Source organism: Vibrio sp. 10N.222.49.C9, from assembly GCF_041474985.1.
Lineage (GTDB): Bacteria > Pseudomonadota > Gammaproteobacteria > Enterobacterales > Vibrionaceae > Vibrio > Vibrio crassostreae_C.
On the sequence record NZ_JBFRVD010000038.1, the window covers coordinates 10,319 to 67,989 of the forward strand.

General features: G+C 43.6%; 37 protein-coding genes and 3 pseudogenes (1 of these 40 cut by a window edge). 22 read left to right on the forward strand and 18 right to left on the reverse strand.

Features of this window, described 5'->3' with window-relative positions:
- Positions 1–18: 18 nt before the first annotated feature.
- The 4 genes from AB4585_RS16995 to AB4585_RS17010 all read right to left on the reverse strand — a co-directional run bounded on the left by AB4585_RS16995 (position 19) and on the right by AB4585_RS17010 (position 4,639).
- Complete coding sequence (locus AB4585_RS16995; protein ID WP_017061487.1) at positions 19–1,785, reverse strand: sodium:solute symporter family protein; 1,767 nt, start codon at positions 1,783–1,785, stop codon at positions 19–21.
- Between the two features lie 851 nt (positions 1,786–2,636).
- Positions 2,637–3,263 carry a bifunctional 4-hydroxy-2-oxoglutarate aldolase/2-dehydro-3-deoxy-phosphogluconate aldolase gene (locus AB4585_RS17000; protein ID WP_017069898.1) on the reverse strand — a complete coding sequence of 209 codons (627 nt, stop codon included), beginning with the start codon at positions 3,261–3,263 and terminating at the stop codon, positions 2,637–2,639.
- Positions 3,264–3,336: 73 nt separating this feature from the next.
- On the reverse strand, positions 3,337–4,269 hold the full coding sequence (locus tag AB4585_RS17005; protein WP_372155720.1) for a sugar kinase: 933 nt from the start codon (positions 4,267–4,269) through the stop codon (positions 3,337–3,339).
- A gap of 34 nt (positions 4,270–4,303) precedes the next feature.
- Positions 4,304–4,639, reverse strand: a complete 336-nt coding sequence (locus AB4585_RS17010) for a cupin domain-containing protein (RefSeq protein ID WP_009846518.1) — start codon at positions 4,637–4,639, stop codon at positions 4,304–4,306.
- 333 nt (positions 4,640–4,972) lie between these two features.
- Between AB4585_RS17010 and AB4585_RS17015 the strand changes: the two genes are divergently transcribed.
- Both AB4585_RS17015 and AB4585_RS17020 read left to right on the forward strand, forming a co-directional pair.
- The gene (locus AB4585_RS17015; protein ID WP_372170377.1) at positions 4,973–7,180 is read left to right on the forward strand and encodes a heparinase II/III family protein; all 2,208 of its coding nucleotides are present in this window, start codon (positions 4,973–4,975) and stop codon (positions 7,178–7,180) included.
- Between the two features lie 2 nt (positions 7,181–7,182).
- Positions 7,183–9,336: a heparinase II/III family protein gene (locus AB4585_RS17020; RefSeq protein WP_108195803.1), complete on the forward strand. Its 2,154-nt coding sequence runs from the start codon at positions 7,183–7,185 to the stop codon at positions 9,334–9,336.
- 442 nt (positions 9,337–9,778) lie between these two features.
- Here AB4585_RS17020 and phnE (AB4585_RS17025) read toward each other — a convergent pair whose 3' ends face one another.
- From phnE (AB4585_RS17025) to phnD, 4 genes are all read right to left on the reverse strand, one after another.
- Positions 9,779–10,609: a phosphonate ABC transporter, permease protein PhnE gene (gene phnE / locus AB4585_RS17025; RefSeq protein ID WP_372170381.1), complete on the reverse strand. Its 831-nt coding sequence runs from the start codon at positions 10,607–10,609 to the stop codon at positions 9,779–9,781.
- A gap of 10 nt (positions 10,610–10,619) precedes the next feature.
- Complete coding sequence (phnE, locus tag AB4585_RS17030; RefSeq protein ID WP_372170382.1) at positions 10,620–11,504, reverse strand: phosphonate ABC transporter, permease protein PhnE; 885 nt, start codon at positions 11,502–11,504, stop codon at positions 10,620–10,622.
- Positions 11,501–12,319, reverse strand: coding sequence for a phosphonate ABC transporter ATP-binding protein (gene phnC, locus AB4585_RS17035; protein WP_372123529.1), 819 nt, complete (start codon positions 12,317–12,319; stop codon positions 11,501–11,503). The genes phnE (AB4585_RS17030) and phnC overlap by 4 nt, the downstream gene beginning before the upstream one ends.
- A 143-nt stretch (positions 12,320–12,462) precedes the next feature.
- A complete protein-coding gene (gene phnD, locus AB4585_RS17040) occupies positions 12,463–13,419 on the reverse strand; it encodes a phosphate/phosphite/phosphonate ABC transporter substrate-binding protein (RefSeq protein ID WP_372155714.1) in 957 nt (318 codons plus the stop codon).
- A 266-nt stretch (positions 13,420–13,685) separates the two neighbouring features.
- Here phnD and AB4585_RS17045 point away from each other — a divergent pair, with 266 nt between their 5' ends.
- From AB4585_RS17045 to AB4585_RS17075, 7 genes and pseudogenes are all read left to right on the forward strand, one after another.
- Positions 13,686–14,405 carry a FadR/GntR family transcriptional regulator gene (locus tag AB4585_RS17045; RefSeq protein ID WP_017066445.1) on the forward strand — a complete coding sequence of 240 codons (720 nt, stop codon included), beginning with the start codon at positions 13,686–13,688 and terminating at the stop codon, positions 14,403–14,405.
- Positions 14,406–15,133: 728 nt separating this feature from the next.
- The gene (locus tag AB4585_RS17050) at positions 15,134–16,912 is read left to right on the forward strand and encodes a sodium:solute symporter family transporter (protein ID WP_102332117.1); all 1,779 of its coding nucleotides are present in this window, start codon (positions 15,134–15,136) and stop codon (positions 16,910–16,912) included.
- 220 nt (positions 16,913–17,132) lie between these two features.
- The gene (locus AB4585_RS17055; protein WP_372155713.1) at positions 17,133–19,211 is read left to right on the forward strand and encodes a DUF4962 domain-containing protein; all 2,079 of its coding nucleotides are present in this window, start codon (positions 17,133–17,135) and stop codon (positions 19,209–19,211) included.
- Positions 19,212–19,752: 541 nt separating this feature from the next.
- Positions 19,753–20,634, forward strand: a complete 882-nt coding sequence (locus AB4585_RS17060; RefSeq protein WP_004733521.1) for an NAD(P)-dependent oxidoreductase — start codon at positions 19,753–19,755, stop codon at positions 20,632–20,634.
- A gap of 1,044 nt (positions 20,635–21,678) precedes the next feature.
- Positions 21,679–23,550 (forward strand): methyl-accepting chemotaxis protein, encoded by a 1,872-nt coding sequence (locus AB4585_RS17065; protein WP_372112272.1) that lies wholly within the window; start codon positions 21,679–21,681, stop codon positions 23,548–23,550.
- Positions 23,551–23,788: 238 nt separating this feature from the next.
- Positions 23,789–25,540, forward strand: a pseudogene (locus AB4585_RS17070) (polysaccharide lyase family 7 protein).
- 414 nt (positions 25,541–25,954) lie between these two features.
- Positions 25,955–27,523 (forward strand): polysaccharide lyase family 7 protein, encoded by a 1,569-nt coding sequence (locus AB4585_RS17075; protein ID WP_372155712.1) that lies wholly within the window; start codon positions 25,955–25,957, stop codon positions 27,521–27,523.
- Positions 27,524–28,171: 648 nt separating this feature from the next.
- Here AB4585_RS17075 and AB4585_RS17080 read toward each other — a convergent pair.
- Positions 28,172–28,930, reverse strand: a complete 759-nt coding sequence (locus tag AB4585_RS17080; protein WP_114633649.1) for an oligogalacturonate-specific porin KdgM family protein — start codon at positions 28,928–28,930, stop codon at positions 28,172–28,174.
- A 530-nt stretch (positions 28,931–29,460) separates the two neighbouring features.
- Between AB4585_RS17080 and AB4585_RS17085 the strand changes: the two genes are divergently transcribed.
- Positions 29,461–30,498: a polysaccharide lyase family 7 protein gene (locus tag AB4585_RS17085; RefSeq protein ID WP_372170387.1), complete on the forward strand. Its 1,038-nt coding sequence runs from the start codon at positions 29,461–29,463 to the stop codon at positions 30,496–30,498.
- Positions 30,499–30,728: 230 nt separating this feature from the next.
- Here AB4585_RS17085 and AB4585_RS17090 read toward each other — a convergent pair whose 3' ends face one another.
- From AB4585_RS17090 to AB4585_RS17100, 3 genes are all read right to left on the reverse strand, one after another.
- Positions 30,729–32,096, reverse strand: coding sequence for an MATE family efflux transporter (locus AB4585_RS17090; RefSeq protein WP_081322222.1), 1,368 nt, complete (start codon positions 32,094–32,096; stop codon positions 30,729–30,731).
- Between the two features lie 148 nt (positions 32,097–32,244).
- Positions 32,245–32,967: a FadR/GntR family transcriptional regulator gene (locus tag AB4585_RS17095; RefSeq protein ID WP_017063624.1), complete on the reverse strand. Its 723-nt coding sequence runs from the start codon at positions 32,965–32,967 to the stop codon at positions 32,245–32,247.
- A 174-nt stretch (positions 32,968–33,141) separates the two neighbouring features.
- Positions 33,142–33,918: an SDR family NAD(P)-dependent oxidoreductase gene (locus AB4585_RS17100; RefSeq protein ID WP_017072470.1), complete on the reverse strand. Its 777-nt coding sequence runs from the start codon at positions 33,916–33,918 to the stop codon at positions 33,142–33,144.
- A 342-nt stretch (positions 33,919–34,260) separates the two neighbouring features.
- Between AB4585_RS17100 and AB4585_RS17105 the strand changes: the two genes are divergently transcribed.
- From AB4585_RS17105 to AB4585_RS17115, 3 genes are all read left to right on the forward strand, one after another.
- Positions 34,261–34,980: a FadR/GntR family transcriptional regulator gene (locus tag AB4585_RS17105; RefSeq protein WP_136981708.1), complete on the forward strand. Its 720-nt coding sequence runs from the start codon at positions 34,261–34,263 to the stop codon at positions 34,978–34,980.
- Positions 34,981–35,263: 283 nt separating this feature from the next.
- The gene (locus tag AB4585_RS17110; RefSeq protein WP_017069961.1) at positions 35,264–37,126 is read left to right on the forward strand and encodes a DUF294 nucleotidyltransferase-like domain-containing protein; all 1,863 of its coding nucleotides are present in this window, start codon (positions 35,264–35,266) and stop codon (positions 37,124–37,126) included.
- Positions 37,126–37,869, forward strand: coding sequence for a 3'-5' exonuclease (locus tag AB4585_RS17115; protein ID WP_102394492.1), 744 nt, complete (start codon positions 37,126–37,128; stop codon positions 37,867–37,869). Before AB4585_RS17110 ends, AB4585_RS17115 begins: the two co-directional genes overlap by 1 nt.
- Before the next feature lie 133 nt (positions 37,870–38,002).
- Here the strand turns inward: AB4585_RS17115 and AB4585_RS17120 are convergent, their stop codons facing one another.
- Together AB4585_RS17120 and AB4585_RS17125 are read right to left on the reverse strand one after the other, a co-directional pair.
- Positions 38,003–38,752, reverse strand: coding sequence for an oligogalacturonate-specific porin KdgM family protein (locus AB4585_RS17120; RefSeq protein ID WP_048616477.1), 750 nt, complete (start codon positions 38,750–38,752; stop codon positions 38,003–38,005).
- Positions 38,753–39,803: 1,051 nt separating this feature from the next.
- Positions 39,804–40,415, reverse strand: coding sequence for a toxin-antitoxin system YwqK family antitoxin (locus AB4585_RS17125; protein ID WP_372155709.1), 612 nt, complete (start codon positions 40,413–40,415; stop codon positions 39,804–39,806).
- Positions 40,416–40,924: 509 nt separating this feature from the next.
- Here AB4585_RS17125 and AB4585_RS17130 point away from each other — a divergent pair.
- Positions 40,925–42,697 carry a sodium:solute symporter family transporter gene (locus AB4585_RS17130; protein ID WP_017067389.1) on the forward strand — a complete coding sequence of 591 codons (1,773 nt, stop codon included), beginning with the start codon at positions 40,925–40,927 and terminating at the stop codon, positions 42,695–42,697.
- 85 nt (positions 42,698–42,782) lie between these two features.
- Complete coding sequence (locus AB4585_RS17135; RefSeq protein ID WP_372146844.1) at positions 42,783–44,399, forward strand: polysaccharide lyase 6 family protein; 1,617 nt, start codon at positions 42,783–42,785, stop codon at positions 44,397–44,399.
- 218 nt (positions 44,400–44,617) lie between these two features.
- On the opposite strand, the gene AB4585_RS17140 is transcribed toward AB4585_RS17135, so the two are convergent.
- Positions 44,618–45,130 carry a peptide-methionine (S)-S-oxide reductase gene (locus AB4585_RS17140; RefSeq protein WP_017063632.1) on the reverse strand — a complete coding sequence of 171 codons (513 nt, stop codon included), beginning with the start codon at positions 45,128–45,130 and terminating at the stop codon, positions 44,618–44,620.
- A gap of 239 nt (positions 45,131–45,369) precedes the next feature.
- On the opposite strand from AB4585_RS17140, the gene AB4585_RS17145 reads away from it, so the two are divergent.
- The 3 genes from AB4585_RS17145 (at position 45,370) to tnaA (ending at position 50,397) form a co-directional block, all read left to right on the forward strand.
- On the forward strand, positions 45,370–46,485 hold the full coding sequence (locus tag AB4585_RS17145) for a YcjF family protein (protein ID WP_372135675.1): 1,116 nt from the start codon (positions 45,370–45,372) through the stop codon (positions 46,483–46,485).
- The gene (locus AB4585_RS17150; RefSeq protein WP_372057151.1) at positions 46,472–48,148 is read left to right on the forward strand and encodes a GTPase family protein; all 1,677 of its coding nucleotides are present in this window, start codon (positions 46,472–46,474) and stop codon (positions 48,146–48,148) included. The genes AB4585_RS17145 and AB4585_RS17150 overlap by 14 nt, the downstream gene beginning before the upstream one ends.
- A gap of 776 nt (positions 48,149–48,924) precedes the next feature.
- Positions 48,925–50,397, forward strand: a complete 1,473-nt coding sequence (gene tnaA / locus AB4585_RS17155) for a tryptophanase (RefSeq protein WP_102444765.1) — start codon at positions 48,925–48,927, stop codon at positions 50,395–50,397.
- Between the two features lie 127 nt (positions 50,398–50,524).
- On the opposite strand, the pseudogene AB4585_RS17160 reads toward tnaA, so the two are convergent.
- Positions 50,525–50,635: pseudogene (locus AB4585_RS17160) on the reverse strand (LysR family transcriptional regulator); the annotation flags it as partial.
- An 81-nt stretch (positions 50,636–50,716) separates the two neighbouring features.
- On the opposite strand from AB4585_RS17160, the gene AB4585_RS17165 reads away from it, so the two are divergent.
- Together AB4585_RS17165 and AB4585_RS17170 are read left to right on the forward strand one after the other, a co-directional pair.
- The gene (locus AB4585_RS17165; protein ID WP_017101685.1) at positions 50,717–50,956 is read left to right on the forward strand and encodes a hypothetical protein; all 240 of its coding nucleotides are present in this window, start codon (positions 50,717–50,719) and stop codon (positions 50,954–50,956) included.
- A gap of 213 nt (positions 50,957–51,169) precedes the next feature.
- Complete coding sequence (locus AB4585_RS17170; protein WP_372112135.1) at positions 51,170–51,487, forward strand: Dabb family protein; 318 nt, start codon at positions 51,170–51,172, stop codon at positions 51,485–51,487.
- 146 nt (positions 51,488–51,633) lie between these two features.
- On the opposite strand, the pseudogene AB4585_RS17175 reads toward AB4585_RS17170, so the two are convergent.
- Positions 51,634–51,744 (reverse strand): annotated as a pseudogene (locus tag AB4585_RS17175) (DUF3103 family protein); the annotation flags it as partial.
- Positions 51,745–51,866: 122 nt separating this feature from the next.
- Positions 51,867–54,884 carry an EAL domain-containing protein gene (locus AB4585_RS17180; RefSeq protein ID WP_017069971.1) on the reverse strand — a complete coding sequence of 1,006 codons (3,018 nt, stop codon included), beginning with the start codon at positions 54,882–54,884 and terminating at the stop codon, positions 51,867–51,869.
- A gap of 484 nt (positions 54,885–55,368) precedes the next feature.
- Here AB4585_RS17180 and AB4585_RS17185 point away from each other — a divergent pair, with 484 nt between their 5' ends.
- Both AB4585_RS17185 and AB4585_RS17190 read left to right on the forward strand, forming a co-directional pair.
- Positions 55,369–56,787: a DASS family sodium-coupled anion symporter gene (locus AB4585_RS17185; RefSeq protein ID WP_372170392.1), complete on the forward strand. Its 1,419-nt coding sequence runs from the start codon at positions 55,369–55,371 to the stop codon at positions 56,785–56,787.
- 6 nt (positions 56,788–56,793) lie between these two features.
- Positions 56,794–57,671, forward strand: partial view of an ATP-binding protein gene (locus AB4585_RS17190; RefSeq protein WP_372104791.1) — the 5' portion only. It continues 478 nt past the right edge of the window; 878 of the gene's 1,356 nt are visible here — the first part of the coding sequence; it begins with the start codon at positions 56,794–56,796; its stop codon lies beyond the right edge, outside the window.

Consider the following 57,671-nt stretch of genomic DNA (forward strand, 5'->3'; position numbering starts at 1 on the left):
AGCTGTTTAGCTGTTTAGCTATTTGGCAACTGACTCGTTGTTCATCTTAGCCGGAGCTTTAGATGCGTTAACCAATAGGATACCAACGGTTAGTACCATTGAACCACATAGTAGGAACAACAAGCGTCCTGTTGGTTCGTTTGGAATCAGAGCCATTGCTAGGATACCGAAACCTGCTGTGCTGATAAGCTTACCAAGCATTGAACGCTGTTTAGTATCTAGGTTTTGTTGCTCTTCACCTTCCGCTACAAGCGGCGTGTTCCAGTTAGTGAATAGTTGGTCAACTTCTTTCTCACGCTCTGGCGATAGGCCTTTGTAGAAGCGAGAAGTCATGATGAAGTAACCACCTGTGAACACTACGTGAGCAGCTAAGCTAAGACCTACTTTCAAGTCGCTCCATTCACGGCCTGTAAGCGCTGTTTCTAGACCAAATAGGTTCTCGATGTCTTCTGCTTGCAGAGAGATACCGAAGATGTAAGAAACGAAACCACCAACCACTAGAGTAGACCAACCAGCCCAGTCAGGTGTCTTACGAATCCACATACCTAGTAGGACAGGGATAAGCATTGGGAAGCCAATCAACGCACCTACGTTCATTACGATATCGAACAAGCTTAAGTGACGCAGAGAGTTAATGAATAGACCAATCGCAATGATGAAAATACCCATCATGATAGTCGTTATCTTACTTACAATAACCAGCTCTTTCTGAGTCGCATTTTTACGAAGAATCGGGCTGTAGAAGTTCATTACAAAGATACCAGCGTTACGGTTCAAACCTGAATCCATAGAAGACATCGTTGCAGCGAACATTGCTGACATAAGAAGACCAACCATACCTGCTGGCATTACGTTTTGTACGAATGCTAGGTAAGCAGCATCACCGGCTTTGTCGCCCATTGATGTGTATTGCTCAGCGAACTCAGGCATGAATGCACTAACGTACCAAGGTGGTAGGAACCAAATTAGTGGACCAACAACCATAAGGATACATGCTAGGCCTGCCGCTTTACGTGCGTTTTCACTGTCTTTTGCACATAGGTAACGGTATGCGTTGATGCTGTTGTTCATTACACCGAACTGCTTCACGAAGATGAATACAACCCAAAGGATGAAGATGCTCATGTAGTTTAGGTTGTTACCTAACATGAAGTCGCCGTCGAAGTTAGCAACAATGTTAGTTAAGCCGCCACCGTGGAAGTAAGCTGCTACCGCACAAGTGATTGTCACGGCCATGATTACAAGCATTTGCATGAAGTCAGAAGCAACAACCGCCCAAGAGCCGCCGGTTACTGCCATCAATACTAGAACCATACCCGTTACCACAATGGTAGCTTCCATTGGGATGTTGAATACCGCTGCTACAAAGATAGCTAGACCGTTTAGCCAGATACCTGCAGAGATAAGGCTGTCCGGCATACCTGCCCATGTGAAGAACTGTTCAGACGTTTTACCAAAGCGCTGACGAATAGCTTCGATCGCCGTTACCACACGAAGTTGGCGGAACTTTGGAGCGAAGTACATATAGTTCATGAAGTAGCCAAAAGCATTGGCTAAGAATAGGATTACAATAACGAAACCGTCATTGAATGCGCGTCCTGCGGCACCTGTAAACGTCCATGCTGAAAATTGTGTCATGAAGGCAGTTGCACCAACCATCCACCACAACATTTTGCCGCCCCCTCTGAAGTAATCGCTTGTAGAGGTGGTGAACTTACGGAACATCCAACCAATTGCGATTAAAAAGAAGAAGTAGGCGAGAACAACAAAAGTATCAATAGTCATCTTTTCAGCCTTTTAAATATCATAATTAACTGGGCTTAGATTAACGCGTCCCAAGGTTTATTTGTACTACAATATGTCTTTAGTATGATCTAGGTCGCATTGATTTTCCGATCTCTAATGCGCCTCTATATAAGTATTTGTTTTAATTGAATTTAAATGTGAGTGTATTTTGTTTGAGATCTAAAATAAATTGAGGGTTAAATGTTTATATGTATTACAATATAAACAAAAGCGCTTACTTTGCCGTATCTATAAGATTTTAATTATAACCGTAACAAATGTGCTACAAATTGGTGTGTTGTGCGACGACATTCACGTTAATTTGGAACCCTATACTGAAAATTTTTGTATTGAGATTTCAAGTGTAGCTCATTGTTTTCACTTCGCTATTTTCTGTTTATCTGCGGCCATGAAGCCTTTCTATGCTATTTATTCATCATAGAGGTGCGTATTTGGAATTTTTGTCACTGAGTGGGCGTTAAACTCGATGACGGGACACATTTTGCGGCGCACTTTGTCTATTGTGGCCATCAGTGCATGCGATGAGAGATGTTTGACGACGTATCGAAAAGGAACATTGCTGGATAAAGGGCTGGGTAAAAGGGGGTAGATAGGCAGTAGGGACACCAGTAACGCTTCGTTAGATGCATACTGAAGTCGATTGAAAGCTTACATTACTTGTTATTGCCTGTCTTAGTCGCGGAGCTGGACGAGCCCATAGAGAGAAAGGCGATAAGGTGTGGGGGAAACATAATGTTGATTGAGCGTGTTTTACGGTTAGTCAGCGCAATAAATGACAGATAACAAAAAGCCCCACCGAGGTGAGGCTTCATCACTCAATCTAAAACAGATTAAGCGTTAACGTGATCAACTGCGTCACGAACCAGCTTGCCTAGTTCGTCCCACTTACCTTCGTCGATAAGGTTAGTTGGAACCATCCAAGTACCGCCACACGCAAGTACAGAAGGGATCGATAGGTATTCATCAACATTCTTCAAGCTTACGCCACCAGTAGGCATAAATTTAACAGGGTAAACCGCTGTTAGTGCTTTAAGCATACCAGTGCCGCCAGAAGGCTCAGCAGGGAAGAACTTCAACGTGCGAAGGCCCATTTCCATTGCTTGCTCAACTAGGCTTGGGTTGTTAACACCCGGTACGATTGCAACACCCTTATCGATACAGTATTGAACAGTGCGCGGGTTGAAACCTGGGCTTACGATGAAATCAACGCCAGCTTCGATAGATGCATCAACTTGCTCGTTAGTCAGTACAGTACCTGAACCAATTAGCATGTCTGGGAATTCTTTACGCATGATGCGAATCGCTTCGATTGCACATTCTGTACGAAGCGTGATTTCTGCACATGGCATGCCGTTTTCAACAAGTGCTTTACCTAGAGGGATAGCGTCTTCAGCACGGTTGATAGCGATTACAGGAATTACTTTTAGGTTTGCTAGTTGTTCATTTAATGTCGTCATGAATTCTTTCTCACGTTAAATGTGGGCTTGCTTTCAACTAAGCAAACCCTTGATTAATAGTTAAAGTGCGTAATTATAGAGACAGATCAGGCGTCGCTTGTAGAGGAATGATAGCACCTGGATGCTGAATCACAGTCCCTGCCACAATATGACCTGCTAACGCTGCATCACGTGCATTGCCACCGCTTAAGCGCTTAGCTAGGAAGCCCGCGCTGAACGAGTCGCCAGCCGCTGTAGTATCAACAATGTTGTCTACTGGGTTTGGAGCAACGTACTGAGCGCTTTGGCTTTCAACTACTAGGCAGTCTTTAGCACCACGTTTAATGATGATCTCTTTCACACCAGATTCAGACGTACGTGCAATACACTGTTCAATGCTTTCGTCGCCGTACAACTCTTGCTCGTCATCGAACGTCAGTAGAGCCGTGTCAGTGTACTTAAGCATCTTCAAGTACCAAGAAATCGCTTCTTGTTGACTTTCCCAAAGTTTTGGACGGAAGTTATTGTCGAAGAATACTTGGCCGCCTTGCGCTTTAAATTTGTCTAAGAAGTTGAATAGCTGCGTGCGTCCATTCTCTGTCAAGATAGCAAGCGTAATACCGCTTAGGTAAACCGCATCAAAAGAGAATAACTTGTCAAGTAGAGCAGGTGTGTCTTCCTGGTCAAACATGAATTTTGCTGCAGCATCATTACGCCAGTAGTGGAAACTGCGTTCACCAGTTTCATCGGTCTCGATGTAGTAAAGCCCTGGTTGTTTGTGATCAAGCTGAGCAATTAAGCTAGTGTCGATACCTTCCGCTTGCCACTTTTCTAACATGTCGGTACTGAATGGGTCAGTGCCTAGCGCTGTTACGTAGCTCGTGTTGATATCTTGCTCTTTTGTTAAGCGAGACAAGTAAAGTGCAGTATTTAGTGTATCGCCACCGAAACTTTGCTTAAGCCCGTCTTGTTTCTTTTGTAGCTCAACCATGCACTCGCCAATGACCGCGATGTTTAATGATTTCATATGCTTACCTTAGCAACTGAGGTTGCGCTGTTTATTATTTTAGGAAATCTTCACGCGCAGGGTTGAAGATATCAAGAAGGATGCTGTCTTGCTCTAGTGCAACTGCACCGTGCATCATGTGTTTACGAGCGAAGTAAGCATCGCCTTCTTTAAGGACTTTCTTTTCGCCTTCAATCTCAGCTTCGAAGCTACCACGAACTACGTAACCGATTTGGTCATGGATTTCGTGAGTATGAGGGTGGCCAATCGCGCCCTTATCAAAACATAGGTGTACTGCCATTAGATCGTCAGTGTAAGCAACGATTTTACGCTTAATGCCGCCACCAAGTTCTTCCCATGGGTTTTCATCTAGGATAAAGAAAGAGTTCATTGTGTATCTCCTAATCTGTTTAAATCTTTTAAGTGTTACTTAACTTGCATCCATCATAAGGGAATGAGCCTAATTGTAATACAATATATCTAAATTTGTGTGATATTGATCAAGCGATACTTTATATAGCGTAAATAAATCAACAACTTAATAAATGGCTAATATTTACCATTAGCCAGCTACATCAATGACTTATGGCTAATTATGTGACTCTACTCATCATTTAGCGACGAATAGGTATAATTAAAGCTCATATTGTATTACTTTATATGGAGTTTGAAAATTTAATCAAAGTTTAAGCAGATAAACTCTTTATTGAGGGTGACAAAGAATATGACGACTAAACCAGTATTGTTGACTGAAGCAGAAATCGAGCAGCTTCATCTTGAAGTGGGCCGTTCTAGCTTAATGGGCAAAACCATTGCAGCGAACGCGAAAGATCTAGAAGCATTCATGCGTTTACCTATTGATGTCCCAGGTCATGGTGAAGCTGGGGGTTACGAACATAACCGCCATAAGCAAAATTACACGTACATGAATCTAGCTGGTCGCATGTTCTTGATCACTAAAGAGCAAAAGTACGCTGACTTTGTTACAGAATTACTAGAAGAGTACGCAGACAAATACCTAACGTTTGATTACCACGTACAGAAAAACACTAACCCTACAGGTCGTTTGTTCCACCAAATCCTGAACGAACACTGCTGGTTAATGTTCTCAAGCTTAGCTTACTCTTGTGTTGCTTCAACCCTGACACAAGAACAACGCGACAATATTGAGTCTCGTATTTTCGAACCAATGCTAGAAATGTTCACAGTTAAATACGCACACGACTTCGACCGAATTCACAACCACGGTATTTGGGCTGTAGCCGCTGTCGGTATTTGTGGTCTTGCTCTTGGCAAGCGTGAGTACCTTGAAATGTCGGTGTACGGCATTGACCGTAACGACACTGGCGGCTTCCTAGCGCAAGTTTCTCAGCTGTTTGCACCGTCTGGCTACTACATGGAAGGTCCTTACTACCACCGTTATGCGATTCGTCCAACGTGTGTGTTCGCTGAAGTGATTCACCGTCATATGCCTGAAGTGGATATCTACAACTACAAAGGCGGCGTGATTGGTAACACAGTACAAGCGATGCTGGCGACGGCTTACCCGAACGGTGAGTTCCCGGCTCTGAATGATGCTTCTCGTACTATGGGTATTACAGACATGGGTGTTCAGGTTGCAGTAAGTGTTTACAGCAAGCATTACTCTTCTGAAAACGGCGTAGACCAAAACATTCTGGGTATGGCGAAGATTCAAGACGCAGTATGGATGCATCCATGTGGTCTTGAGCTATCTAAAGCATACGAAGCCGCATCTGCAGAGAAAGAAATCGGCATGCCTTTCTGGCCAAGTGTTGAATTGAATGAAGGCCCTCAAGGTCACAACGGCGCGCAAGGCTTTATCCGTATGCAGGATAAGAAAGGCGACGTTTCTCAACTTGTGATGAACTACGGCCAACACGGCATGGGTCACGGCAACTTTGATACGCTGGGTATTTCTTTCTTTAACCGCGGTCAAGAAGTGCTACGTGAATACGGCTTCTGTCGTTGGGTTAACGTTGAGCCAAAATTCGGCGGCCGTTACCTAGACGAAAACAAATCTTACGCTCGTCAAACGATTGCTCACAATGCAGTTACGATTGATGAAAAATGTCAGAACAACTTTGACGTTGAACGTGCAGACTCAGTACATGGTTTACCTCACTTCTTTAAAGTAGAAGACGATCAAATCAACGGTATGAGTGCATTTGCTAACGATCATTACCAAGGCTTTGACATGCAACGCAGCGTGTTCATGCTAAATCTTGAAGAATTAGAATCTCCGTTATTGTTAGACCTATACCGCTTAGATTCTACAAAAGGCGGCGAAGGCGAGCACCAATACGACTATTCACACCAATATGCGGGTCAGATTGTTCGCACTAACTTCGAATACCAAGCGAACAAAGAGCTAAACACTCTAGGTGACGATTTCGGTTACCAACATCTATGGAACGTCGCAAGCGGTGAAGTGAAGGGCACAGCAATTGTAAGTTGGCTACAAAACAACACCTACTACACATGGCTAGGTGCAACGTCTAACGATAATGCTGAAGTAATATTTACTCGCACTGGCGCTAACGACCCAAGTTTCAATCTACGTTCAGAGCCTGCGTTCATTCTACGCAGCAAAGGCGAAACAACACTGTTTGCTTCTGTTGTTGAAACGCACGGTTATTTCAACGAAGAATTCGAGCAATCTGTCAATGCACGTGGTGTTGTGAAAGACATCAAAGTCGTGGCTCACACCAATGTCGGTTCGGTAGTTGAGATCACCACAGAGAAATCAAACGTGACAGTGATGATCAGCAACCAACTTGGCGCGACTGACAGCACTGAACACAAAGTAGAACTGAACGGCAAAGTATACAGCTGGAAAGGCTTCTACTCAGTAGAGACAACTTTACAAGAAACGAATTCAGAAGAACTTAGCACTGCAGGGCAGGGGAAATAATAATGAGCTATCAACCACTTTTACTTAACTTTGATGAAGCAGCTGAACTTCGTAAAGAACTTGGCAAGGATAGCCTATTAGGTAACGCACTGACTCGCGACATTAAACAAACTGACGCTTACATGGCTGAAGTTGGCATTGAAGTACCAGGTCACGGTGAAGGCGGCGGTTACGAGCACAACCGTCATAAGCAAAACTACATCCATATGGATCTAGCAGGCCGTTTGTTCCTTATCACTGAGGAAACAAAATACCGAGATTACATCGTTGATATGCTAACAGCGTACGCGACGGTATACCCAACACTTGAAAGCAACGTAAGCCGTGACTCTAACCCTCCGGGTAAGCTGTTCCACCAAACGTTGAACGAGAACATGTGGATGCTTTACGCTTCTTGTGCGTACAGCTGCATCTACCACACGATCTCTGAAGAGCAAAAGCGTCTGATCGAAGACGATCTTCTTAAGCAAATGATCGAAATGTTCGTTGTGACTTACGCACACGACTTCGATATCGTACACAACCACGGCTTATGGGCAGTGGCAGCAGTAGGTATCTGTGGTTACGCAATCAACGATCAAGAGTCTGTAGACAAAGCACTATACGGCCTGAAACTAGACAAAGTCAGCGGCGGTTTCTTAGCGCAACTAGACCAACTGTTTTCGCCAGACGGCTACTACATGGAAGGTCCTTACTACCACCGTTTCTCTCTGCGTCCAATCTACCTGTTCGCAGAAGCGATTGAACGTCGTCAGCCTGAAGTTGGTATCTATGAATTCAACGATTCAGTGATCAAGACAACGTCTTACTCTGTATTCAAAACGGCATTCCCAGACGGTACATTGCCTGCTCTGAACGATTCATCGAAGACAATCTCTATCAACGATGAAGGCGTTATCATGGCAACGTCTGTGTGTTACCACCGTTACGAGCAAACTGAAACTCTACTTGGTATGGCTAACCACCAGCAAAACGTTTGGGTTCATGCTTCAGGTAAAACACTGTCTGACGCGGTTGATGCAGCAGACGACATCAAAGCATTCAACTGGGGTAGCCTGTTTGTAACCGACGGCCCTGAAGGCGAAAAAGGCGGCGTAAGCATCCTTCGTCACCGTGACGAACAAGATGACGACACGATGGCGTTGATCTGGTTTGGTCAACACGGTTCTGATCACCAGTACCACTCTGCTCTAGACCACGGTCACTACGATGGACTGCACCTAAGCGTATTCAACCGTGGTCACGAAGTGCTGCACGATTACGGCTTCGGTCGCTGGGTAAACGTTGAGCCTAAGTTTGGCGGTCGTTACATCCCAGAGAACAAGTCTTACTGTAAGCAGACGGTTGCTCACAACACAGTAACGGTTGATCAGAAAACGCAGAACAACTTCAACACAGCACTGGCTGAGTCTAAGTTTGGTCAGAAGCACTTCTTCGTAGCAGACGACCAGTCTCTACAAGGCATGAGCGGCACAATTTCTGAGTACTACACTGGCGTAGACATGCAACGCAGCGTGATTCTTGCTGAACTTCCTGAGTTCGAGAAGCCACTAGTGATTGATGTATACCGCATCGAAGCTGACGCTGAACACCAGTACGACCTACCCGTTCACCACTCTGGTCAAATCATCCGTACTGACTTCGATTACAACATGGAAAAAACGCTTAAGCCATTAGGTGAAGACAACGGTTACCAACACCTATGGAACGTGGCTTCAGGCAAAGTGAACGAAGAAGGTTCTCTAGTAAGCTGGCTACATGACAGCAGCTACTACAGCCTAGTAACCAGCGCGAATGCGGGCAGCAAAGTGATTTTTGCTCGCACTGGTGCTAACGATCCAGACTTCAACCTTAAGAGTGAGCCTGCGTTCATCTTACGTCAGTCTGGTCAAAACCACGTGTTTGCTTCTGTACTAGAAACGCATGGTTACTTTAACGAGTCTATCGAAGCCTCTGTAGGCGCTCGTGGTCTAGTTAAATCAGTATCTGTTGTGGGCCATAACAGTGTCGGGACTGTTGTTCGCATTCAGACTACTTCTGGTAACACTTACCACTACGGTATCTCAAACCAAGCTGAAGACACGCAGCAAGCAACTCACACTGTTGAGTTTGCTGGTGAGACATACTCGTGGGAAGGATCATTTGCTCAACTGTAAATGATTAATACTAATCACAGTAAGTAAGTGAGCAGAAATAGCGCAGGAAAAAAGCTTGAGAACAAGGCAGAATTTTTCGATAAGTAGTTATTCTACAATCAAAAATTCTAACGAAGTTATCGAGCTTTTTAACAAGCTAGGGTGATCAGTTATTTACTACGATTGGTATCACATGCAAGTTATTTAACGATGGCTTGTGTTGATGTGGTGCTTTGCGGGAACGAAGCGTCACATTGAATTCAGTCGTGATTGCAAAATCGTTCGTTGATACCAACAACGACTGAATACATCGGGAATAAGTCAAACCGAGTAACTCATTGCGAGTTGCTCGGTTTTTTTATGCGTGTAGGAAACAGAATAGAACGTTTCAACAAACGAAAAGCCTACTCAGTGAGTAGGCTTTGATCTTAGCTAACCGTCTATTTGACGTTGTTTTTAGTATTTAGATAAGGGCTTTTCTTGCTTTGGCTGCCACCCATTCAGAGAAGATGACCGTCACTAGAATCGCACAGAAAATGACAGTCACTTGAGGCCATGCCAGCATTGCCATCGACTCTTGCAGTTTTAAGCCGATACCGCCAGCGCCCACCAAACCTAAGACGGTAGACTCACGAATATTGATATCCCAGCGGAACAAGCTCGTGCCGATGAAACTTGGCATCACTTGCGGAAGAATACCGTAGTTCAATACCTGCAGCGGAGAAGCTCCAGTCGATTGGATTGCAGCCATCTGTGTTGCATTCACTTCTTCAATCGCTTCATACATTAACTTCGCCACAAAACCAATTGAACGTAGCGCTATCGCAATGATACCGGCCAACAAGCCTGGGCCGATGATTGCTACCAATAACAATGCCCAAATTAACGAGTTAATTGAACGACTTGCCGCGATGATGAACAGCGCGATAGGTCTGATAAACGTCATGCTTGGCGTTGTATTACGTGCAGCTAAGAACGCGACTGGAAACGCTAGTACTATCCCCAACAGTGTGCCAAGTGTCGCGATGTTAATGGTGTCCCACAACGGACTCCAAAGAGACTCTAAGTAGCTCCATCTTGGTGGCCACATACGTGAAGAGATATCAGTAAATTGGTTGGGTGAGTCAGTCACAAAGTACCAAATCGTATCCTTGTTCATGACTTGCCATGCGAATACTGTCAAAGCAACAAAGCAAAGCCAGCCTAGCCAAAGCATGAGGCTCTGTTTACTGTCGTAACGCTGCCATTGGGTACGATTGATGGCGCTTGTCGGTGTTTCATTTAGCGTGCTCATTGGTCGTTCCTTACTGCACATGCTTACGGATGATGGTTGAAAGGTATTCACACAACATCACAATCACGATAATAATCAATAGAATAGCGGCTGATGCGCTGTATTCGTAACGGTCCATTGCTGTGTTTAACGTTGCGCCGATACCACCTGCGCCAACAATGCCAATCACGGCTGACTCACGAAAGTTGATGTCGAGTCGGTACATCGAAAGTCCGATGAAGCGCGGCATTACCTGCGCTTGAATCGCGTAATTGACCTGTTGTAACCAACTCGCGCCCGTTGCGCGCATTGCGCGCATTGCGGTGAGTGGTGCTGGGTCAATGGCTTCAATTTCATCAGCAAACAGTTTTGCGAGAAAGCCGATGGTGGCGAAGGTGAGCGTGACAAAGCCCGCAAACGTACCAAAGCCAAATAGAGCAACACACAGAATCGCTACGATGATTTCTTGTAAGCTACGCGCAACCGAAATAAACGCACGACAGAATAAGTAAACAGGCGTAGGGGCAAGGTTTTTCGCTGCGCCTAATCCGAATGGGATTGAAAGAAGGACACCCGCCACGGTCGATGTCAGGGTCATGGTTAAACTTTCAATCAAACCTTGTGAGATGTTGTTCCATCGGCCACCAAAATCTGGGTTCATGAAAGCCAAAATGAACTGCCAGCCGCGTTCGCTGCCTTCGTAAATTCGAGTCCAGTTGACGTGTACCGATTGAGTCGCAAAGTACAAGTAAACCGCGACAATGATGATTAAGCTCCAGCGTAGCCATGGGCTAGAAATCAGTGGAGGCTTTGTCCACTGTGTCGGGTATTGTTTGGAATTCAGTTTTCCTGACTTTAAATGTTGTTGTGCTGACTTTAAATGCTGATGAGCTTGATTTGGATATGGTTGAGTCATATTGTTGCCTCAGACAGGCGAGGGCTCGTGATGATGAGGTCATCGGCCTCTTCTTCTGCTTGTTGACTCCAGTCTTCTTCACCGTAGATTTGCGTTAAAACATCTTCAGTGAGCAGGTTTGGTTTGTCATCAAATACGACACAACCTGCATTTAATCCGACCACACGGTCAACAAACTGCTTTGCTAATTGAACATCGTGAATATTGATGATGGCAGGGAGCTGTTGCTCTGAACAAATCTCACTGATCAGTCGCATGATTTGGCGCGCTGTACGTGGATCAAGTGCGGCCGTTGGTTCATCAATCAACAGTAATTTCGGTTTCTGAGCAAGTGCACGTGCAATACCAACACGTTGACGCTGACCACCCGATAGAGCATCGGCCCTTTTATTGGCGTGTTCTAACAACCCAACACGGTCGATTAGCGCATAAGCGGCTTGGATATCCGATTCAGGGAAACGACGAGTAAAGCTCTGCCAGAAGTTCACGTAACCCAAACGCCCTGAAAGTACGTTTTCCATCACCGTTAAACGCTCAATCAGCGCGTACTCTTGGAAAATCATCCCGATTTCACGGCGTGATTGTCTCAGTTGTCGCTTAGACAGCGTTTCTAGATTGGTATTGGAAAAGATCACTTCGCCGCTGGTGGGCTCGGTGAGCCGATTAATACAACGGATAAGCGTTGATTTACCCGCACCAGATGGACCAATTAAACCAACCACTTCACCGGCATTGACCGACAAGCTAACGTTGGTAAGGGCTTTATCAGAACTGGAGTAGTGCTTGGTAAGCCCTTTAAGGGTAAGAGTAGACATAGAATTTCTATAAGAGCGGTGTACTAAGAGTTCGCCTGAGACAGGCATGGAAAGTAAACCGGAAAGAGTGGTGAATAACTGCAGGCGATTACACCTGCAGTTAGTTTTATCGGTGTGTGATTGGCTTTTTAGTTCGGTTGAACTTAGCTACACGTGTAAGAGACTTTATTGGCTGTATCGATAGTGCGGATCACTTCCCAGTGCTCTTGGTAAGTGATCGGAACGAACTTCGCTTCACCGTTACGCTCAAATTCTTCTTGAAGCTTTGTGCCTTCCCAGTCGAAAGTGAAGAACGCTTTTTGAATCTTCTCTTGAAGCTCTGGTGTTAGGTTGTGCGCTGTGCCGTAAGCTGTTGTTGGGAAGGTTTGTGACTTGTAGATGCTCTTGATTTGACCTTCTTTCACGACTTCACGTGAAAGCATACGGTTCAATACTGAGTTAGCGACGGCTGCTGCGTCATAATCTTTGTGTGCCACACCCAAAATAGAGTTGTCGTGCGCGCCAGAGAAAGCCGGTTTGAAATCACGTTTAGGTTGAAGCTGGTATTCAGCATCCAGAATCGCAGAAGGGGCTTTGAAACCAGAGTTTGACGTTTGCGATGTGAATGCTAGGTTTTTGCCTTTTAGGTCTTCAACCTTTTCGATGCCTGAACCTGGGTGCGTGATGATTTCCATTTCGTAACCGAAAGAGCCATCTTCAGCCGCCATCATGGTGAATGGAGCAAAGCCAGCACAGTTAACTGCTAGTGGCGTTGAACCTGTGTTGAAACCTGCGATATGCAGACGACCTGAACGCATTGCTTCAATTTGAGCTGCGTTATTTTGAACAGGGAAGAAACGAACCGTTTTTTCCGTTGTTTTTTCAAGGTGGCTCAAAAACTCGCTCCACACATCAGCGTATACTGCTGGATCTTCAACTGGCGTGTAAGCAAAAATTAGCGTGTTTGGATCCACCCATTGTGATTCATCTTGAGGTACATCGGCGACCAAGTTACCAGAGCGGTCTTCGTATCGTGTATCCATTGCTAATGCAGAACCAGAAAAAATCAGCGCAGCAGTAATAGCGCTCTTAAGCGTGAGATTTGTTTTTGTCGGTTTCATTATTTCAGTCCAATTGAGTGATTTTTTGGGAAGGGAGTATAGAAATCGAGGATGACAGAACCGATGCGTTTTGATGACGGATTTATGAATGGTGTAACATAATGTTTCTAGCTGTGTGGAGTTAGATGCTTTATAAGTGTTTGATTCATTGAGTAAATTAATAGAACGCGACTCGTTGCTAATTTACTCAATTGGCGCTAGGTTGAAATCCTGTTATAGTGATCCTTAAATAATACATAAACATAACATATAAAATAAGTGAACTTATGGTTAGCACTTTTAATTCAATCTCGGGCTCGAAGCGCAGCCTGCACGTGCAAGTAGCGCGTGAAATCGCTCGTGGAATCTTGTCTGGTGAACTGCCACAAGGTTCTATTATTCCTGGTGAAATGGCGTTGTGTGAACAGTTTGGTATCAGCCGAACGGCACTTCGTGAAGCAGTTAAACTATTGACCTCTAAAGGTCTATTAGAGTCCCGCCCGAAAATCGGCACTCGTGTAGTCGACCGTGCATATTGGAACTTCCTTGATCCTCAACTGATTGAATGGATGGACGGCCTAACCGACGTAGACCAATTCTGTTCACAGTTCTTAGGTCTTCGCCGTGCGATTGAACCTGAAGCGTGTGCACTGGCGGCTAAATTTGCGACCGCTGAGCAACGTATCGAGCTTTCAGAGATCTTCCAAAAGATGGTCGAAGTAGATGAAGCTGAAGTGTTTGACCAAGAAAGTTGGACAAACATCGACATTCGTTTCCACAGCTTGATCTTCAATGCAACAGGTAACGATTTCTACCTGCCATTCGGCAATATTCTGACGACCATGTTCGTTAACTTCATCGTGCACTCTTCTGAAGAGGGCAGCACATGTATCAATGAACACCGTAGAATCTATGAAGCGATTATGGCTGGCGACAGTGAAAAAGCTCGTACAATGTCAGCGGCTCACTTGCAAGATGCTAACCACCGTTTAGCCACTGCAAGCTAAACACGGTTTTCAACTTCATTTGAACCAGTCAAAAAGGTATGCCAAGTGCATGCCTTTTTTGTTTTTAGAAAGCGTGTTGCACCATGTGTGGCACTGTTTTGGTTCACCCCCGCTTAACTCCTTCTTAAGTCAGTTCCTTCTTGTATACGCCTAGCGGTCGTTCTCTTTACCATCAAAATAAAAATAATATTACGCTCGATATTCGTTTTAGACACTCGAGCTCCCCCCAAATAATTATGCGTCATCCATGATTTTTCATTTTTGTATATTTTTAATCCGCCATCGTTTGAACAGGATATGCCGCTTCAATATGGATTAATTTAAGTTGAATTCTAATGAAATTGTCCACTCTCAATAGATAAAAACACTGGTTTATTGTGTGATAAATGAGGGGGATTTAGCTCAGATTTGGCTTTTATTATTTTTGATAATTTTATATTTATATGTGTTTGGTTGTATTTGTTAATAAGTGTGCAAAGTCTCATTTTTTTTATAAGTCTTTGATTTTAATGGGTGTGATGTTCTTTGGTCTTGGTTTTTTGAGTTTTCATCTCAAACACCAGTAATTTCCTTAATGGATTGGCCATATTCCATCCTATGTCATATATATAATTAACTTAATCAATCAAAATAAGATCGCCATCACTTATTTGGATTATTGTACTACAAATAAAGTTTGAGATTTCCTATAGTCCTCGTAACAAAATACAACGGACAAAGGATACACGATGGAACTCAACACGATTATTGTCGGCATTTATTTCCTATTCTTGATTGCGATAGGTTGGATGTTTAGAACATTTACAAGTACCACCAGTGACTACTTCCGCGGGGGCGGTAACATGTTGTGGTGGATGGTTGGTGCAACCGCCTTTATGACCCAGTTTAGTGCATGGACATTCACCGGTGCGGCAGGTAAAGCGTATAACGATGGTTTTGCAGTAGCGGTCATCTTCGTAGCCAACGCATTTGGTTACTTCATGAACTTCGCATATTTTGCTCCAAAGTTCCGTCAACTACGTGTAGTAACGGTAATCGAAGCAATTCGTATGCGTTTCGGTGCGACTAACGAACAAGTGTTCACTTGGTCTTCAATGCCAAACAGTGTTGTTTCTGCCGGTGTATGGTTAAACGCACTAGCAATCATCGCTTCTGGTATCTTCGGTTTCGACATGACAGCAACTATCTGGATTACCGGTTTGGTTGTATTGGCAATGTCTGTAACGGGTGGTTCATGGGCGGTAATTGCATCTGACTTTATGCAGATGGTTATCATCATGGCAGTAACCGTGACATGTGCTGTTGTTGCTGTTGTTCAAGGTGGCGGTGTTGGTGAAATCGTGAATAACTTCCCTGTAGCGGAAGGCGGTTCTTTCCTTTCTGGTAACAACATTAACTACTTAAGCATCTTCAGCATTTGGGCATTCTTCATCTTCGTGAAGCAGTTCTCTATTACTAACAACATGCTTAACTCTTACCGTTACCTAGCGGCTAAAGACTCAAAGAACGCGAAGAAAGCGGCGCTACTAGCGTGTGTGCTAATGCTTTGTGGTGTATTTATCTGGTTCATGCCTTCTTGGTACATTGCAGGTCAAGGTGTCGACCTAGCAGCAGCTTACCCAGATGCAGGTAAGAAAGCGGGTGACTTTGCCTACCTATACTTCGTACAAGAGTACATGCCAGCAGGTATGGTTGGCCTTCTAGTTGCGGCGATGTTTGCAGCGACAATGTCTTCAATGGATTCTGGTCTAAACCGTAACTCGGGTATCTTTGTTAAGAACTTCTATGAACCAATCGTTCGTAAAGGTACGGCTAGCGAAAAAGAACTAGTAACGGTTTCTAAGATTACTTCTGCCGTGTTTGGTATTGCTATCATCCTTATTGCACAGTTCATCAACTCGCTTAAAGGTTTGAGCCTGTTCGATACCATGATGTATGTAGGCGCACTGATCGGCTTCCCAATGACAATTCCTGCATTCCTTGGCTTCTTTATTAAGAAGACTCCGGACTGGGCTGGTTGGGGTACGCTAGTGGTTGGTGGTTTTGTTTCTTACTACGTGGGTTTCGTTGTTAACGCTGAAATGGTGTCTTCAATCTTCGGTCTAGAAGAGCTAACAAGCCGTGAATGGTCTGATGTTAAGGTTGCTATCGGTCTGATTGCTCACATTACGCTGACAGGTGGTTTCTTCATCCTATCAACTCTGTTCTACAAGCCATTAACTGAGAAGCGTCAAGCAGACGTTGATAAGTTCTTCGGTAACCTGTCTACTCCATTAGTTGCGGAGTCAGCAGAACAGAAAGTACTGGATAACAAACAGCGTGAAATGCTTGGTAAACTGATTGCGGTAGCGGGTGTCGGTATCATGCTAATGGCTCTACTCACTAACCCAATGTGGGGACGTCTAGTCTTCATACTTTGTGGTGTGATTGTTGGTGGTGTTGGTGTGCTATTGGTTAAAGCGGTCGATGACGGCGGCAAGCAAGCGAAAGCAGTAACTGAAAGCTAATACATAGAAAACGATTATAATAGAATGCGACGACTCGAAAGGGCGTCGCATTTTTTTTGCTCTGCGAAACGGAAAAACGGTCAGGTGGAAGATATCTGACCTAAATCACGAAAACTGTACAAAATGGTTCAATCGAACCGAAATAGATTTAATTGTCCTACAATAAGACGTATATTGTTGCTAATTCCTTTCAATCAACTTGAAAAATAAGTGAGTTAGAATGAGCGACCAAAAATCTCTTGATGCAATCAGGAAGATGAAGCTGGAGAATGATACTTCAGCAGGTAATCTTGTAGACCTACTCCCTATCGAAGTACAGAAACGTGACTTCGACCTATCATTCCTAGACAACTTGAGCGAAGCACGTCCACGTCTTCTTGTTCAAGCAGATCAGTTAGAAGAATTCAAAGCGAAAGTGAAAGCTGATGAAGCTCACTGCATGTTTGATGATTTCTACAATAACTCGACAGTTAAGTTCCTTGAGACTGCTCCTTTCGAAGAGCCTCAAGCGTACCCAGCTGACACGGTAGGCAAAGCTTCTCTATGGCGTCCTTACTGGCGTCAAATGTACGTTGATTGCCAAATGGCACTAAACGCGACACGTAACCTAGCAATTGCTGGTGTTGTGAAAGAAGACGAAGCGCTAATTGCTAAAGCAAAAGCTTGGACTCTAAAACTGTCTACGTACGATCCAGAAGGCGTGACTTCTCGTGGCTATAACGATGAAGCGGCTTTCCGTGTTATCGCGGCTATGGCTTGGGGTTACGACTGGCTACACGGCTACTTCACAGATAAAGAACGTCAGCAAGTTCAAGATGCTTTGATTGAGCGTCTAGACGAAATCATGCACCACCTGAAAGTGACGGTTGATCTATTGAACAACCCACTGAACAGCCACGGTGTTCGTTCTATCTCTTCTGCTATCATCCCAACGTGTATCGCGCTTTACCACGATCACCCGAAAGCAGGCGAGTACATTGCATACGCACTAGAATACTACGCAGTACACTACCCACCATGGGGCGGTGTAGACGGCGGTTGGGCTGAAGGTCCTGACTACTGGAACACGCAAACGGCATTCCTAGGCGAAGCATTCGACCTATTGAAAGCATACTGTGGCGTAGACATGTTCAACAAAACATTCTACGAAAACACAGGTGATTTCCCGCTTTACTGCATGCCTGTTCACTCTAAGCGCGCGAGCTTCTGTGACCAGTCTTCAATCGGTGATTTCCCAGGTCTAAAACTGGCTTACAACATCAAGCATTACGCAGGTGTTAACCAGAAGCCTGAGTATGTTTGGTACTACAACCAACTGAAAGGCCGTGATACTGAAGCACACACCAAATTCTACAACTTCGGTTGGTGGGACTTCGGTTACGATGATCTTCGCTTTAACTTCCTTTGGGATGCACCTGAAGAGAAAGCACCATCGAATGACCCACTGTTGAAAGTATTCCCAATCACGGGTTGGGCTGCATTCCACAACAAGATGACTGAGCGTGATAACCATATTCACATGGTATTCAAATGTTCTCCGTTTGGCTCAATCAGCCACTCTCACGGTGACCAAAACGCATTCACGTTGCATGCATTCGGTGAAACGCTAGCGTCAATCACTGGCTACTACGGTGGTTTCGGTGTTGATATGCACACGAAATGGCGTCGTCAAACGTTCTCTAAGAACCTTCCACTATTTGGCGGTAAAGGTCAGTACGGCGAGAACAAGAACACGGGCTACGAAAACCACCAAGATCGCTTCTGTATCGAAGCGGGCGGCAACATCTCTGATTTCGACACTGAATCTGATGTGAAGATGGTTGAGGGTGATGCAACGGCATCTTACAAGTACTTCGTTCCTGAAATTGAATCTTACAAGCGTAAGGTCTGGTTTGTTCAAGGTAAAGTATTCGTAATGCAAGACAAGGCAACGCTTTCTGAAGAGAAAGACATGACTTGGCTAATGCACACAACTTTCGCAAACGACGTGGCAGACAAGTCTTTCACTATCCGTGGCGAAGTTGCGCACCTAGACGTAAACTTCATCAACGAGTCTGCTGATAACATCACGTCAGTTAAGAACGTTGAAGGTTTTGGCGAAGTTGACCCATACGAGTTCAAAGATCTTGAAATCCACCGTCACGTTGAAGTGGAATTCAAGCCATCAAAAGAGCACAACATCCTTACGCTTCTTGTTCCTAATAAGAACGAAGGCGAGCAAGTTGAAGTGTCTCACAAGCTTGAAGGCAACACGCTAATGCTAAATGTTGATGGTGAAACGGTTTCAATCGAACTGTAATTCGCTGAAGCAACAGAAGCTAGATACTAAAAACTCCGAGTGAAAGCTCGGAGTTTTTTTGTTTGCACAGAACAGGCAGTAGCCTACGAGGTGGGAAGAGGTTGCGTTGGTTAGTTAGAGGCTAAGTAGCAAGAGTGCCAGGCTTAGTAAGTGGCGACAAAACTTGGTTTAAAACCCGTGTTCAGTAAACCTTACTAAGGCTAGGGCAGTGACTGTCTTCCAATAATTTGTCAACTACTGACAGTGGGCAGCCTTAATCTTGTCTGAAAAAAGGGACGGCAGGTTAATAATCGTTATTGGAGTGGCTTATTCTCATTAATCGTATGACATTTAGAGTGCATTATTTCATCAATAGGTTATTTTTTGATTGGGATATCGCTCTTGTAAGTACAAAGCGTGACCATATTTTCTCGTAAAGTGAATCCCCGTCACAACTTGCGTCTAAGCATTGAAGGATTACCCTAAAACTATTGCGTAACGGAAAAGACGTCGTTATTATAATGACCATATAATCATACAATACTATATTTGGAGTTTGAACATGACTAAACCTGTAATCGGTTTCATTGGCCTAGGTCTTATGGGCGGCAACATGGTTGAAAACCTACAAAAGCGCGGCTACCACGTAAACGTAATGGATCTAAGCGCTGAAGCTGTTGCTCGCGTTACAGATCGCGGCAATGCGACTGCATTCACTTCTGCTAAAGAACTAGCTGCTGCAAGTGACATCGTTCAGTTTTGTCTTACAACTTCAGCTGTTGTTGAAAAAATCGTTTACGGCGAAGACGGCGTTCTAGCTGGTATCAAAGAAGGCGCAGTATTAGTAGACTTCGGTACTTCTATCCCTGCTTCTACTAAGAAAATCGGCGCAGCTCTAGCTGAAAAAGGCGCGGGCATGATCGACGCACCTCTAGGCCGTACTCCTGCACACGCTAAAGATGGTCTTCTGAACATCATGGCTGCTGGCGACATGGAAACTTTCAACAAAGTTAAACCTGTTCTTGAAGAGCAAGGCGAAAACGTATTCCACCTAGGTGCTCTAGGTTCTGGTCACGTTACTAAGCTTGTAAACAACTTCATGGGTATGACGACTGTTGCGACTATGTCTCAAGCTTTCGCTGTTGCTCAACGCGCTGGTGTTGATGGCCAACAACTGTTTGACATCATGTCTGCAGGTCCATCTAACTCACCATTCATGCAATTCTGTAAGTTCTACGCAGTAGACGGCGAAGAGAAGCTAGGTTTCTCTGTTGCTAACGCTAACAAAGATCTTGGTTACTTCCTTGCTCTTTGTGAAGAGCTAGGTACTGAGTCTCTAATTGCTCAAGGTACTGCAACTAGCCTACAAGCTGCTGTTGACGCAGGAATGGGTAACAACGACGTACCAGTAATCTTCGACTACTTCGCTAAACTAGAGAAGTAATCGACGTACGACCTCGCTAGGGTATTGCCTGTCTTTTTAGGCGGCGATACCTCAGCGAGGTTCGTTTTTATCTGCCATACCCAACCCTTTGTTCCCTCGTTAAACTCTTCTACTTCTACTTCTACTTCCTCAGCTACACCTACTCAAAACTCTGTTCAACTTTGTTACTGCCTCAATTCCTATTTTTGTTTCTATATCTATATCTACTTGTAAATTCAAAGCCTTCTAGCACCAACTCACTCACTTTTCCTCGCAAGCTTAAACCAGTGCACTTAACTGATTGTTGGCGATGGCTTAACACCGCTCGTATATCGGGTCTGAAAAGAAAGTAAAAAAAACCCACACAGCTGGTGACTGTATGGGCATGTTCGGACGAGCCGTCTGGAAAAACAAATGATCAATAGAAAGTGAAAAAACGAATAACGAGATCCCCCGACAGTTTCTACGTTAAACGAGTTCAATGACCTTAAAGCGGCTGCTTCAATTATCACTTTGAACTGAACAAAAGCATCCAGAAAGAACTTAAGTTATGATTCAAATACACCATAACTTAAGGCTTATTGTATTACAAATAAATTTTAAGATTGAATGCCTTGAGTGAATGGTTGGTTAGTGACAATGTGACCTAAGGCTCACTTTCCTAGTCAGGTGACCGAAAGTGATATGAATAATTTGAGTGGAGGCATTATCGGCGAAGTTGTGAGGTAATCATCTGAAAGTTGATCATTTTTAATTGGTTAATTATTCCTTTCTAATCATGTTAAAAGTTCAAACTCATAAATGATACCTATGTCACAGGGTGATTTTAACCAGTTTTGATATGTCAAGATTGCTCACAGAAAGTGCAGTAAATTAAACATACAATATTAATTAAATTGATGGTTGTGACGATGGAACGGCATGAACAAGTTTTGCTTCCCGTATCTTCGAATATCTAAAAAATGACCATTTCATTCGGATAAAAATAATAGACATAGGTTGATATGGATTATGAGTTTTATGAATTCAAAATTGTCTCTAGGGTTTAAAGGAAAATTGATTTTAATGGTGGCGATCGTCAGTTCCAGTGCCTTGGCATTTACGAACTGGTTCACGCTTAACTTGGCGACTGATCAAGTAAACCAAACGATTTATAACGAGATTGATCACTCGTTAACGATAGAAATTAATCAGATTGAAAGCACCGTCCAGCGCACCATCGATACGGTCAATTCCGTTGCACAAGAGTTCATGAAATCCCCATACCAAGTACCAAACGAAGCGCTGATGCATTTTGCCGCTAAGCTCGGTGGTATTGACAAGATTGTAGTGGGTTTTGATGATGGTCGTTCTTACACTTCTCGTCCTTCAGAGTCTTTCCCAAACGGTGTTGGAATCAAAGAAAAATACAACCCAACGACTCGTCCTTGGTATCAACAAGCGAAATTGAAATCAGGTTTATCTTTTAGTGATCTGTTTTTCACCAAGAGTACTCAAGTACCTATGATTGGTGTGACTTACACCTATCAAGATCGCGTCATCATGGCAGACATTCGATTTGATGATTTGGAAACTCAGCTCAAACAGCTAGATAGCATCTACGAAGCCAAAGGTATCATCGTGGATGAGAGAGGGATGGTAATTGCATCCACAATAGAAAACGTGCTTCCACAGAGCAATATATCTTCTGCTGACGCCTTAATGAAACTCAATGAAGCTATTGAACTACCTGACCAATTCATTGAAGGTATGATTGATGGTAATCAGCGAATCTTGATGGCTAAGAAGGTCGATATTGGCAGCCAGAAAGAGTGGTACATGATTTCTAGTATTGATCCTGAACTTGCGCTCGATCAGCTGAATGGTGTGATGTCGGATGCTCGAATGCTGATTATTGCCTGTGTGTTGGGGTCGGTCATATTGATGACTTTACTCCTGAATCGTTTCTACCGCCCAATCGTGTCATTGCGTAAGATTGTTCACGACCTTTCTCAAGGTAATGGCGACCTGACCCAAAGGCTCGCAGAGAAAAGTAATGACGACCTAGGACACATCGCCAAAGACATCAACTTGTTCATCATTGGCTTGCAAGAGATGGTTAAAGACGTGAAATTCAAGAACTCAGATCTTGATACCAAGGTATTAAGTATTCGAGAAGGCTGCAAGGAAACCAGCGATGTACTGAAAGTTCATACCGATGAAACGGTTCAGGTGGTCTCTGCGATTAATGGATTGTCCGAGGCTTCAAGTGAAGTCGAGAAGAACTCACAGTTTGCGGCAGAAGCAGCGCAAGATGCGGCCGTGTCCAGTGACGAGACTAAGCAAATTAACACTGTGACCGAAACGTACATCAGTGATCTTGAGAAGCAAGTTTGTACGACGTCGGATGATATTCGTTCTATGGCCAATGAAACACAGAGCATCCAGTCGATAGTGTCTGTGATTGGTGGTATTGCTGAGCAAACCAACTTGCTTGCGCTGAATGCATCCATTGAGGCGGCGAGAGCAGGCGAGCATGGACGAGGTTTTGCTGTCGTGGCTGACGAAGTCCGTGCGCTAGCAAACCGAACTCAAATCAGCACCTCTGAAATCGAAGAGGCGTTATCTGGGTTGCAATCTAAATCGGATGGCTTGGTTAAATCGATCGAGTTAACGAAGAGCAATTGTGAGATGACTCGTGCTCAAGTTGTGCAAGCGGTAAACATGCTAGCGAAGCTGACGGAACAGATGAAAACCGTGAGTCGTTTCAACAACGATATCTCTGCTTCTTCTGTCGAGCAAAATGCCTTGATTCATAGTATCGCTAAGAACATGCATAAGATTGAAAGCTTCGTTGAGGAACTCAATAAGCTAAGCCAAGATCAACTGACAGAGTCGGCTGAAATCAAAACACTGAATGGCAGCGTTAGCGAGCTAATGAGTAGCTTTAAAGTCTAACGTTTCTATTAATAAACACTAAAAATCAATGTTTTAATTGTGGCTTTTAGCCTGAGAGCCACTCCAAACCTGTCGAGTTTAGAGTGGCCTTTCTGCGTTGTTTTTGTCTCTAAATCCTCGGTAGCGCCACCTCATATCACCTCATTTGTCGCATCTCACATTATGATAAATAGATAATTGACATAAAATAGTACAAATATATCTTATCACTCTACTCTTATGGATAAGTGAGATAAATGTGAATAAGCCAACCCTCATCGTCGCTCTCGCTTCACTCACCTATGGCTGCGGTTGAAGCAGTTCAAATAGCTCAAGTGATAGCGATGACCCTTCTGATAACACCAGTCCAGGAACGTCTTATGGCGTTGTTGCGCCTTATGATATTGCTAAGTATCAAAACATCCTCTCCAGTTCTGACCTTCAGGTATCGGATCCTAACGGCACAGAGGGCAACAAAACCTCTGAAGTGAAAGATGGCGATTTCGATGGTTACATCAGTAATTACTTTTACGCAGATGAAGAGACGGAAAACCTAATTTTTAAAATGGCGAACTATAAGATGCGTTCTGAGGTTCGTGAGGGAGAAAACTTCGATATCAATGAAACGGGCGTAAGACGAAGCTTGTATGCGGAAATAAGCTTACCTGATATCGAGCATGCAATGGCGAGTTCACCTGCCGACCATGATGAAGTGACGTTGCTGCAGATACACAATAAGGGGACTGATGAGAGTGGCACCGGTTACATTCCTCATCCATTATTGCGTGTGGTTTGGGAGCAGGAGAGGGACGGCCTTACCGGTCATTATTGGGCGGTCATGAAGAGCAATGCGATTGATTGTAGCAGTGCGGCTGACTCTTCGGATTGTTATGCCACGTCATACAATCGCTACGATTTAGGTGAGGCGGAATTGGACAGTTTTACCAAATTTGATCTTTCTGTTTATGAGAACACACTGTCGCTCAAAGTGAATGATGAAGTAAAAGTGAATCAAGACATCGCTTACTGGCAGCATTTATTGAGCTACTTCAAAGCGGGTATCTATAACCAATTTGAGAATGGTGAAGCGATTGCTTACTATCAGGCGTTGAGATACACCACGACTCAAATCGATGGATCAAACGATTGGGACATTAATGATTGGAAGCTGACTATTCCACCGAGTAAGAATGATTGGTATGGAAGCGGTGGTGACAGTGCTGCTGAGTTAGAACCAGAACGTTGTGAATCGAGTAAAGATCTTCTTTCAAATGACAGCGATGTGTACGACAGTGATATTGATCTTTCTTACTTCAATACTGATGAAGGAAGAATGCACTTTAGAGCGGATATGGGATACGGCACCTCTACCCAAAACTCTAGCTATATTCGCTCTGAGCTCAGGGAGTTGTATCAAAGCAGTGTTCAACCGGATTGTAGCACCAGCGATGAAGATACAAGTTGGTATTTGGACGACACTAGAACGAACGCTACCAGTCACGAGTTAACCGCAAGCTTGCGAATTGAAGATTACCCGAACATCAACAATCAAGATCCAAAAGTGGTACTTGGACAAATTCATGGTTGGAAGATCAATCAAGCATTGGTGAAACTGTTATGGGAAGGCGAGAGTAAGCCAGTAAGAGTGATACTGAACTCTGATTTTGAGCGCAACAACCAAGACTGTGATCATTGTGACCCGTTCAGTGTCGAGTTAGGGACTTATTCGGCAAGTGAAGAGTGGCGATATACGATTCGAGCCAATCCAGAAGGTATCTACTTGGCGACTCATGATTTAGATGGAACCAACACCGTTTCTCATTTAATCCCTTGGGGACAAGATTATACAGACAAAGATGGCGACACTGTGTTGTTAACCTCCGATTGGACATCGACAGATATTGCTTTCTATTTCAAAGCGGGCATTTACCCTCAATTTAAACCTGATAGCGGCTATGCTGGTGAGGTGTTCGATGTCAGCTTTAGTTCTCTTAGAGCGGCACACTATTGATTGAGTCGAGATTTAAGCCGTTCCTACATTAAATTAAAAGATCACATTAATGTGGTCTTTTCGGTTTTTAGGGAGAGATAAATCGGCGTTTTCTGATTGCTGGGAACTCGTCTTATTGAGTTTATAGCTCGCACATTCAGTGGAGGAGAGCCGTAGATGACGAGCTTATTTTGTATTCTAAATTTCTATATATTGTCTTTTATCAATAGGAAGTGTGATCCAGTTAAAGCATAGAAAAATCGGAAAGTGTTCCCAGTCTCATTTATTCAATGAAATATTTTATTTGTATTATAAGATTACGTAATATTTTCATGTTATCGCAAATACTGAGAGGGGAACCGCCTTATAGCTCGTGTTTGCTGATTTAGCTTTCACTTACGAACGCTGTCTTTGTATTATAATAATGGATTAAATATGAAACAAATTACTCTAAAAACCTTACTCGCTTCTTCTATTCTACTTGCGGTTGGTTGTGCGAGCACGAGCACGACGACTGCTGATTTTCCAAATAACAAAGAAACGGGTGAAGCGCTTCTAACGCCAGTTTCAGTTGCCGCTAGTAGCCATGATGGTAACGGCCCAGATCGTCTTATTGACCAAGATCTAACCACACGTTGGTCTTCAGCGGGTGACGGTGAGTGGGCAATGCTAGATTATGGTTCAGTTCAAGAATTTGACGCTGTTCAAGCATCTTTCAGTAAAGGTAATGAGCGCCAATCTAAGTTTGATATCCAAGTGAGTGTCGATGGTGAAACCTGGACGACGGTACTTGAGAACCAACTGAGTTCTGGTAAAGCTATCGGTCTTGAGCGTTTCCAATTTGAGCCTGCGGTAAAAGCACGTTACGTAAGATATGTTGGTCACGGCAACACCAAAAACGGTTGGAACAGTGTGACAGGATTAGCCGCAGTTAACTGTAGCATTAACGCATGTCCTGCTAGCCATATCATCACTTCAGACGTGGTAGCAGCAGAAGCAGTTATTATCGCTGAAATGAAAGCGGCAGAAAAAGCACGTAAAGCAGCGCGTAAAGATCTACGCTCTGGTAACTTCGGCGTAGCAGCGGTTTACCCTTGTGAGACGTCAGTTGAATGTGATACTCGCAGCGCACTACCTGTTCCGACAGGCCTACCAGCAACACCAGTTGCAGGTAATGCACCGAGCGAAAACTTCGACATGACTCATTGGTACCTGTCTCAGCCATTCGATCATGACAAAAACGGCAAGCCTGATGATGTGTCTGAGTGGAACCTTGCAAACGGTTACCAGCACCCAGAAATCTTCTACACAGCGGACGATGGCGGCCTAGTATTCAAGGCTTATGTGAAAGGTGTACGTACCTCTAAAAACACTAAGTACGCACGTACTGAGCTTCGTGAGATGATGCGTCGTGGTGACCAGTCTATCAGTACGAAAGGTGTTAACAAGAACAACTGGGTATTCTCAAGTGCACCTGAATCTGATTTAGAAGCTGCGGCAGGTATCGATGGCGTTCTAGAAGCGACATTGAAAATTGACCACGCGACAACAACGGGTAATGCGAATGAAGTAGGTCGCTTTATCATTGGTCAGATTCACGATCAAAACGATGAGCCGATTCGTTTGTACTACCGTAAATTGCCAAACCAACCAACGGGCGCAGTTTACTTTGCACACGAAAGCCAAGACGCAACAAAAGAGGATTTCTACCCTCTAGTGGGCGATATGACGGCTGAAGTGGGCGAAGATGGTATCGCGCTTGGTGAAGTGTTCAGCTACCGCATTGATGTTAAAGGCAACACGATGACGGTAACGCTAATGCGTGAAGGCAAAGACGATGTTGTACAAGTGGTTGATATGAGCAACAGCGGCTATGACGTTGGCGGCAAGTACATGTATTTCAAAGCGGGTGTTTACAACCAAAATATCAGCGGCGACCTAGACGATTACTCTCAAGCGACTTTCTACCAGCTAGACGTATCGCACGATCAGTATCAGGAATAATGAATAAGTTGAATTTACAACTAAAATGGCAGCTATTATTAGCTGCCATTTTTTCATTACCGATAGGACTACTTTTATTTAATCCTAAGGCTTCGCTCTACAAGTTTTGGGTTTTAGGATACTTCGTCAATAAAAAAGGTTCAACGCGGATTAGCGGGAACTAAAAAAAACGGCAGTAAGTGATATGGTTTAGTCGCCAAACAAAAACCATACACAAACGACCGTTTTCATGCCGAATCATACTTTCCTACCTTCATTCTGGGAAGGTTTTCAAATAATAAAGTCTCATCAGACAGCATCACTTATTACCCTGACTCTTAAACCTAACTCTGAGGCTAAGTGCCTTTGTGGTCTCGAGGCCGAGGCTATTCATGAGTATCAATGGCGTCATGTAAAAGAGGCCATGTTGCTCGGTGTTCTTGTTGAACTTTCTGTTTAAACACGAAGAATTAAGTGTCGTAACTGCGGCATAAAAACAGAATCTCTATCTTGGTTGGAGCTTTAAGCTCGTATAACGGAGTGCCTAAAAAGATATATAGAACAAATGCTTACTGAAGATAAAAGCGGCTTTCCCCGGAAAGCCGCGATGAACCATAAAAAAGGCTTAGAAATTTATAAGCCTTTTTAAAGAATGGATAGTCACCATGTTTAAAATGAGTATGTAACACCAACGCGTGTTTTTAACTGACGTTCATTCTCTTCCGCTGAGCCGTAATCTGATGTCCAAAATTCAACATAAGGTCTTAGGTTATCGAATTTATAGCCGATTTTTACACCTAAATCCCATTCCCAATCTTCACCATTCGCTTTGACTTGATCTTCGTAGCTTTTGACGTAGTTCGCCTCATAACTTAATTGAAGGTTTTTTAAATCTTCGTCTTGGAATTTATAAGCGCCAGTCAATGTAAATTTACCTTGCTGAACAGTCTCACCAGCTAATGCTATTTTGTCGCCGTTAACTTTTGTGAGAGAACTGCTTGAACTGTCTGTGTAGTTTTGGAATTCATGACGGTAACGAAGAGCCGTTGTTAGACCGAAGTCAGCTTTATACCCAACACGAAACTGTGGTTTAAATGTTGTTTTTTCATCGCCGAACGTAATAGGCATACCTGGCTGCAAATACCACTTTTCATCTAACGCATAACGAACACCCCAATCAAACTCAGAATCTCCGCGTTCCAATTGGTTATATATATCGCCTTCTGCATTTGGAGCGAACTTTTGTTCAACGCTAAAATATAGCTTTGTCTCGTCTGCTATTTTCGTACTTCCGCCAATTTTAATACGATGCGCGTATTTATCGTCTTCATGCTTATGTTCTGCACGGTAATCAAGAGTTGCGCCAGTCGCTGTGCCTGCAAGAAGAGTTGTAGCAACAATTGCAGCAATTTTTGTAACAGAGTTCATACCTTTGTCTCACTATTATTTTTTATTTTGGATACATCCAATATACCCATGGCTCACAATTTAACACTATAAATGGTATTAAATTAATGTATGACAAATATGGTATTTATTACCGCTTAGTATTTCTGTGATATCTATCAAGAAGTTCTGAATAATGGAGTGAATATATAGTTAAATGTAATGAATGTCCCAGTTTTGCGCCTATTTATTAGGTTGAGCATGACTCGCTTCTCATATTTATAATGCTTGAGAATATACGAAATTAAAAATGTTAAAATAAGACAAATATTCGATTTATCTTTGGGGTTTGGTGGTGATGGCAACCTTGGTTGTTACGAGTGGCTGCTTTATCCAAGAGATCTTGTTCGAAAAGATAAGAGCTGTATTTGAGTGTGTTTAACAAGCTGTTAACCCTAATTTTTGTGGTTGGACTATTTAAATTGAAGAAAATATTTAGTACTAATTCGTGTTCAAAAGTGGTTTCTGTACTGAGTGTGTACTCGGTATCTGTTAACAATAAAGGATGAGTCATGTTTAAGAAAAACATATTAGCAGTGGCGCTATTAGCGACTGTACCAATGGTTACTTTCGCAAATAACGGTGTTTCTTACCCCGTACCTGCCGATAAATTCGATATGCACAATTGGAAAATAACCATACCTTCAGATATCAATGAAGATGGTCGTGTTGATGAAATAGAAGGGGTGGCAATGATGAGCTACTCACATAGCGACTTCTTCCATCTGGATAAAGATGGCAATCTTGTATTTGAAGTGCAGAACCAAGCGATTACGACTAAGAACTCGAAGAATGCACGTTCTGAACTGCGTCAGATGCCACGTGGTGCAAACTTTTCGATTGATACTGCTGATAAAGGAAACCAATGGGCACTGTCTAGCCACCCATCTGCCTCAGAGTACAGTGCGGTTGGTGGAACGCTGGAAGCGACATTAAAAGTCAATCATGTCTCTGTGAACGCTAAATTCCCAGAGAGATATCCAGCTCATTCAGTCGTTGTTGGTCAGATTCACGCTAAAAAACATAATGAGTTAATCAAAGCTGGAACTGGTTACGGGCATGGTAATGAACCACTAAAGATCTTCTATAAGAAGTTTCCTGGCCAAGAAATGGGTTCAGTATTTTGGAACTATGAGCGTAACCTAGAGAAAAAAGATCCTAACCGTGCCGATATAGCTTACCCTGTTTGGGGTAACACTTGGGAAAACCCAGCGGAACCGGGTGAAGCAGGCATTGCTCTTGGTGAAGAGTTTAGCTACAAAGTGGAAGTGAAAGGCACCATGATGTACCTAACGTTTGAAACAGAACGTCACGATACGGTTAAGTATGAAATCGATCTGAGCAAGGGTATTGATGAGCTTGATTCACCAACGGGTTATGCTGAAGATGATTTCTATTACAAAGCGGGCGCATACGGCCAATGTAGCGTGAGCGATTCTCACCCTGTATGGGGGCCAGGTTGTGGCGGTACTGGCGATTTCGCTGTCGATAAAAAGAATGGCGACTATAACAGTGTGACTTTCTCGGCACTAAAGTTGAACGGCAAATAGTACATAAGGCTAGTTAGAAACAGGCCTTAAGGAATGTTTTCGAAGACCACTGAACCGAATGTTGAGTGGTCTTTTTGTTTTCTATGAGATTTAAGATGAGCCGGGTATCAGCGAGAGTACAATGAAGCTTACCAATGAACGGTACAGCTGAAACAATACAACCTTGTCAAAAGACAAGGTTGTAATCAGAAAGCGTAGAAAGATTTTAGGACGGCGACTCGATACCGGACTTAGTCATACATCAACTCTTTAGCTTTGTCGGCATCAAACTCCTTTAGAGACTTTCGAGCTAAGTGACGGAATGGGAAAGCTTTAACGACTTCTTCGAATGGTTGGATAGCAAAGGCCCAAAAGATAGAGCCATCTAAACCAAAGATGATCAATGCACACAATGGAATTGAAATTACCCATTGACCAGTAAAGTTGATTTTGAAGACTGCGGTCGTTTTTCCTAGTGCTCTTAGTACATTCCCATGAACCGTGTTGTAGCCACGAACAATTGGCAAGAATATGTAGAGTGGGGCGATAACGGCCAATGCTTGATAGGTAGATTCATCCAAGTTCGGGTAAATGTCACCAATGACCAGACTTAATCCTGCGAATAAGAGTGCACAAACGAAAGAAATGACGACTGCAATATCGATACTGGTATCGACGTTTTTGACTAGGTCATCCATCTTTTTGGAGCCAATCGCTTGGCTGATAGTAATCGCGGAAGAGTGAGCCCAAGCGGTAATAAATTGAGAGACAGCCCTGATCCAAGGCATCACCAAAGTAATCGCTACGTAAGCGTTGATGTTAAGTTGCGAATACAACAATTGATATATCGTTGCGCCAATCAAAAGCATGGTCACGTTCGCTGCTACAGGGAATATTTCGATAAAGTGACGGCGAACGTTGGTAAAGAATTCAGAGCGCTGAGCGTCTAATTTGAGTGAAATCGCTGAGCTTAAATGCACGCACAAAACCAAATACAGCAAGCGGATCGTTATTGCAATAATGCTGCCTAATGCAGCGCCTTGTACTCCAATCCCTTCAAAATTAGAAAAACCATGAATCAGCACATATGAGAGTACAGCATTGATAGGCAGTTCAATTAAGTAACCTTTGAATGGGACTTTAGTTCTGCCTAGCGCATTAAATAAAGCAATGATCACCTGCGTTAACGCGGTAAAAATAACGATGTATTTCGAGATGTCTAGATAGCGGCTGATTTCTAAGTGAAGGGAAGCGTCATCTGTTAAAGCTTGAATCAAGGGTTGTTCGAAAAAAGTAAGTAGAAGCCAAAATAGTGTTGCTACGCCAAGGTTGATAAATAACCCTGCCCAAAATGCTTTAGATAATGATGCGGCGATGCCAGAGCCCACTGCGCGGCTTAATACTAACTGAGTACCGTTTGCCAGCGCCATTTGAATTCCCAGTACAAAGGCAACGATAGTCGTCGCAATCCCCATTGCAGCTAAAGGGATTTCACCAAGAGGAGAGACAAGCAGTGTGTCGATCATCAACATCGACTGCATCAAGATACCGTTTAAGGCGAGGGGCCAGGCGAGAGAGAAATTTTTCCTTACGTACGATTGTGAAGACACAAACAACACCTTATGTGTATAACCGTAAGCTTTCTCTGAGGTGGCGGAGTAGAGCGTTTAAAGAAGAAAACACTACGGTAGTTGATGGTTAAAAAATGGGTGCTAAAACAAGACTGACTTGTGTCTTTGAAAAACAAGTCAGTTTGGTTAATCTCGGTTATGCGATGGCTAATTCAACCCTAGAGAGCTTTTGGTTCTCATCGTCTAGCAGGACTTGAGAAGCAATTCGAGCTTGCTTGGCATCGCCAGACATTATTGCGTCGTAAATCGCTTTGTGTTCTTCTAAACAGAAGCGACCGCCTTCAGCGGAGTGGTCGATAAACTGCTTGAAGATAGTCGACAGAATGTTCGCGAATGGAATGTAAAATTGATTACCTGTCGATAAGAAAATCGTTTGGTGAAACAGGTGATCGTTGGTCGTCCACTCTTCATAATCGAAGCTATTTGCTGCGATGGTCATTTTCTGGAAAAGAATCGAAAGCTCTTTGCGTTGCTCTACAGTTGCATTGGTTGCAGCGAGCGCACACGCTTCCGGGTCAATCGCTTTTCTTAAGCCTAAAAATTGAGACAAGAAGGGTTTAGTATCTTCTAAATCTTGGATCCAGTACAGCAATTGCGGGTCCAAGAAGTGCCACTGTGTTCTCGGTTTGATACGAGTGCCCACTTTTGGCTTCGACTCGATTAAACCTTTTGCCGAAAGTAGCTTAGTTGATTCTCGAAGGGCAGTTCTGCTCACTCCAAAGATTTCGCACAGCTCCATTTCGCTGGGTAACTTTTGATTTTCTTCTAACTCGCCTGACAAGATCTTGCGAGCAATTTGTCTCGCCACTTGAACATGAATTCGGCGGCTTGAATCTTCCACCAATGTAAATATTGACATTTAAACCACCTGAAATTGAAACTTTGAAAACACTAAAAGCCAGACGAATCTGGTGTTTAGTGTCAGTGTATACGTCGAATTTAGTGTGAGGTTTTCCCTCATCTACTCGGGTCTGTTAACCTTATATAGTGTGGCGAACTTAAATCGCTGAGTGAGCTTATATAAACCAGCTAACTACGGCGTTATTTGTCCGCCGTTAACATCTAGGATTTGACCTGTGATGTAACCGCTGCAAGCGTGCGATGCAAAGAAAGCGAATGAAGGGGCAACTTCATCAATATGGCCAAAGCGTCCCATTGGAATGTTGTTAGCAATGGTCGCTTTCAAATCGTCGCTCTTGCCATCGTGAAATGCGGTGTCGATAGTGCCCGGTGAAACAATGTTGAAACGGATATTGTCTTGCGCGAACTCTTTCACCCAATTGCGGTGAATGTCGTGTAACCAAGCCTTAGACGCGGCATAGATGCCTGCACCAACACCACCGCCTTCGCGAGCGGCGATAGATCCTGTGCTAATCACACAAGATGTTTGCCCGGACTCAGCAGCAGAGGCGCGTAAGTGCGGGATAGAGAACTTGGTTGTCATCAGCGCAGAGCGAACATTAAGGTTCATTACGCGCTCATAAAACTCATCATCGATATTTTCTAGATTGGCGCGACCACCAAGGCCACCGGCGTTGTTAATCAACACGTCCATGCCACCAAAATGATCAGTGAACTCTTTGACTAACCTTTCGCACTCTAATGTGTCCATTAGGTTTGCAGGAAAAAAGGCAACATCGCCACCCAGTGCGGTAAGTTCAGATAGAACGTCATCGACTTTTGGGCTGAAAGCACGACTATTGATGCCGATTTTTGCGCCGTATTTTGCAAAGACACGTGCGGTAGCTAAACCCATACCAGCAGTAGAGCCAGTAATTAGAATGCGTTTGCCTTTTAAATCGTTAAACATCAGAGCCGCCTATATTGTAGATTATTTACGCCAATAAATCATACAATAACACTTGCTATATTCAAGGGTGTTTATCTAAAAACGGGTTATTACCGACATAAATAGTGAGAGTAAGGGTGGTTTTGTGAGTTCACGCATACATTGAAATAGTAAATGAGAACTATTTGTATGAATTAATAGGTTGAATTGGTTTTATAAACCTAAAGATGAGCAGGTTTGTGAAATATTGCTCCAACCTTTACTGGTAGTGACCTCACGTTATTCTGATGCTGTGTTGGTGAAGATATAAATCAGTGCTATAGTCCGAGAAAAATAATACATATCTAATCGGTAAGTAGACACATGGCTGGCTCTTTCAATTCTATTTCAGGCTCTAAGCGAAGCCTTCATGTGCAAGTTGCACGTGAAATCGCCCGTGGTATTTTGTCGGGCAATTTGCCTCAAGGTTCTATTATCCCTGGTGAAATGGCTCTGTGTGAGCAATTTGGTATCAGTAGAACAGCATTAAGAGAAGCGGTTAAGCTTCTGACTTCAAAAGGTCTATTAGAATCTCGTCCTAAGATTGGTACTCGCGTTGTTAACCGCGCGTTCTGGAACTTCTTAGATCCACAATTGATCGAATGGATGGACGGTTTGGCCGATACAGACCAATTCTGTCATCAGTTTTTGGGTTTACGCCGCGCAATTGAGCCAGAAGCGTGTGCTTTAGCTGCTCAGTTCGCGAGTGCAGAACAACGTATTGAGCTGTCTAGTATTTTCCAACAAATGGTAGAAATCTCTAGCGAAGAAACGCTTGATCAAGAGCGTTGGCTAGATATTGATATGAAATTCCATAGCCTGATCTTCAATGCAACAGGTAACGACTTCTACCTTCCATTTGGTAACATCTTGACGACCATGTTTGTTAACTTTATTTCTCACTCTTCTGAAGAGGGAAGTACTTGTATTAACGAACACCGCCAGATTTATGAAGCAATCATGGCAGGTAATAGTGACAAAGCACGCCACGCGTCAGCAAGTCACCTGTTAGAAACAAATCACAGATTACCAGCCGTTAGTTAATTGTTTTCACTGTTATTTTAGCTTTGATCGTTTTGCATTATCGACGAGAGGTCATTCTCGCAAAACTAGGGTAGTCAAAGTTAAAATTACGGTTGTACAAAAGCTAACTTCAGCAGTGACCTCTAAAAAGCACGTTCCATACGTGCTTTTTTTGCATCCAAATTTGATGAAAACCTGACTGGTGTCCAATATTTAATCTATTATTTGCTGTTTCGTTAAAAGCACTAGTAACCAGTATTTTAAGTTATATAATAATACTAATTAAATTATTGTGAGTGTGATTATGCCCCAGTCTCTACTGCCAAATATTCTTCAATTCATAGGTCAAATCGACCCATTCGATAAGATCCCTAAACAAGCACTTCGCGAACTTGCCTCTAACGTGCAAATTACTTATCTCGGCAAGGGAGATGTGGTCGATTTGTGTGAGTCTGGGAAGGAAAAATCGCTCTATATCATTCGAACGGGCTCTATGGAGCAACGAAAATCGGATGGTGTGCTTCGTGCCCGTCTAGGCAGTGAAGATTTGTTTGGCTTTACGTTCTTAGATTCTGAAGTCAACGACGAAAAAGGCTATAGAGCTGTCGCAATCGAAAACACCTTACTTTATGTGATTCCACACTCGGCACTTCAAACGCTTTTCAAAGCCTTTCCAAGTTGCGCAGAACACTTTGCTTCACAGGCGCAGGTTCGCTTGAAGTCGGCACTGGATGTGGTCTGGTCGAATAAAGAGAAAGGCCTGTTCATTCGTAAAGTTGAGGAAGTGGCAAGCGGGCAGGTGGCAATTGTTAAGTCTGAGCAAACCATCCAGTCGGTTGCGGTTGAAATGCTTCATCAACGCTCACCGTGTGCCGTGATCTATGAAGGTGAAACCATTGTTGGTTTGATCACCGACCGAGACATGACTAAGCGAGTGATTGCCCACGGCGTGAGTACTGATAGCCTGATCTCAGAGGTAATGACGCACTCTCCACTTACTGTAAAACCGGATGATCTGGTGCTGCATGCGGCCTCTATCATGATGCAATTTAATATCCGTAACTTGCCCGTTGTGAAAGAGAATAAGGTCGTTGGTCTTCTTACTACGTCTCATTTGGTTCAAAACCACCGTGTTCAAGCGATATTCTTGATCGAGAAAATCAAATACGCGGGCAGCGTGAAAACCATGTCTTCGTTCACCTCAGAGCGACAAGCTATTTTTGAAGCGCTGGTGGAAGGTAAAGTGGCGCCTGAAACCGTCGGCAAGGTAATGACCATGATTATGGACGCCTACACCCGTCGATTGATTCAAATAGCGATTGATAAGTTAGGCCCACCACCGTGTGATTTCTCTTGGATCGTAGCCGGATCGCACGCACGTAATGAAGTGCACATGTTGTCGGACCAAGACAGCGCGATTGTTCTTGCTGACGATGCAACCGACAGTGACCGTATTTACTTCAAACACTTAGCGATGATGGTGACCAACGGCTTAGCAAGCTGTCACTACCCATTATGTCCAGGTAAATTCATGGCTGCGACGCCAAAATGGTGTCAGCCACTCAGTGTATGGAAGCACTACTACAAGAAGTGGGTGGCTAACCCAGAGTACGAACGCTTGCTTAATATCAGTGTGTTCCTAGAAATTCGTACTATCTACGGCAACAGTGAGTTCGAAGGTATTCTGCGCGATGAGCTGCATAGCAATATTCGCGGTAACCGTGAGTTTTTAAGCACGCTAGTGAAAGACGCGGTCAATACCAACCCGCCACTTGGCATCTTCAATAGCTTAGTGCTAGAGAAGTCAGGTGAGAATAAGAAAACGTTGAACGTGAAGAAGTACGCGATCAACTTGATTATCGACTTAGCGCGTATTTATGGCCTTGCTGTGGAGTGCGATTTGTCGGCGACTGACGAACGTTTCGCTGCTGCCAATGAAAAAGGCATGCTGAGCGACGATGCATTCAAGAACATTCTGGGTGCTTACCAGTTCATTCTCTCTTTCCGTTTTGGCCATCAACTTGAAGCGCTGAAGAACGGGGATGTGCCTGACAACAACATCAACCCAGATAGCTTTGGTAGCTTTGAGCGTAAACACTTGAAAGATGCCTTTAGGATCATTGCTGACCTTCAAGAAGCGGCGAAAATTCGTTTCGGAGCACGTTAATGAAGCTATGTTCAACTAATAAATGTTTAAAACGAATGCTAAACTATTTTCACCCGCTTGAACGAATTAAACGCAAGCGTAAGCAATATTTGGGTACGGTTAAGCTGCCAGAAGCGTTACATGATCTGGTAGAACAGCCTTGTCCTGAAATGACGGATTTGGCCAAAGACAGCGACTATATCGTGTTGGATCTCGAAACCACAGGCTTAGACAGCGAACAAGATCTTATCTTGTCTATGGGATGGGTCGATGTGGTGAAAGGACGAATCGATTTGGCTTCTGCCAAGCATATCTACCTGAACAATGATTCTCAGATTAACGCTGAAACTGCGGTGATTAACCACATCACACCACAGATGCTGGAAGAGGGCGCATCTATTCATGATGCGATGCTCGCTTTCTTCGAAGCAGCGAAAGGCAAGATTATCGTCGCGCACGCGTGTGTAGTCGAAGAGAAGTTCATTAGCCAATACCTTCTTCGCTGCTACGGTTTAAGAGCGATTCCTCTGCTTTGGCTTGATACCTTGTGTATTGAGAAAAGCATGGAGAAAGCGATCAGCAATCATGAAGAAGTCGATTTAACCTTGGCAGGGACTCGCGAAAGGTACGGGCTTCCTGAGTACAACAGCCACAATGCATTAGCCGATGCCGTTTCGACAGCGGAATTGTTTTTGGCTCAGCAGAAGCGAGTTGTGCCTAACGATAATGTGACCGTTGCCTTTCTCTATCGGATTAGTCACTAGGAAAAAGAGCTGCAAGTGCGCGGCTCTTATTTTACTGATTTTAAAGGAAAAAAGCCAGCGATTAAGCTGGCTTTTGTTTAGGTCTTAGAAAATTAGGACAGTAATTATCTTAGATTATTTATGTAGCTATCGATTAGAAGCTGTAAGTTAGACCAACACGGCTACGCAGTTCACGAGTCGCTTTAGTTGATGAAGTGCTCACATCACCAAACTCTACATATGGTGCCCATTGACCCATAATATGGCGAATGCTTGCGTTCAACTCGTAGTTGGTATCGTCGTTGTCGTAGATGTCATAGCCATCCGCTTTGTAGTAGTTACCTTCTAGACCAAAGCGCCAGTTTTCCATTGAGTAGTTAACGTTTGCCGTTAGACGGTGACGACGTTGATTAGAAACGTTTTTATCAACCGTGATTGGAACACCGTCACTATCAACAATAACATCACCATTGTCATCGAATTGATACTCTGAGCTGCTAGTGTTCTGTCTCATATCGTAACGGTAACGAGCACTTAGGCTTAGACCATCAACGCTATCCACTTTGTATGTTGCACGAACTTGAGGCTTGTATGTAACGCCAGATTCACGACCTTCAATTGGCATACCGTAAGTCATTGTCCAGTTATCGTTTAGTACATGACGGTAGTTTAGACCAAGCTCCCAACCATTGTTCTTCAAATCTTCCATGAATTTACCGTCTTCTCCCTTGAATTTCGCTTCGATATCTACAAGGAAGTTGCCAATGCTATCGCCAAGTTTTACACGAGTAGCGTGTTGATCTGTATGACTCTTGTATTCGTGTCTCATATCGAAAGACGCAGCAGATACAGAGCCAGCAGCGAGTACAGATGCCACAGCAATCACGATTTTAGTTTTATTCATGGTATTAATTCCATATTTATAGGTTGAGTATTGGCCATAATTACAAGCCAAATAGAGTAGTTCTTGTCTTAAATGCATTTTGTTTTTGAAATTATTTCTTGGTTATTTCAAATTTATTTTGCATTTAAATAATACAAATATGGTAGCGATCCGAGGCGTGATGATCTGTGAACTTGATCGTGTTGTTAGGACAAAACCACTATTTACAAAGGGTTACAAAATCGAGTTGTTTCGTTAAGTTGATGTTTTTTAGTGATTTGTTTGGATGTTGATAATGGTTTTGAAGAGTTTTGTTCATCAATAAATGTGCGCTACAGCAAAAAATTGAACCTTTAGATATCATTTTTATTTGTAATACATTATTATTTACTAACTTTCTGTAGCAATACATAACTTTGCTGTGTTGATTGCATGAACAGACGGTGTGAAGCCGAATAAGTAAGAGTGGTCTTGAAGCTAAATGGATTAAATCCACCGCTTTAAGAACATGAGACATTTACTTGAGGTGATTTAAAGCTCAATCAGAGAAGGTTTGAAATGTAGTAGGCAAGGTAGTGACATAGCCTGCTATATAAGTATGAACTTGATAGGAATGAACTGGGTTCGAATCGTTACCCGTTGTTCTCATCAGCGACAAAGAAGAAATCGTTGAAGTGCTTGCGAAAGCATTTTGATTATTGCTCCCAACTATTCTAATTATAACTTCTGCTTTCATCTAGAAAGGTAGGAGGTGGTAGTCGAAGATCTACCCTTGCGCTCATGTTGATACAGGCAACATGAGCGTTTTTTTATTTGAAATTTGAGTAGAGAGTCGTGTGCGGCTCAATAAGCGTGTAAACCGCGGCTTAAGAATAGGCTTTTAGGTTGATGACAACACGCTCAAGTGAGTCTGTTACAGCATCAAAGCCACGAACATTCACGCTTAATCACATGAATGTTCGTTTCCCTTCTCTTCTCTTCTCTTGTCTCTTAGTTGCAGACGTGTAGCTGCAAACTTTAACAGCAGGCGTTTAGTTATATCAAAGAGCTCCGTGAGAGCTGTTCTTGAGGCTTAGCTTTCTGTAGGCATCCACACCTGTTTAGAGGTGACTTTGTGATCTTTAAAGGTCAGTTCTTCAACTTTGTCACCGTTAGTATTCCAGCGAGTAAGTTTTCCGTTCGCGACTTCACCTTCATCAAACTTCGCTTGGCTGGCCTTATTGCCATTAGGGTAGTAGTCCGTTACCAATCCATCTTTTTGCCCGTCACTGAATTCGGCTGTTAGGCTTTGTTCGCCATTGGGATACCAGCGAGAGGCAACACCAGACAACTCATTGTCTTTATAGTTGAGCTCTGCTTTTTTCTGTCCGTTTGGATACCAGGTTTCAGCTTTGCCTTGCAGTTCACCTTTTACGTAATTCACTTTAGAAGCGACTTGGCCATTCGGATACCAGTTAGTTTCTAGCCCAAGTTCTAAGCCATCGGCAAACTGAGCTTGGGTCGCGACTTGGCCGTTATCGAACTTCTCTTCAAATTGACCAGTGAAAGGTTTTGAATGGTTTACTTGGTAAGCCACGCCTTTACGCATCTGTAAGTAGTCAACAGCATCTTCACGCGGTGTTGCTGCATAGCTCATAGAAGATACCGTACTAAGAGCAATTAAGATTGGAACGTATTTCTTCATAATGACACCTTTTTATTGGACGGGGAAAGTGTAACGGGTGTGTTAAAAGCATTTCACTTCCGTGTATCCCTGTCAGTATCTAATAGTGGTTTTCAAGTTTTCATTATTGGCTGCCTAATATAGGGAACTTTTAAAAGCAAATTATCGATCTTATTTGTAATACAAATATATTGGTTTAATTCATTTTTATAAATTATATCTAACGATATTTTTGCTGCTCTTCTTTAAGCTTTGATCGTCAAGAATAATAGTTTTTAACGATGAATCTTCGATTTTTAGAGACTTTGTTCATGTTTTTCGGGGTTTTGGTCGAAATTTAGTGCGGATAACTGCACTGACTTGAGGAATTGCGCTCCTAGGTGGTGCAACTTTGAACTCGATCACTTGTATGATTAATTGAGTGTCAGACTGTAAGATCACTGTCACGCATTTGGATTATTGTAGTACAAATATACTTGCCATTTATTTATAGTGACCTCAACAAAAAAACATAAATAAAAGGTCTAACGATGGAACTCAATACCCTGATAGTTGGCATCTACTTCCTATTCTTAATTGCGATAGGGTGGATGTTTCGAACGTTTACAAGTACGACAAGTGATTACTTCCGTGGGGGAGGTAATATGCTGTGGTGGATGGTAGGTGCAACCGCATTTATGACCCAGTTCAGTGCTTGGACATTTACTGGTGCAGCAGGTAAAGCCTTTACCGATGGCTTTGCCGTAGCGATTATCTTCATCGCGAACGCATTCGGTTACCTAATGAACTACCTTTACTTCGCTCCGAAGTTCCGTCAACTGCGTGTTGTGACGGTAATTGAAGCGATTCGTATGCGTTTTGGTAAGGTGAATGAGCAAGTATTTACTTGGTCTGGTATGCCAAACAGCGTTATCTCTGCAGGTATTTGGTTGAATGGTCTAGCAATCATCGCATCGGGTATCTTCGGCTTTGATATGACAACGACGATTGTCCTAACGGGTCTGGTTGTACTGGTGATGTCAGTGACGGGCGGCTCTTGGGCGGTAATCGCATCTGACTTTATGCAGATGGTTATCATCATGGCAGTAACGGTGACATGTGCAGTCGTTGCTATTTACCACGGTGGCGGTGTTACGCAGATCATTAGCGACTTCCCAACGGATTCGTTCATCACGGGTGACAACCTTAACTACATGAGCATCTTCAGCATCTGGGCTGTGTTCATCTTCTTAAAGCAGTTCAGCATTACCAACAACATGCTTAACTCTTACCGTTACCTTGCTGCAAAAGATTCAAACAACGCACGTAAAGCAGCACTGCTTGCTTGTGTACTAATGACGCTTGGTCCAATCATCTGGTTCATGCCTTCTTGGTTCATGGCTGGTCAAGGTGTTGATTTAGCAGCTGCTTACCCAGAAGCTGGCAGCAAAGCCGCTGACTTCGCTTACCTTTACTTCGTTCAAGAATACATGCCTGCAGGTATGGTTGGCCTTCTGATTGCCGCTATGTTCGCAGCAACAATGTCTTCAATGGACTCAGGTCTAAACCGTAACTCAGGTATCTTCGTTAAGAACTTCTACGAGCCGATTCTTCGTCCTAAAGCGACAGAGAAAGAGCTAATGGTTGTTTCTAAACTAACGTCTACCTTCTTCGGTATCGCGATCATCTTGGTTGCTCTGTTCATCAACTCTCTTAAAGGTCTGAGCCTTTTCGACACCATGATGTACGTGGGCGCATTGATCGGCTTCCCAATGACAATTCCAGCATTCTGTGGCTTCTTCATCCGTAAAACACCGGATTGGGCAGGTTGGGGCACGCTAGTTGTAGGTGGTGTGGTTTCTTACTTCGTTGGTTTCGTTATCACTGCGGACATGATTCAAAACTGGTTCGGTCTAAATGAACTAACTGGCCGTGAGTGGGCTGACCTGAAAGTGGCTATCGGCCTTATCGGTCACATCATATTTACTGCTGGCTTCTTTGTTCTTTCAACACTGTTCTACAAGCCTCTTGCTGAGCACCGTGAGAAAGACGTAGACAAGTTCTTCAACAACCTAGCGACGCCACTAGTTGCTGAAAGTAATGAACAGAAGAAACTGGATAACAAGCAACGTCGTATGTTGGGTTCACTTATCGCGGTAGCGGGTGTGGGCGTAATGACTATGTTCGTACTGCCAAACCCAATGTGGGGACGCATGGTATTCGTTCTGTGTGGCTTGATTGTGTTCTCTGTTGGTCTGTTACTTGTTAAAGCAGTCGATGACAAAGTCGAGCAACAAGACGAAGTGACTCCAGCCGAAGGCTAATTTAATACGCATCCTAAATAACATCACGGCCACCTGAACGGGTGGTCGTCATTTTTATAATCCAAACTTTAATGTGAGATGTACGATGAACAAAAAACTATTATCGGTAAGCATTATTAGCGCGTTCACACTCGCTTTTGCAACAGGCTGTACAACACAAGAAAAAACAGCACCCGTAGTCAGTGTCGCTGAACAAGCTACGCCTGCTGTTAGCGAAATTGACCGTAGTTACCTATTGAGCAGTGACCGCTTAACAGAGGTAGATGGCGACACTTTAGCCGTTGCTTCGGAAGAGCAAGTGGCTGCGCTTAAAGCACAATTTGAAAACCTAAAAGATGGCGACGAAGTGGTTATCCCTGCCGGTAAATACGCGAACTTAGGTCAAGTGACGATCACGGCGAATGACATCACTATCAAGGCAGAGCAAGCAGGTTCTGCGTGGATCACGGGGTTGATTCAGTTTGAACTGAAAGGCGATGACATCACGCTTGATGGCTTGGTATTTACTGAAGGCGGCCCTAAAGAACGCTTTGGTGCAGTTCGTATGATGGGTAATGGCAATACGCTTCAAAACTCAACATTCTACTACTTCAACCACGATTACACGTACGAGCCAGACGAGCGTCGTTCTGAGTATCCAAAGTACCTTTGGGTATCTCTATGGGGTAAAGACGGCAAAGTCATCAACAACCGTTTCGAAGGTAAGCAAAAACGCGGCACTTTGATTGGTGTACAAAAAGATGACACAGCTGACAACCACCTGATCGCAAATAACATCTTCATGGATCAAAAGCCTAACCAGTTCAACGAATTCGACATCAAAGAAGCGATTCGTTACAACGGCAACAGCTGGGAAGCGATCCGTATTGGTGATTCTAAATCTTCACAGTGGGATTCAAGTTCTAAGTTCGTGAACAACCTAATGATCGATATGGATGGTGAGCGTGAGCTTATCTCGATTAAGTCGGGCGACAACACGATCTCAGGCAACACGATCTTCCAAAGTGCAGCTCTTATTTCACTGCGCCACGGTAAAGGCAACACAGTTGAGAACAACATGATTCTTGGCAATGGAAAGCGCCTAACGGGCGGCATTCGTATCTACGATGAAGATCATGTAATTCGCAATAACTACATTGCCAACACTCGTGGTCGTGATGGTGTGATTGAAGGCAACGCTGACCTACGTGGCGGCATTGTTATTAACACGGGCATCATCGACGTAGCGAATGGTGAGCAGCTAGATCAATCGGTGAAAGGCAAAGAGCTTAATAAGCAGTGGACACCGAAAAACATCACGATCGAGAATAACTCTCTAGTTGATACTGAGTGGGGCATTGTTTACGGCAACCAAAGTCACCGTGTAAGCCTGTTCAACAACGCAGAAGTGGAAGGCATTTATGCGGGTGTTGATGTGGCGTTTAAACACAATGTGGTTGATAACTCGCAGTCACCTGAATTTGTAAGTGTCCGTGCAACGCAAGACTTCCCATTAGTTGGCGCAACCTACACAGACGAAACTTACGTAGGTCAAGTAACGGATTCTGAACTGATCGAAGGCTACTCGGTTGAGCTACCAAAAGTCGTTGTAGAAAATGGCATTAACGCTTACCAAGGTGAAGGCGCAGACGTGTCTAAACTTGCGGTCGTGACGGCTGAAACAGCGGGTCCGGACTACGTGCTTGAGAATACGACTAAGTAAGTTATTGGTTATGGGTTATTGCTTAATGGCTAATGGCTAATGCTTAATGGTTTGAGTTATCAAATCAATTCACGATAACTGTCTTGACCATTAACACCTAAAAAGCCTCAACAGATAATGTCTGTTGAGGCTTTATCGATCTTAGGTCGTGATCATCTCAATCTTACGTCGAGACTATTTTAATCTTACGTCGAGACTATTTTAATCTTACGTCGCGACTATTGTGATTTATACTTATGCAGCAGATCCCAAGGGATATGACATAAGTGGTGATCTTCAGGGAAGTGACTTAAGTGATGCTGGTGGATGTCGTCGCTGGCAACATAATTGGTCAACGGCAACACCTCAACAGCGATACGGTCGGCATCATCTCTTGAAGAAATATAGTGCTTAGCTTCGGTTAAGTGTTCTGCATTAGTGCTGTATACACCTGTGCGGTATTTCTCTCCGACATCGACACCTTGTTTATTCAAGCTGTAAGGGTCGATAATCTCAAACAAGTGTTCCATCAAAATCGTGACTGACGTGATGTTTGGATCAAATTCAATTTGTACGCACTCCGCGTAGCCATTGTAATCGCTTTGTGTGCCGTCGCTTTGTGTCGTTTTGTTCTCTGTTGGCTGGGCGCTTCCATTAGCACGGCCTGCTTCTGTGCTGATAACACCAGGAACGTACTTAATAAATTCTTGTACACCCCACAAGCAGCCGCCAGCTAAATAAATTTGTTCCATACTTCTCTTTGAGCTCTCTGTGTTTGTTGATGTTCGTTAGGTACCCGAATCAATACGATGATACCCGTACGTATAAAAAAGCGTCTATAAAAATGAGCGCGCAAATAAAAACAAGCGTTTAGGCATTGTAAACCTGTGCGACTGAACAAACATAAGTTTAATATGATTTGTGATTATATAAGTCAGTATTGCTTTGTCATCAACTCGAATCTCAACATCAAGTGAGCGTTACTCTAAACATGTTTGATCAAATAAAAGACTTCATCAATCCGAGCAAGAACCCAGATCTTACTCAGGCTCATGAATATCAGCGCAAGCATCTTCCTACATTGTGGCTGTTGGGCAAAACGGGGGCGGGCAAGTCATCGTTTATTCAAGCGGTCACGGGCGACTCTTCTGTAGAAGTGGGCAATGGTTTTGCGCCTTGTACCATGACGGCGATGTCGTATGAGTTTCCGCAAGACAAACCCGTGATGAGGTTTCTTGATACCAGAGGACTCAGCGAAGCGAATTACGATGCGAAAGAGGATTTGGAAGAGATTGGTCAGGCAGGTAATGCGTTAGTCGTTGTAATGAAAGCCGACGAACCTGAACAATCCGCTGTGCTTACGGCTCTAAAACAGATTAAGAAACAGAAGAAGATTAAACACTTGTTGCTGCTTCATACGGCGGTGTTGTCTTCCAGTGAACCAGATCGAGCAAGGCAAATTCAGTTCAACAGCAACCAAGTAGAGAAGGCTTGGGGTAAAGAGTTTGAATCGGTAGCGGTCGATTTCGAAACGGATGACAACGCTATGTCTAACAGCGAAGCGGTTTACAACTATGACATCTTGTTAGAAAAGCTGAGCAGTATTCTTCCGGTGATAGGAATGATGGTGCAAGACAAAGAACATTCCACGCAAGAAGAAGCCAACTTTGATCAAGTAGAAAACGAAGTGCTTTGGTATGCAGGAAGTGCCGCAGCGAGTGACCTGATTCCGGGTGTTGGTTTGGTGTCGGTACCTGCGATTCAAGCCAAAATGCTTCACAGCTTGGCCAATCAATATGGGGTCGAATGGAATAAGAGAGTCTTTAGTGAGTTGATAGGCACTCTGGGAAGCAGCTTTGCTTTGCAATACGGAATGAAGCTGGGCACTCGACAGTTGATAAAGCTGATTCCAGTTTATGGTCAAACGGTAGGTGCGGTGGCTGCAGCGGCAATGAGTTTCGGCACCTCTTATGGTTTAGGTCGCGCGGCTTGTTTTTACTTCTATCATAAGAACAAAGGTGAAGAAGTGTCTGAACAAGAGATGCAGAAGATCTACAAAGAATCTCTGAAAAAAGGAAAGGCGGCGTCGGGTTATGAAGAAAATTAGAAACCTATTTCGATTACTGGCGGTGCTATCGAGCGGACGCTGGGGCATTGCCCTGATTTCGGCGATCTTCCCAAGCATTATCATGATGGGTTTTGGTGTCTTCTTGGCGATCAAATACGGTTATCTACTCGAAATGTCGATTGCCATTGCCGTGAGTACCTTGGTGTTCACCATTCCTTTATTCATTTCTAGCCGTTCTTCAAGCCGCTCTTCAAATAAAGAGTCTTTCTCGAATAAAGAGAGTGGCGGCCTTGGCGAGGATACTGCTGAAGCTGAATCACAGCATAAAAAAGCTGATATCAACGATGCATTGGTTAAGGCTTCGGCTGATTGGTCTCAAAAAGAACTGTCGATCTGGAATGATTCAAAACACCATGTACGCCAACAATTAATGGTCGACATAGAGTGGGGTAACCTAGACCAAACCGGTTTAGAGGTACTTGAATTTGTTGCGAAAAAGTTTGATAAGAAATCACTCGATTTTTCGATTCCTGAAGGGCTAAAGCTGTTCGAAGAGGTCAGCCGACGCTACAAATTGGTAGTGCGAGAGCATATCCCCGGCATTGAGTATCTCAAGGTTTCTTACATCAAAGCGGGCTACGAAGCCTACGATAAATACGGTGAGCTAGGACAGAAGATCTTCAAAGCGGCTATTTGGGGTAACCACCTTAAAAACTTGTATTTGAATCCACTCAAGGTGATTTCTGATTTAGGACGAGAACAAGCGACAGCAACGATGACAAGGGGTGTGGTTGATGACATGCAATACGCCGCCAAACAAGCCTTGTTAGATGAAGTTGCGGCGGTGGCGATTGACCTCTACAGCGGACGTTTCAGCATTGAAGATGAGGCACTTAAAGTGTCTGATGTTTCTGAACTCGACGAACAACGCTTTGCTCCAGAGCTAGAGCCTGTGCGAATCGTGCTGGTGGGACAAACCAGTTCGGGTAAATCTTCACTTATCAATGCACTCAAGCAAGAGTTGGTTGCAGAAGTGGATGTGCTGCCATCAACCGACACTTCAACGGTGTATAACGCGTTTGTCGACGACAATGATGTTCGCGTTGTTGATCTTCAGGGGCTTGATGGCAATCCTAAAACCGAAGCCTTAATGCTGAAAGAGATGACCCAAGCGGATGTGGTGCTATGGGTGCTTAAAGCCAATCAGTCTGCACGTGATTTGGATAAGCAATTGAAAGATAGATTTGATGCTTTCTATGACGATCCTAAGAACATCTCACGCAAGAAACCGATTGTGGTGTCGGTTGTGAATCAGGTAGACAGATTAAAGCCTGTAGACGATTGGCAGCCACCGTATGACTTAGAGAATCCAACATCGACCAAAGCGAAGATCATTGCTCAAGCGCTCGAATACAATCATATATTGCTGCAAACCGATATCGTGTTACCGCTGGCGATTGCGCCAGAAAAGGTACAGTTTGGTTTAGATACTTTAAGGCAGACGTTGATAGAGCGTATCGCTGACGCAAATAACGTTCAGAGAAACCGCCAACGTTTAGAAGCCATGAAAAGAGGCTCGTCGGTTAAAGGCCAACTGAATAAAGCAGTCAAAGTGGGTAAGAAGGTGGCACCCAGCGTATTGAAAGCGGCGACACCAAAACTGGCTGAAATGGCCATCAAGCAAGCCGTGAAGAAGAAGTAAGTCATTCACTGCGAATACGGTTCTGGTGAGGTTTGAGCCTCATCAGAATTTATCTTTTCTAGATCGGCGAGTTTTGGATCTTGGCTTTATTAGATGATGGCTTTTTTAGATGATGGCTTTTTTAGAAAACAGCTATCTTCGCCCCTTATTAGAGAGGTGTTGATTTCAAAAGAGATTTGATATTATTAAGGTTCTCGCTGAACTAGTTTAATAGTATGTAAACGGCTGTGATTCACAGTTTATATAACATGCTATCGTATTTAATTACCATTCTAAATATTGATCACATTTATACTTTTCTAAGCTGTATTTATAAAACAATTACACTATATTTAAATTTCGGATCATCTTGATTTCAACGTAGGGATATATTGTGAACATGTATCTGAAATGGCAATCAACAACATGGCTAACCTTGTTAGCTTGGTATACCTTAGATCACCAGCTCTCGTTCCGCCTTTCTTCAGAGTAGTACCCTCTAGGCGTCACGCGCCAGCAAAGCAGCGTGCTTTGTTTACCTATTAGCAGCTTTGATAACCTTTGAACGCATGAATGTCGCACTTATTATTTCGTGCAGAATATTCGTTGTTTTGTCGTTCTCGCTAATTATCTCAGCCTCTGTTTAGGTTCGATTAATAACTAATTATTTAACTTGTTTATTTTCATTGTTAATTTCCGTCTATCTTTATGCGGAGCTATTAAATTAATGGTGAGGATTCGTGACATCTAAAGAAAATAGATTTCGACCTGATCGGAATGTATTGAAAGGTACTATTATGGAAAATTTCAAACATCTACCAGAACCGTTTCGTATTCGTGTTGTAGAACCAGTAAAAAGAACAACCTCTGCATATCGTGAGCAAGCCATTGTTGAAGCGGGCATGAACCCATTCTTACTGGATAGTGATGATGTGTTTATCGACTTACTGACAGACAGTGGTACAGGTTCTATTACTCAGCGTATGCAAGCCGCGATGTTAATGGGTGATGAAGCTTACAGTGGTAGCCGCAGTTACTACGCATTGTCGAATGCGGTGAAAGATATCTTTGGCTATGAGTTGACGATTCCAACACACCAAGGGCGCGGCGCAGAGCAGATCTACATTCCTGTTCTTATCAAGAAGCGTGAAATGGAAAAGGGACTCGATCGCAGCAAAATGGTCGCCTTGTCGAACTACTTCTTCGATACAACACAAGGTCACACCCAAGTGAATTGCTGTGTGGCGAAGAACGTTTATACCAAAGAAGCGTTCGATACCTCAGTGAATGCGGACTTCAAAGGCAACTTCGATGTGGTGAAGCTGGAAGAAGCGATCTTAGAAGCGGGCGCGGCCAATGTTCCTTACATTGTGAGTACCATTACTTGTAACTCTGCTGGTGGACAGCCAGTGTCCATCGCCAATCTAAAAGCCGTTTATGAAATCGCTCAGAAGTACGATATTCCTGTGATCATGGACTCGGCACGCTACGCTGAAAATGCTTACTTCATTCAACAACGTGAATCGGGTTATCAAGATTGGACAATAGAACAGATCACGCGTGAATCCTACAAATACGCGGATGGCTTAGCCATGTCTGCCAAGAAAGATGCCATGGTACAAATGGGCGGCTTGTTGTGCTTTAAAGACGACTCTTTCATGGATGTGTACACAGAGTGTCGAACCTTGTGTGTCGTGCAAGAAGGCTTCCCAACCTATGGTGGTTTAGAAGGTGGCGCGATGGAGCGTTTGGCGGTTGGTCTGTATGACGGTATGCGCCAAGACTGGTTGGAGTACCGTATTGGTCAGGTTCAATACCTTGTTGATGGCTTAGAAGCGATGGGCATCGTGTGCCAGCAAGCAGGCGGTCATGCTGCGTTTGTGGATGCGGGTAAACTGCTTCCTCATATTCCAGCAGGTCAGTTCCCAGCACATGCTTTGGCGTGCGAACTCTATAAAGTCGCGGGTATCAGAGCGGTTGAGATTGGGTCTTTGCTGCAAGGACGCGACCCAGCAACAGGTGAACAACACCCATGTCCTGCTGAGTTGTTGCGCCTTACCATTCCTCGCGCGACCTACACACAAACACACATGGACTTCATTATCGAAGCATTCGAAAAAGTGAAAGAGAATGCAGGACAAGTGAAAGGGCTCGATTTTACCTACGAGCCGCCGGTGTTAAGACACTTCACTGCGCGCTTGAAAGAGGTAGAGACCAGCGAGAAACAAACAGAAAAAAAGAACGAACAAACGCTCGAAGAAGCATTTTAAAATAAAAACATAAGCGAATAGTCACTAGAACCCTAATCAAAGGCTCCCTCGGGAGCCTTTTCTTTTTTTGGATGGTAGGGGAGTTAGGCAGTTAAGCCTTTAAGTAGTTAACCCGTTAAAAGCTGAACTACGCTTGTTTGTTTTTCAGGGTAGACTTCAACATTTGGAATAACCACTGATTCAAAGGTGCGTCTTTTTGCGAGCGGCGGCAGCTCATCACATAGCTCACATCTATGGTTCATGTTCGATTGTTAAAGTTACTCCAACAAAAACACAGATACCAAACGAACAAAGAATTAGAAATACAACGAGGTGATGTATGAACAAGTTAATCGCACTTGGATTGATGGCTTTATCTATGAACACGGCTTTCGCGGCTGACGGTACTTATGCGAGTACTCTCGATATGACGAGAAGCGAAGGTAATCAAGTAAAGGCTGAGCGTGTTGAATCTGAGCCAGTGCTTGAAGGAAGAAATGACGCCGCTAATGGCGGAATAAAATTCCACAAGAGCGTCGATCAAGACCAAACGATCCAGCTTACAGGTCGTCGTGATTAACGTTAAAACGTGCTTACCATTGTCATGAGAAATGCTGCGCCCTTGGGTGCAGCATTTTTGTGTTGGGATTTGGGTTATTTTATAAAATCCAGCGTTCTAGCCTTGGCATGTTGTGTAACGTGTGGCATTTTGTTCTCCTCTAACTTAAGAACGCGACTCGGTGTTGGTTAAGCATGACAAACGAGCAAGCGAACGATTCGAAAAGGGATAGGAATGACTCGAAAAGAAACGGGAATGATTCGTCACATTTTACTGATTAAGTTTAAAGAAAACGCTGAGGCTTCAGAGGTTCAAAAACTAAAGATGTTGTTCGAAGCGATGCCAAACAAAGTTGAAGGGGTCACTTCAGTCGAGTGGGGGCTAAATGACAGCCCTGAAAACAAGAATCAAGGTTATACCCACTCAGTGTTAATGACATTCGCCGATGAACAAGGCCGTCAGAATTACCTTCCGCACCCAGAGCATGATGCGCTGAAAGATGTGTTTCGTCCGTTGCTAGACGACATTATCGTGTTTGATTACTCCCTGTAATTAGGTTCTGAGTAGGCCTCTTGTGTTTTACTTAGCTTCAATAATGAAGGGTTAGGGCCTAGCAATTAAGCCCTAACTCAATAAGAAACGTCTTACTCTGTTGGCGAAATAGTGACTGGTGCAAACGATGCGACAGCATTCCCGCCTGCGCCCCAGCGGTAGCGAGGCCAGAAGATAACTGTCTGATTGGGGTAGTACGTCTGTTTGTCGTAGTCCAGATAAGGCATCTCAACGAGGTCTATCTGTGGTTCTAAACGACCTTTATGTCATCTACTGTTTACGCTCATTTTTATTCCGTTAACCTGCCAATAGGCAGTAAAGTTAACGCAAAGCGTGAATAAGAATGGCATTACTTTTAAATAATGCCGTTGTGCCACGGTTAAGCTCTAGTCAATTTGATAGCCACTTCTGATTCCAGTTCACTTAATGGTCGAGGTTTACTGAAGTAATAACCTTGCAGCAGATCTATCCCCAGTCCGTTTAGGCGTTGGTTATGATCAGCAGTTTCCACCCCTTCAGCTACAACACGATAGCCCAAGCTTTTACCCATCATGATCATAGTGTTGACGAAGTCTAAGTTGGTCTGCCCTTGAGTTATGTCAGAGATAAATGAACGGTCGATCTTTACTTCACTTAGTGGAAGTTGCTTTAGTAGAGATAGAGAAGAGAATCCCGTGCCAAAATCGTCAAGAGAGATAGAAATTCCTACATCGTGTAGTTCTTTAAGTGAGTTTATGCATAACTCGTAATCGACAATTGCTGCTGACTCGGTTATCTCAATACAGAATAACGTCAAAGGAAGCTGGTATTGGCGAATAGTTCGAATGATTTCTTGAGCGAAGTGAGGCTGTATCAGCTGTTTTGCACTGATATTAATGGAAATATGGCTCATGGTTTGTAGCCATTCAGATCCTTCAACATCCTTACAAACTCGATGAATGATACATTCACCAAGCTTGCTGATTAGGCCAGCTGATTCAGCAACCTCGATAAACTGGTCAGGAGGGACATCCCCCAATGTTGGAGATTCCCATCTTGCTAGTGCTTCAACAGCAGTAATCTTTTCATCTTGCCCACAATATTGAGGTTGGTAGTGCACCTTTATTTCTTGTTGAGCGATGGCACGACTGAGTTGGTGCTCTATTTCGATTATGTTTTCCGTCTCTTTTGCCATTGACCTTTGAAAGTTGAGATAGCTTTGTCCTCCCAGCTTTTTAGCTTGATACATGGCAATGTCGGCCTGCTTAATTAATTCTTCGGCACTTACTCCATCATAAGGATACATAGCGATGCCTAGGCTTCCTTGGCTGATAATCTCAATATCATCAACGATCAATGGGTTTTGAACGGCATTTAAAATCTGCGTGGCGAGTGCGTTGATGTCTGCTTCGGAACTGACATTACACAAAAACAAGAATTCGTCACCTCCCAAACGTGCGACAAGGTGTTCACTTGATAGCACGTTCTGAATATGTTTGGTCACGTGGCAAAGAAGTGCATCACCGACGTGATGACCAAAAGAGTCGTTGATAATCTTAAAACGGTTAAGATCCATCAACATGACCGCGCGTTTTTGGTTAGGTCGATTCACAATGTGTTGCGCGATGCTTTCCATTATTTTCCGGCGATTAGCGATGCCAGTAAGCGCATCATAATACGCCATGTGTTGAATCTTTTCCGCATCTTCTCGCTCTTGAGTTACATCCGTCATTGAGCCAATGAAGCGCACAGCCTGCCCTTCTGCATTATGAACCGCTGAGCCATTGGCATGAACCCAGATATATCCGCGATGTTGCGTCTTCATCCTGAATTCACATTTGAACGGTACTTCTTCGTTTAAGTGGTTATGAATGGCGGACTCGAGAAGTTCTAAGTCTTCTGAGTGTATATATTGGAACAGATGGTCACATCCTAACTTACGATCAGAAAAGGTATCTTGACAGCCAATCATTTTGGTTAACCGACTGTTCCAGACAAGAGTATTGGTTAGTAAGTCCCAATCCCAGATACCATCGTTTGAGCTGTTAGATACTACTTTGAGCTGTTGCAACAACTGTTGGGAGTTCTTCTGACGATTGTTACTTGTATTGATAAGCTCGTCGCGCTCGATGAACAGTGCGAGCATATCTAAATAATTGTTGAATACCGATTGTGTACCGATATCTTGGTGATCTTGCAATGAATCAACAACAGCGACGAGCTTCCAGTGATCTTCTTGCCCTGAGTTGATAGGAAGAATGGAAGCAACGAAATGATCATAGCGTTCGAAAAATGGGAAATTGCGAATATCGTCTTGAATATCTGTTTGTTGCGGTAGGGTAGTTGGCTGAGTCATGCCTTTTTCTACCCATTTCCTAATAGTGTATTGCTCCGAATTACACTCAGCGAGACAGGCCCAGTCAAGATTGTTTCCGTAAAGGCTTTGAGCATCTCTAATTGAGTCAAAACCTCCTTGTGCTTGTGAATAGAAATTTTCGAATATCTCAGCGGGAGAACGCCCTTGCACATTTAAGAGGATTTGGCGAGTTGAGTTGATATCTTCTTTATGTTCGAGATCTGGGTTTGTGTTACCGCAAGACTGATGAACGATGAGCTTTTGCGGGACACTATTATTGGCATTATTAAAAGGCTTCCCAGAAATACGTTCCAACACGCGGTGAAATACTTGCGTCGCTAGAAGCTCAAGCTGTTGGTCTACTGTTGTTAACTTGGGATTGAATTGTTGACCGACGAAAATATTATCAATGCCTACGATGGCGACATCGTCAGGTACCGAGATATTGCTGTGAGACAGTTGCTCCATCATACCTACAGCATTGTGGTCAGTTGCGCAGATAACCGCAGTGCATTTGGATTTACGCTGTATAAATTCTATTGCGGCTTCTCGTCCCCCAGATAGAGAACAATTCGACACGCGGAAGAAATGGCGTTGGTTGAATGAGCCTTTATGATCAATCACCGTGCGTTGATACGCTTTGAAGCGAGACCTGATATCATTAACAGTGAGATCGCCACAAAAGCCGATTTCTTCGTGTCCTTGACTTTGTAACCATTCATAGAGCTTAGTGACACCATCGCTTTGCACACTATAATACTGCTCAACGGGCAGCGGCGCATAGCTTGCTCCAATAGAAATGACTGGAATGTTTGCGTTTATAGCTTCTTCGATCAACTTTACTGTCGCTGCATGGAGAACGACCACAAGGGCATCGAGATGATTAAAATATATAGGAAGTTTAAAATCTCTTCGCTCACCCGAGCGGATGAAGATCAGATTGACTTTATGGTTTTTCGCAAGCCTTCTAAGGGTTGCATTTAGCTCGCCCATGTAGAAGCCACTGAGCATAGGCAGCACAATGCCAACGGTAGGACGTTTTTTAGATGTAACAATAGTCATGTTATTAGCCGGTCGAAAGTTGTGTTGAGTAGAACTGTTTTCGGGGGAGAATAGGTATCTTTTTATTATTTCTTCCATGCTCTACTAAGCGAGCTTGAAAATAAACTTACGGCAAAAGGAAATGCAAAACCACGCACAATCCGAGTAATTCTAACTCATATATTTGAGAGGTTACTCAGAAGCGGTCCTCAATTTATGGACATGACTTAAGCGACTGATCTGTTCTGACAGTACCTAGAATAACCGGAACGGATTATGAATAGAAACGCAGAAACCACTCTCCTGAATTTAATTGCAACAATAAATGGCATACAAACGTAGAGGTAGCGCACAGAATCGAAAAAGGGGATATCGTGATCACATAATCATTGATCTAGCCGAGAGTGAGATAGTGGCGAGAGTTCGATAATTCGTTGTCGGATCTAAATTAGAACTGTAAATCTAATTTCTAAGTAGTTGTTATCTCAGGAAGAGTTTTTGTGCTATGCGCCCCTATATTAAATACATTATCCCTATTTTAATTCCTTTCATTATCCTCGTCATGCCGCTATCAGTGTTTCCATTTGAAGGCCTTACGATTATTCAACAACGCGTTATTGCGATCTTTTTGTTAGCGGCATTGTGCTGGGTGTTCGAGCCCATCCCGATCTACGCGACGTCTGTTGTTATTATCGTTCTGCAATTATTGATGTTGTCGGATAAAGGGCTGATCTTTTTAAGGTTTGAGCATGGGGAGGAACATTTTGGTGAGCTGTTAAAATACAGCGATATCATGGCGACATTCGCTAGCCCAATCATCATGCTGTTTTTGGGTGGTTTCTTCTTAGCAATGGCCGCCACTAAATATCGATTAGACGTAAACTTAGCTCGCGTGTTGTTGAAGCCATTTGGACAAGACCCAAAGTTTGTGATGCTCGGCTTAATGTTGATCACTGGTATCTTTTCGATGTTTATGTCTAACACGGCAACAACGGCAATGATGCTCTCTATTTTAACGCCGGTACTGGCTGTGTTTGGTCCGAAAGACCCCGGTCGTGTAGCGTTTGCGCTTTGTATCCCGGTTGCCGCTAACATCGGTGGCATTGGTACTCCGATCGGTACCCCTCCGAACGCTATCGCACTTAAATATTTAGTTGGCGATAACCTCATTACGTTCGGTGAATGGATGGCATTTGGTGTGCCGTTTGTTGTGATTATGATGGCGTTAGCGTGGTTTTTAATAGGCTTTATGTACAAAGCTGACCAAAAGAAAATCGAGCTAAGCATCAAAGGTAAATTCCTTAAAACGCCTAAAGCCATTGCGGTGTACGTCACTTTTGCGCTGACCATCATTCTTTGGTTAATGGGTTCAAGCCATGGCATGAACTCTTACACCGTCGCTCTGATTCCTGTCGCTGTGTTCTCACTCACAGGGATCATCAATAAAGAAGACCTGAAGAAAATTTCTTGGGACGTATTGTGGCTTGTATCAGGTGGTATTGCGCTTGGTTTAGCGCTCGATAAAACTGGCTTAGCAAAGCTCGTGGTACACAGTATTCCGTTTGATAGCTACTCACCCTATGTGGTGTTGTTCGGAGCGGCGTTCTTGTGTTTGGTAATGGCAAACTTTATGTCTCATACCGCAACGGCTAACTTGTTAATGCCAATTATGGCGGCATTAGGTTCGTCTATGGCTTCACTCACGCCACTAGGCGGTGAGCTAACGTTAATTTTGGTTGTGACTTTTGCCGCTTCATTAGGTATGTCGCTGCCAATCAGTACGCCACCGAATGCGTTGGCTCATGCCACTGGTCATGTGCAAAGTAATCAAATGGCCAGAATCGGTATTATTTTGGGTGTGGTTGGTGTGCTACTGAGTTTTGTTATGGTGTGGGTGCTACATTCAATTGGTCACATAGGATAACGATACGTGTATCAACAAAAGCTAGAAGCACTGATAGAGCGCTATTTTAACCAAACAGAACGTCGGGTGACGTGCTGTGCCGGTAACACCATTATTGAACAATCAGCGTTAAACACTCGTTTATATTATGTGTTTAGTGGAGAACTGGAAGGGTTTTATACCGATGCGAATACACCGCAAGTGCGAGTATTTAGCGCGGGTAGTGGGGCTTTTATAGGCGTTCATAGCTTCTTTTCAGGTAATTGGACAGCATCTTCAACGGTTGTTGCTAAAACCGATGTTGAGTTAGCGTGGATCGATAAAGACACGCCTGCAGAAGATGAACGTAAATTTGGTCCTCTTACCGCACAGTTCACACCTGTAATTGTCAATGAGTTGTCGCGTCGTCAACGCCGCGCAACACAAGAAGCGATAGCGAAACAAAAAGCGCTAGAGAAGTTACATACTGCTGAGCAAATGACGACCTTGGGTCAATTGGCTGCAGGGATTGCTCATGAGCTTAACAACGCTATTGGTGTCGTAAATAGTAAATCTGGTCGACTTGAAACGGTCATCATGGATCTGCTTGAAGAAGTGCATCCAGAAGCCAGTCAATTTTTCGATTTTGGGTTAATGCATGGTCAGAAAACGTCGTCGTCAGAAGCACGAACACGTGGGCGACAATTTGAAAGAAAATATGGTTTAGACAAAAACATTGCTCGCTCTCTTGCAAAGGCGATTCCAATTGATGCTTTATCTGCAACAGACGTTATTTCAAAGCATTGGCTGAAAAAACCAGAAGAAGCGATTCGTTTTTGGCAGATGGGCTGTGATTTACATGATTTGCGTTTGGCATCTAGACACACCGTCGGCATCGTAAAATCGGTTAAACAACTTGGCAGAGT

What these genes read in the sequence shown, in the direction of transcription:
- AB4585_RS16995 (WP_017061487.1), bottom strand. Translation starts at nt 1,785, where the DNA reads ATGACTATTGATACTTTTGTTGTTCTCGCCTACTTCTTCTTTTTAATC.
- AB4585_RS17000 (WP_017069898.1), bottom strand. Translation starts at nt 3,263, where the DNA reads ATGACGACATTAAATGAACAACTAGCAAACCTAAAAGTAATTCCTGTA.
- AB4585_RS17005 (WP_372155720.1), bottom strand. Translation starts at nt 4,269, where the DNA reads ATGAAATCATTAAACATCGCGGTCATTGGCGAGTGCATGGTTGAGCTA.
- AB4585_RS17010 (WP_009846518.1), bottom strand. Translation starts at nt 4,639, where the DNA reads ATGAACTCTTTCTTTATCCTAGATGAAAACCCATGGGAAGAACTTGGT.
- AB4585_RS17015 (WP_372170377.1), top strand. Translation starts at nt 4,973, where the DNA reads ATGACGACTAAACCAGTATTGTTGACTGAAGCAGAAATCGAGCAGCTT.
- AB4585_RS17020 (WP_108195803.1), top strand. Translation starts at nt 7,183, where the DNA reads ATGAGCTATCAACCACTTTTACTTAACTTTGATGAAGCAGCTGAACTT.
- phnE (WP_372170381.1), bottom strand. Translation starts at nt 10,609, where the DNA reads ATGAGCACGCTAAATGAAACACCGACAAGCGCCATCAATCGTACCCAA.
- phnE (WP_372170382.1), bottom strand. Translation starts at nt 11,504, where the DNA reads ATGACTCAACCATATCCAAATCAAGCTCATCAGCATTTAAAGTCAGCA.
- phnC (WP_372123529.1), bottom strand. Translation starts at nt 12,319, where the DNA reads ATGTCTACTCTTACCCTTAAAGGGCTTACCAAGCACTACTCCAGTTCT.
- phnD (WP_372155714.1), bottom strand. Translation starts at nt 13,419, where the DNA reads ATGAAACCGACAAAAACAAATCTCACGCTTAAGAGCGCTATTACTGCT.
- AB4585_RS17045 (WP_017066445.1), top strand. Translation starts at nt 13,686, where the DNA reads ATGGTTAGCACTTTTAATTCAATCTCGGGCTCGAAGCGCAGCCTGCAC.
- AB4585_RS17050 (WP_102332117.1), top strand. Translation starts at nt 15,134, where the DNA reads ATGGAACTCAACACGATTATTGTCGGCATTTATTTCCTATTCTTGATT.
- AB4585_RS17055 (WP_372155713.1), top strand. Translation starts at nt 17,133, where the DNA reads ATGAGCGACCAAAAATCTCTTGATGCAATCAGGAAGATGAAGCTGGAG.
- AB4585_RS17060 (WP_004733521.1), top strand. Translation starts at nt 19,753, where the DNA reads ATGACTAAACCTGTAATCGGTTTCATTGGCCTAGGTCTTATGGGCGGC.
- AB4585_RS17065 (WP_372112272.1), top strand. Translation starts at nt 21,679, where the DNA reads ATGGTGGCGATCGTCAGTTCCAGTGCCTTGGCATTTACGAACTGGTTC.
- AB4585_RS17075 (WP_372155712.1), top strand. Translation starts at nt 25,955, where the DNA reads ATGAAACAAATTACTCTAAAAACCTTACTCGCTTCTTCTATTCTACTT.
- AB4585_RS17080 (WP_114633649.1), bottom strand. Translation starts at nt 28,930, where the DNA reads ATGAACTCTGTTACAAAAATTGCTGCAATTGTTGCTACAACTCTTCTT.
- AB4585_RS17085 (WP_372170387.1), top strand. Translation starts at nt 29,461, where the DNA reads ATGTTTAAGAAAAACATATTAGCAGTGGCGCTATTAGCGACTGTACCA.
- AB4585_RS17095 (WP_017063624.1), bottom strand. Translation starts at nt 32,967, where the DNA reads ATGTCAATATTTACATTGGTGGAAGATTCAAGCCGCCGAATTCATGTT.
- AB4585_RS17100 (WP_017072470.1), bottom strand. Translation starts at nt 33,918, where the DNA reads ATGTTTAACGATTTAAAAGGCAAACGCATTCTAATTACTGGCTCTACT.
- AB4585_RS17105 (WP_136981708.1), top strand. Translation starts at nt 34,261, where the DNA reads ATGGCTGGCTCTTTCAATTCTATTTCAGGCTCTAAGCGAAGCCTTCAT.
- AB4585_RS17110 (WP_017069961.1), top strand. Translation starts at nt 35,264, where the DNA reads ATGCCCCAGTCTCTACTGCCAAATATTCTTCAATTCATAGGTCAAATC.
- AB4585_RS17115 (WP_102394492.1), top strand. Translation starts at nt 37,126, where the DNA reads ATGAAGCTATGTTCAACTAATAAATGTTTAAAACGAATGCTAAACTAT.
- AB4585_RS17120 (WP_048616477.1), bottom strand. Translation starts at nt 38,752, where the DNA reads ATGAATAAAACTAAAATCGTGATTGCTGTGGCATCTGTACTCGCTGCT.
- AB4585_RS17125 (WP_372155709.1), bottom strand. Translation starts at nt 40,415, where the DNA reads ATGAAGAAATACGTTCCAATCTTAATTGCTCTTAGTACGGTATCTTCT.
- AB4585_RS17130 (WP_017067389.1), top strand. Translation starts at nt 40,925, where the DNA reads ATGGAACTCAATACCCTGATAGTTGGCATCTACTTCCTATTCTTAATT.
- AB4585_RS17135 (WP_372146844.1), top strand. Translation starts at nt 42,783, where the DNA reads ATGAACAAAAAACTATTATCGGTAAGCATTATTAGCGCGTTCACACTC.
- AB4585_RS17140 (WP_017063632.1), bottom strand. Translation starts at nt 45,130, where the DNA reads ATGGAACAAATTTATTTAGCTGGCGGCTGCTTGTGGGGTGTACAAGAA.
- AB4585_RS17145 (WP_372135675.1), top strand. Translation starts at nt 45,370, where the DNA reads ATGTTTGATCAAATAAAAGACTTCATCAATCCGAGCAAGAACCCAGAT.
- AB4585_RS17150 (WP_372057151.1), top strand. Translation starts at nt 46,472, where the DNA reads ATGAAGAAAATTAGAAACCTATTTCGATTACTGGCGGTGCTATCGAGC.
- tnaA (WP_102444765.1), top strand. Translation starts at nt 48,925, where the DNA reads ATGGAAAATTTCAAACATCTACCAGAACCGTTTCGTATTCGTGTTGTA.
- AB4585_RS17165 (WP_017101685.1), top strand. Translation starts at nt 50,717, where the DNA reads ATGAACAAGTTAATCGCACTTGGATTGATGGCTTTATCTATGAACACG.
- AB4585_RS17170 (WP_372112135.1), top strand. Translation starts at nt 51,170, where the DNA reads ATGACTCGAAAAGAAACGGGAATGATTCGTCACATTTTACTGATTAAG.
- AB4585_RS17180 (WP_017069971.1), bottom strand. Translation starts at nt 54,884, where the DNA reads ATGACTATTGTTACATCTAAAAAACGTCCTACCGTTGGCATTGTGCTG.
- AB4585_RS17185 (WP_372170392.1), top strand. Translation starts at nt 55,369, where the DNA reads ATGCGCCCCTATATTAAATACATTATCCCTATTTTAATTCCTTTCATT.